Annotated in this window: 58 protein-coding genes and 1 other RNA gene (2 of these 59 running past the window's edge); 27 read left to right on the plus strand and 32 right to left on the minus strand. The window is 53.2% G+C overall.

Features of this window, described 5'->3' with window-relative positions:
• The 5 genes from N0M98_RS08245 to N0M98_RS08265 form a co-directional block, all read right to left on the minus strand.
• Positions 1 to 1750: the 5' portion of a FecR domain-containing protein gene (locus N0M98_RS08245; RefSeq protein WP_259617514.1), read on the minus strand. Its footprint begins 491 nt before the window's first position; only the first 1750 of its 2241 coding nucleotides appear in the window; the start codon lies at positions 1748 to 1750; its stop codon lies off the left edge, out of view.
• Positions 1751 to 1954: 204 nt separating this feature from the next.
• A complete protein-coding gene (locus N0M98_RS08250; RefSeq protein WP_259617515.1) occupies positions 1955 to 3790 on the minus strand; it encodes a CHASE2 domain-containing protein in 1836 nt (611 codons plus the stop codon).
• Between the two features lie 154 nt (positions 3791 to 3944).
• Entirely contained in the window at positions 3945 to 4178 is a 234-nt protein-coding gene (locus N0M98_RS08255; RefSeq protein ID WP_249864887.1) for a ferredoxin, read from the minus strand.
• Positions 4179 to 4279: 101 nt separating this feature from the next.
• On the minus strand, positions 4280 to 4795 hold the full coding sequence (gene mobB / locus N0M98_RS08260; protein ID WP_259617516.1) for a molybdopterin-guanine dinucleotide biosynthesis protein B: 516 nt from the start codon (positions 4793 to 4795) through the stop codon (positions 4280 to 4282).
• Positions 4796 to 6091, minus strand: a complete 1296-nt coding sequence (locus N0M98_RS08265; protein WP_249864889.1) for a DNA polymerase IV — start codon at positions 6089 to 6091, stop codon at positions 4796 to 4798.
• Between the two features lie 212 nt (positions 6092 to 6303).
• Here N0M98_RS08265 and cimA point away from each other — a divergent pair, with 212 nt between their 5' ends.
• Entirely contained in the window at positions 6304 to 7920 is a 1617-nt protein-coding gene (gene cimA / locus N0M98_RS08270; protein ID WP_259617517.1) for a citramalate synthase, read from the plus strand.
• 61 nt (positions 7921 to 7981) lie between these two features.
• On the opposite strand, the gene N0M98_RS08275 is transcribed toward cimA, so the two are convergent.
• Positions 7982 to 8530 carry a TlpA family protein disulfide reductase gene (locus tag N0M98_RS08275; protein WP_259617518.1) on the minus strand — a complete coding sequence of 183 codons (549 nt, stop codon included), beginning with the start codon at positions 8528 to 8530 and terminating at the stop codon, positions 7982 to 7984.
• 173 nt (positions 8531 to 8703) lie between these two features.
• On the opposite strand from N0M98_RS08275, the gene N0M98_RS08280 reads away from it, so the two are divergent.
• Positions 8704 to 10011, plus strand: a complete 1308-nt coding sequence (locus tag N0M98_RS08280; protein WP_259617519.1) for an MFS transporter — start codon at positions 8704 to 8706, stop codon at positions 10009 to 10011.
• Positions 10012 to 10073: 62 nt separating this feature from the next.
• Complete coding sequence (locus tag N0M98_RS08285) at positions 10074 to 10550, plus strand: M67 family metallopeptidase (RefSeq protein ID WP_259617520.1); 477 nt, start codon at positions 10074 to 10076, stop codon at positions 10548 to 10550.
• Positions 10551 to 10619: 69 nt separating this feature from the next.
• Here N0M98_RS08285 and N0M98_RS08290 read toward each other — a convergent pair whose 3' ends face one another.
• The 3 genes from N0M98_RS08290 to N0M98_RS08300 all read right to left on the minus strand — a co-directional run bounded on the left by N0M98_RS08290 (position 10620) and on the right by N0M98_RS08300 (position 13974).
• Positions 10620 to 11357, minus strand: coding sequence for an exonuclease domain-containing protein (locus N0M98_RS08290; RefSeq protein WP_259617521.1), 738 nt, complete (start codon positions 11355 to 11357; stop codon positions 10620 to 10622).
• A gap of 11 nt (positions 11358 to 11368) precedes the next feature.
• Positions 11369 to 12448, minus strand: coding sequence for a DUF294 nucleotidyltransferase-like domain-containing protein (locus tag N0M98_RS08295; RefSeq protein ID WP_259617522.1), 1080 nt, complete (start codon positions 12446 to 12448; stop codon positions 11369 to 11371).
• Positions 12449 to 12567: 119 nt separating this feature from the next.
• Positions 12568 to 13974 (minus strand): ammonium transporter, encoded by a 1407-nt coding sequence (locus N0M98_RS08300; protein WP_259617523.1) that lies wholly within the window; start codon positions 13972 to 13974, stop codon positions 12568 to 12570.
• A gap of 485 nt (positions 13975 to 14459) precedes the next feature.
• Here N0M98_RS08300 and N0M98_RS08305 point away from each other — a divergent pair, with 485 nt between their 5' ends.
• Complete coding sequence (locus N0M98_RS08305; protein WP_249864897.1) at positions 14460 to 14891, plus strand: MerR family transcriptional regulator; 432 nt, start codon at positions 14460 to 14462, stop codon at positions 14889 to 14891.
• A 21-nt stretch (positions 14892 to 14912) separates the two neighbouring features.
• Entirely contained in the window at positions 14913 to 15599 is a 687-nt protein-coding gene (locus N0M98_RS08310; RefSeq protein ID WP_249864898.1) for a zinc metallopeptidase, read from the plus strand.
• A 342-nt stretch (positions 15600 to 15941) separates the two neighbouring features.
• Here N0M98_RS08310 and gltC read toward each other — a convergent pair whose 3' ends face one another.
• Positions 15942 to 16835 (minus strand): glutamate biosynthesis transcriptional regulator GltC, encoded by an 894-nt coding sequence (gltC, locus tag N0M98_RS08315; protein WP_249864899.1) that lies wholly within the window; start codon positions 16833 to 16835, stop codon positions 15942 to 15944.
• Between the two features lie 103 nt (positions 16836 to 16938).
• On the opposite strand from gltC, the gene tpx reads away from it, so the two are divergent.
• On the plus strand, positions 16939 to 17457 hold the full coding sequence (gene tpx / locus N0M98_RS08320; RefSeq protein ID WP_249864900.1) for a thiol peroxidase: 519 nt from the start codon (positions 16939 to 16941) through the stop codon (positions 17455 to 17457).
• A 334-nt stretch (positions 17458 to 17791) separates the two neighbouring features.
• Here the strand turns inward: tpx and N0M98_RS08325 are convergent, their stop codons facing one another.
• From N0M98_RS08325 to N0M98_RS08335, 3 genes are all read right to left on the minus strand, one after another.
• A complete protein-coding gene (locus N0M98_RS08325; protein ID WP_249864901.1) occupies positions 17792 to 18181 on the minus strand; it encodes a DUF1499 domain-containing protein in 390 nt (129 codons plus the stop codon).
• Between the two features lie 131 nt (positions 18182 to 18312).
• Entirely contained in the window at positions 18313 to 19245 is a 933-nt protein-coding gene (locus N0M98_RS08330) for a 1-phosphofructokinase family hexose kinase (RefSeq protein WP_259617524.1), read from the minus strand.
• Between the two features lie 75 nt (positions 19246 to 19320).
• On the minus strand, positions 19321 to 20499 hold the full coding sequence (locus N0M98_RS08335; RefSeq protein ID WP_259617525.1) for an ROK family transcriptional regulator: 1179 nt from the start codon (positions 20497 to 20499) through the stop codon (positions 19321 to 19323).
• Positions 20500 to 20647: 148 nt separating this feature from the next.
• On the opposite strand from N0M98_RS08335, the gene xylB reads away from it, so the two are divergent.
• A complete protein-coding gene (xylB, locus tag N0M98_RS08340) occupies positions 20648 to 22177 on the plus strand; it encodes a xylulokinase (RefSeq protein ID WP_249864904.1) in 1530 nt (509 codons plus the stop codon).
• Between the two features lie 373 nt (positions 22178 to 22550).
• Here the strand turns inward: xylB and ssrS are convergent.
• Positions 22551 to 22731, minus strand: a non-coding RNA gene (gene ssrS / locus N0M98_RS08345) — 6S RNA.
• 76 nt (positions 22732 to 22807) lie between these two features.
• A complete protein-coding gene (locus N0M98_RS08350; RefSeq protein ID WP_259617526.1) occupies positions 22808 to 23689 on the minus strand; it encodes a YesL family protein in 882 nt (293 codons plus the stop codon).
• 160 nt (positions 23690 to 23849) lie between these two features.
• Here N0M98_RS08350 and N0M98_RS08355 point away from each other — a divergent pair, with 160 nt between their 5' ends.
• Entirely contained in the window at positions 23850 to 23942 is a 93-nt protein-coding gene (locus N0M98_RS08355; RefSeq protein ID WP_249864906.1) for a YjcZ family sporulation protein, read from the plus strand.
• An 87-nt stretch (positions 23943 to 24029) separates the two neighbouring features.
• Here the strand turns inward: N0M98_RS08355 and cshA are convergent, their stop codons facing one another.
• Positions 24030 to 25601: a degradosome RNA helicase CshA gene (cshA, locus tag N0M98_RS08360; RefSeq protein WP_259617527.1), complete on the minus strand. Its 1572-nt coding sequence runs from the start codon at positions 25599 to 25601 to the stop codon at positions 24030 to 24032.
• A gap of 277 nt (positions 25602 to 25878) precedes the next feature.
• On the opposite strand from cshA, the gene N0M98_RS08365 reads away from it, so the two are divergent.
• The 5 genes from N0M98_RS08365 (at position 25879) to tatA (ending at position 29030) form a co-directional block, all read left to right on the plus strand.
• The gene (locus tag N0M98_RS08365; RefSeq protein WP_249864908.1) at positions 25879 to 26412 is read left to right on the plus strand and encodes a DUF4178 domain-containing protein; all 534 of its coding nucleotides are present in this window, start codon (positions 25879 to 25881) and stop codon (positions 26410 to 26412) included.
• 70 nt (positions 26413 to 26482) lie between these two features.
• Positions 26483 to 27358, plus strand: coding sequence for a DUF4247 domain-containing protein (locus N0M98_RS08370; RefSeq protein WP_259617528.1), 876 nt, complete (start codon positions 26483 to 26485; stop codon positions 27356 to 27358).
• A 135-nt stretch (positions 27359 to 27493) separates the two neighbouring features.
• Complete coding sequence (locus N0M98_RS08375) at positions 27494 to 28318, plus strand: YitT family protein (RefSeq protein WP_259617529.1); 825 nt, start codon at positions 27494 to 27496, stop codon at positions 28316 to 28318.
• 148 nt (positions 28319 to 28466) lie between these two features.
• On the plus strand, positions 28467 to 28661 hold the full coding sequence (locus N0M98_RS08380) for a hypothetical protein (RefSeq protein WP_249864911.1): 195 nt from the start codon (positions 28467 to 28469) through the stop codon (positions 28659 to 28661).
• 123 nt (positions 28662 to 28784) lie between these two features.
• Positions 28785 to 29030: a twin-arginine translocase TatA/TatE family subunit gene (tatA, locus tag N0M98_RS08385; protein ID WP_249864912.1), complete on the plus strand. Its 246-nt coding sequence runs from the start codon at positions 28785 to 28787 to the stop codon at positions 29028 to 29030.
• Between the two features lie 263 nt (positions 29031 to 29293).
• Here the strand turns inward: tatA and N0M98_RS08390 are convergent, their stop codons facing one another.
• Entirely contained in the window at positions 29294 to 30472 is a 1179-nt protein-coding gene (locus tag N0M98_RS08390; protein WP_259617530.1) for an MFS transporter, read from the minus strand.
• A 134-nt stretch (positions 30473 to 30606) separates the two neighbouring features.
• Here N0M98_RS08390 and N0M98_RS08395 point away from each other — a divergent pair, with 134 nt between their 5' ends.
• Positions 30607 to 31770, plus strand: a complete 1164-nt coding sequence (locus tag N0M98_RS08395; RefSeq protein WP_249864914.1) for a putative glycoside hydrolase — start codon at positions 30607 to 30609, stop codon at positions 31768 to 31770.
• Between the two features lie 125 nt (positions 31771 to 31895).
• Here the strand turns inward: N0M98_RS08395 and N0M98_RS08400 are convergent, their stop codons facing one another.
• From N0M98_RS08400 to N0M98_RS08410, 3 genes are all read right to left on the minus strand, one after another.
• Positions 31896 to 32570 carry a uracil-DNA glycosylase gene (locus N0M98_RS08400; protein WP_249864915.1) on the minus strand — a complete coding sequence of 225 codons (675 nt, stop codon included), beginning with the start codon at positions 32568 to 32570 and terminating at the stop codon, positions 31896 to 31898.
• Positions 32571 to 32599: 29 nt separating this feature from the next.
• On the minus strand, positions 32600 to 33133 hold the full coding sequence (locus tag N0M98_RS08405) for an NADPH-dependent FMN reductase (RefSeq protein WP_249864916.1): 534 nt from the start codon (positions 33131 to 33133) through the stop codon (positions 32600 to 32602).
• Between the two features lie 119 nt (positions 33134 to 33252).
• Positions 33253 to 33465, minus strand: coding sequence for a DUF3906 family protein (locus tag N0M98_RS08410; protein WP_249864917.1), 213 nt, complete (start codon positions 33463 to 33465; stop codon positions 33253 to 33255).
• 151 nt (positions 33466 to 33616) lie between these two features.
• Between N0M98_RS08410 and N0M98_RS08415 the strand changes: the two genes are divergently transcribed.
• Positions 33617 to 34057, plus strand: coding sequence for a peroxiredoxin (locus N0M98_RS08415; protein WP_259617531.1), 441 nt, complete (start codon positions 33617 to 33619; stop codon positions 34055 to 34057).
• 184 nt (positions 34058 to 34241) lie between these two features.
• Here N0M98_RS08415 and pfkA read toward each other — a convergent pair whose 3' ends face one another.
• The 4 genes from pfkA to N0M98_RS08435 form a co-directional block, all read right to left on the minus strand.
• Entirely contained in the window at positions 34242 to 35207 is a 966-nt protein-coding gene (gene pfkA, locus N0M98_RS08420; RefSeq protein ID WP_259617532.1) for a 6-phosphofructokinase, read from the minus strand.
• Between the two features lie 44 nt (positions 35208 to 35251).
• On the minus strand, positions 35252 to 36277 hold the full coding sequence (locus tag N0M98_RS08425) for a tetraprenyl-beta-curcumene synthase family protein (protein WP_259617558.1): 1026 nt from the start codon (positions 36275 to 36277) through the stop codon (positions 35252 to 35254).
• 43 nt (positions 36278 to 36320) lie between these two features.
• Positions 36321 to 36911, minus strand: a complete 591-nt coding sequence (locus N0M98_RS08430) for a hypothetical protein (protein ID WP_259617533.1) — start codon at positions 36909 to 36911, stop codon at positions 36321 to 36323.
• 148 nt (positions 36912 to 37059) lie between these two features.
• Positions 37060 to 37377 carry a hypothetical protein gene (locus N0M98_RS08435; protein ID WP_259617534.1) on the minus strand — a complete coding sequence of 106 codons (318 nt, stop codon included), beginning with the start codon at positions 37375 to 37377 and terminating at the stop codon, positions 37060 to 37062.
• 172 nt (positions 37378 to 37549) lie between these two features.
• Here N0M98_RS08435 and N0M98_RS08440 point away from each other — a divergent pair, with 172 nt between their 5' ends.
• The 5 genes from N0M98_RS08440 to N0M98_RS08460 all read left to right on the plus strand — a co-directional run bounded on the left by N0M98_RS08440 (position 37550) and on the right by N0M98_RS08460 (position 43661).
• Positions 37550 to 38881 (plus strand): multi antimicrobial extrusion protein MatE, encoded by a 1332-nt coding sequence (locus N0M98_RS08440; RefSeq protein ID WP_259617535.1) that lies wholly within the window; start codon positions 37550 to 37552, stop codon positions 38879 to 38881.
• A 19-nt stretch (positions 38882 to 38900) separates the two neighbouring features.
• The gene (locus N0M98_RS08445) at positions 38901 to 40067 is read left to right on the plus strand and encodes an MFS transporter (RefSeq protein ID WP_259617536.1); all 1167 of its coding nucleotides are present in this window, start codon (positions 38901 to 38903) and stop codon (positions 40065 to 40067) included.
• A gap of 375 nt (positions 40068 to 40442) precedes the next feature.
• Complete coding sequence (locus tag N0M98_RS08450; protein WP_259617537.1) at positions 40443 to 41135, plus strand: ABC transporter ATP-binding protein; 693 nt, start codon at positions 40443 to 40445, stop codon at positions 41133 to 41135.
• Positions 41132 to 42538, plus strand: a complete 1407-nt coding sequence (locus N0M98_RS08455) for an ABC transporter permease (protein WP_249864925.1) — start codon at positions 41132 to 41134, stop codon at positions 42536 to 42538. Before N0M98_RS08450 ends, N0M98_RS08455 begins: the two co-directional genes overlap by 4 nt.
• 13 nt (positions 42539 to 42551) lie before the next feature.
• Positions 42552 to 43661: an efflux RND transporter periplasmic adaptor subunit gene (locus N0M98_RS08460; protein ID WP_259617538.1), complete on the plus strand. Its 1110-nt coding sequence runs from the start codon at positions 42552 to 42554 to the stop codon at positions 43659 to 43661.
• An 88-nt stretch (positions 43662 to 43749) separates the two neighbouring features.
• Here N0M98_RS08460 and N0M98_RS08465 read toward each other — a convergent pair whose 3' ends face one another.
• The 5 genes from N0M98_RS08465 to N0M98_RS08485 form a co-directional block, all read right to left on the minus strand.
• Positions 43750 to 44424 (minus strand): ABC transporter permease, encoded by a 675-nt coding sequence (locus N0M98_RS08465; protein WP_375295458.1) that lies wholly within the window; start codon positions 44422 to 44424, stop codon positions 43750 to 43752.
• 71 nt (positions 44425 to 44495) lie between these two features.
• A complete protein-coding gene (locus N0M98_RS08470; RefSeq protein WP_259617539.1) occupies positions 44496 to 45386 on the minus strand; it encodes a glycine betaine ABC transporter substrate-binding protein in 891 nt (296 codons plus the stop codon).
• A 39-nt stretch (positions 45387 to 45425) separates the two neighbouring features.
• Positions 45426 to 46109, minus strand: a complete 684-nt coding sequence (locus tag N0M98_RS08475; RefSeq protein WP_249864928.1) for an ABC transporter permease — start codon at positions 46107 to 46109, stop codon at positions 45426 to 45428.
• Positions 46096 to 47256, minus strand: a complete 1161-nt coding sequence (locus N0M98_RS08480; RefSeq protein ID WP_249864929.1) for a betaine/proline/choline family ABC transporter ATP-binding protein — start codon at positions 47254 to 47256, stop codon at positions 46096 to 46098. The genes N0M98_RS08475 and N0M98_RS08480 overlap by 14 nt, the downstream gene beginning before the upstream one ends.
• A gap of 102 nt (positions 47257 to 47358) precedes the next feature.
• The gene (locus tag N0M98_RS08485; RefSeq protein WP_249864930.1) at positions 47359 to 48219 is read right to left on the minus strand and encodes a tyrosine-type recombinase/integrase; all 861 of its coding nucleotides are present in this window, start codon (positions 48217 to 48219) and stop codon (positions 47359 to 47361) included.
• Between the two features lie 486 nt (positions 48220 to 48705).
• Here N0M98_RS08485 and N0M98_RS08490 point away from each other — a divergent pair, with 486 nt between their 5' ends.
• Complete coding sequence (locus tag N0M98_RS08490; protein ID WP_249866254.1) at positions 48706 to 49353, plus strand: nitroreductase family protein; 648 nt, start codon at positions 48706 to 48708, stop codon at positions 49351 to 49353.
• 82 nt (positions 49354 to 49435) lie between these two features.
• Here N0M98_RS08490 and N0M98_RS08495 read toward each other — a convergent pair whose 3' ends face one another.
• From N0M98_RS08495 to N0M98_RS08505, 3 genes are all read right to left on the minus strand, one after another.
• Positions 49436 to 50176: a YebC/PmpR family DNA-binding transcriptional regulator gene (locus N0M98_RS08495; RefSeq protein ID WP_249864931.1), complete on the minus strand. Its 741-nt coding sequence runs from the start codon at positions 50174 to 50176 to the stop codon at positions 49436 to 49438.
• Between the two features lie 311 nt (positions 50177 to 50487).
• Positions 50488 to 50685 (minus strand): cold shock domain-containing protein, encoded by a 198-nt coding sequence (locus N0M98_RS08500; RefSeq protein ID WP_079908601.1) that lies wholly within the window; start codon positions 50683 to 50685, stop codon positions 50488 to 50490.
• A gap of 109 nt (positions 50686 to 50794) precedes the next feature.
• Positions 50795 to 51496 carry a methyltransferase domain-containing protein gene (locus N0M98_RS08505; RefSeq protein ID WP_259617540.1) on the minus strand — a complete coding sequence of 234 codons (702 nt, stop codon included), beginning with the start codon at positions 51494 to 51496 and terminating at the stop codon, positions 50795 to 50797.
• Positions 51497 to 52056: 560 nt separating this feature from the next.
• Here N0M98_RS08505 and N0M98_RS08510 point away from each other — a divergent pair.
• The 6 genes from N0M98_RS08510 to N0M98_RS08535 form a co-directional block, all read left to right on the plus strand.
• Positions 52057 to 52290 carry a hypothetical protein gene (locus N0M98_RS08510; protein WP_259617541.1) on the plus strand — a complete coding sequence of 78 codons (234 nt, stop codon included), beginning with the start codon at positions 52057 to 52059 and terminating at the stop codon, positions 52288 to 52290.
• Between the two features lie 272 nt (positions 52291 to 52562).
• Entirely contained in the window at positions 52563 to 53363 is an 801-nt protein-coding gene (locus N0M98_RS08515) for a YjbE family putative metal transport protein (protein WP_259617542.1), read from the plus strand.
• Positions 53364 to 53554: 191 nt separating this feature from the next.
• Positions 53555 to 53743, plus strand: coding sequence for a hypothetical protein (locus N0M98_RS08520; RefSeq protein ID WP_249864935.1), 189 nt, complete (start codon positions 53555 to 53557; stop codon positions 53741 to 53743).
• Between the two features lie 270 nt (positions 53744 to 54013).
• The gene (pepF, locus tag N0M98_RS08525) at positions 54014 to 55804 is read left to right on the plus strand and encodes an oligoendopeptidase F (protein ID WP_259617543.1); all 1791 of its coding nucleotides are present in this window, start codon (positions 54014 to 54016) and stop codon (positions 55802 to 55804) included.
• Between the two features lie 130 nt (positions 55805 to 55934).
• Positions 55935 to 56285 (plus strand): LapA family protein, encoded by a 351-nt coding sequence (locus tag N0M98_RS08530; protein ID WP_259617544.1) that lies wholly within the window; start codon positions 55935 to 55937, stop codon positions 56283 to 56285.
• Positions 56286 to 56412: 127 nt separating this feature from the next.
• Positions 56413 to 57264: the 5' portion of a sensor domain-containing diguanylate cyclase gene (locus N0M98_RS08535; RefSeq protein WP_259617545.1), read on the plus strand. It continues 453 nt past the right edge of the window; 852 of the gene's 1305 nt are visible here — the first part of the coding sequence; the start codon lies at positions 56413 to 56415; its stop codon lies off the right edge, out of view.

A 57264-nucleotide genomic window follows, 5' to 3' on the forward strand; every position in this document is an offset into this window, starting at 1 on the left:
TGAGCAAGCCGCCGCGGTCCGTCACAATCGTCAAATCATCCAATACGATAACCCCGCCCATGAAGCCGGTCAGCGGAATCGATACTTCTTGATCGCCTTGACCGGCCGCCTCGGCAATCGTTACCCCCTGCCTCATGACTTTGACCTTCGTATCTATCGGCGCCTTCACGACGATGATCGGCGTATTCGTTGCCAGATCGGTTTGCGGGCTGATCAGAATCGGAGCATCGGAAATCGTAATGGCCGGCAAATACACCGGGCTGCTCGTCATGCCGCTTCTTACCGCGACGACTGTCAAATTGTAAGTGCCTTCGGGCAGCGTCTTCAGCGTCAAGGCGACGTCCCGATCTCCCGCCCCGGGCGCGGATGCAAGCAGCTCGCTGCCGTTATAAATCCGCAGTTCGGTATCTTCGGGCGCTCTTGCTTGAACGACTGCCGGATTAAACCCGGTCGCCGCCTGCTGAGGGCTCGTCACCGTCGGACTCGGAGGCTGCTTCAGCGAGGAATGCGATCCTCCGCCTCCTCCGCTTCCTCCGGACGCGGTTGTGCCGCCGCCCTGAGGCGCGCTGTTGGCGGCTGCGCTGTCCAGAAACCGCTGCAGCTGCTCGCCGCTAAGCTGGGACATATATTGAGCCATCGCGCTTTGATTTGCGGCTTCAAGCGCTTTTTGATTCGCCTCGTCGATCTTTTGTTTTTCAGCCATCAGTTTATCCAGCATCTCGCCCAGGCTTTGCTGCATTTGGGCCAGCTGCTGCATCTCAAGAGCCGCCTTGTTGAATTCGGAAGCTTGCTGCTGCTGCTTCAACTGCGCTACTTCAGGGTCCAACCCTGCGCTTCTATCGATTGGCGGAACGTTATTAAGATCGATTTTTCGCTGCTCATTTTGAATCTTTTGGTTAGCCTCATCGATCGCCTTCTCGGACAATTTCCTGCTGTCGACGGCGGCCTTGGCCAAATTTGGAACAAGCGCGTCGAAGTTTTGGGTCACTTTATTCAAATCGTCGTTATTGTTAATCTTCAAAATGCCGCTTGGGTCGAACTGCATCGATCCCTGCTTAAGCTTTTGCTTGATCTGATCATTTTCCTGCTGCAGTCCTTGAATGTTGTTCAGCAGCGCCTGAATAACCTCGGGAGGAGCCGAACTAACGATTTCTTCCGGATTGACGTAGTCTACATTGACGCGCAGGTCGGATACGCCGGTTCGCGAATCCAGATTAATTTGCTGGGAGGGATACACGGTGACATGCTGTCTCTCCTGATTCGGTTTGTCCGCATTTCCCGCATCATAGCTGGTTACGGTCGTAGCGCTGACGACGCCGGCAGCTACGAGCATCGTCGTTTGGCCGGTAACCGGATTTACACTCGTATACAAGTACGTGCCCCGGACTCCCATGACGGCGGTCGGGGTTTCAATCTCGAAATCGTCCTCCGAGCCGACCAGACTCTTGACCTTCGTCCAGGCCGATCCCGCCCAAAGCTTAAACTTGGACGTCTTGCCCCCTCCCTGGTTGGTCAAATCCGATATGGACACTTCCGCGTTTTCGCCGACGGTAATTTCATCGTCGTGATCCGCCGTTCTTAAGACAAGGGAAGCCCCGCTTCCCGTAGAGACAAGATCCCCCTCATTCAGGCTCATATCCTCATAAACCGTATACGATTTGGAGCCTCCCGCCTTGCGCACGGTGACATCGCCGCTGACTTCCGCCACAATCGCTACGCGGCTCGATTTGGCCTGTGCCTGCGGAGCCATAGCGGATGCCAGCAAAGAAAATATGAAACAAAAGACGAGAATTATAGAAAAAAACGATTTGCAGTTTCGCAGCCCAATCCGGTTCGCAGCTCCCACAACCTAACTCCTCCTAAAGACATCATTCTATGAATCTTGCGACTCTATGACTCTATATATTTCATTGTAAAATGACAACCAGCAATTGACAATGCATAAATTGGCGCATTATGACGCCGCCTCCGGTTTTTTCGGCACCGCAGGAGCGGCTTTCCAGCCGGTCACTTCGTACAGCTTGAGCGGTTTGCTTTTTCCCTTCATCAGCTTCTCTCCGACGTATTGATATTCGAAATAAAGCTTGGTTAATTCATAGGTCGCTTCCGATACGAGAATTTGGTTCGGTCCCGTATTGGATTCGATTCTCGCCGCCGTGTTGACGTTATCCCCGATCGCCGTATAGTCGACGCGCAAATAGGAACCGATATTGCCGACGACGACGTCGCCGGTATTGATGCCGATGCCTACGCTGATGGTCACTCCGTATTTGTCCCAAACGTCGGCCCGCACCTGCTCCATGCCTTTTTGAATCTCGTAAGCGGTCTTAACGGCGTAATACGGATGCTCCGGAACGTCGAGCGGCGCATTGTACAAAATCATCGCGGCATCCCCGATAAATTTGTCGATCGTTCCGTGATTCTCAAGCGCCCGTTCCGTAATCAAGTTGAACATCATATTGAGAAAATCGACCACTTCCTCGGGCTTCAGCTTCTCCGACAGCGGGGTGAAGCCGCGCACGTCGAGAAATAAGATCGACAGCTCCTTGCTGATGCCCCCGAGGCGAATATCGGAATCGTTCCTTGCGATCTCCTTGACCAGATCGGGTGATATGTACCGGCCGAACTGCTTCGTAATGTAATTTTTTTGCTTCGTCTCAAAATACGTTTTCATAGAGATATTGACCAAATACGAAATAAGCCCGCTCGCAACGGCTCCAATCGTATCTATGTACAGATCGGTGTAGGCGAAGGAAACGTATTGGACGGCGAGCAGCAGCACGGAGCATCCGAACACGGCGATAACGCCCAGAATCGGCTTCAGCTTCCATGTCAGCAGCCCGAACAGCAAAATCATGAACAAAACCGAAGCGACCGTCCATGCGCCGCCGGCAGGCTGTATCCATTGCTGCTTCAGCAGCTGATTCAATATGTTCGCATGCGCATACACCAGATGCATATGCTGCTCAACCGGCGTGATCCCTTCATCCGAACCTGGGGCGGTATAACCGACAAGCACCATCCTATCCTTGAAAGCGTCGTCCGGAATGGCGCCGCTCAGCACCTTGGCGAACGGAACCGTCTCGAAGTCTTTCTCCGTCGCATCCCATTTGATATACATCTCGGACTTGGGCCGGTTTTGCAGTGCGGGCTTATCCAAATACTTGCCGACGTCCACCCCGCCCAGCTGCGCCATAGCGAGCGCCAGCGATGGGAACACCCCTTCCGGCGTTTCGATCTGCAGCCAATTCGTGCGAATCACCCCGTCGGAGCTGTCGATCGCCGCATTGATATGCGCCTTGTTCGCGTACTGCCGAAACATCGGAATAGGCTGCTCAATCGTTCTGGCAGAGATCAGCTCTCCCTCCTTGACCTTCGTTTTCCGCTCGAAATCCCCTTCTACGCCGGCATGAGACGGAAGGACAATATTATTGTAATGAGATAACGCCTCGGAAAACTGCTTGTCGCTTTCGGGATTGCCGCTCTCGGTATAAAATTCGATATCGAAGCCGATCACCTTGGCTCCGGCCTTTTCCAGTTTCTGAATGAGCTCTGCGTATACTTTTCGATCCCACGGATAAGGTCCGACCGATTTAATAGATTCCGTGTCGATACCTACCACGACGATATCCTCATGCGGCTGCCCGGTCATGGACTGCTTCAGATTAAAGTCCAACGCCTGATTCGATAGCACCTTCCAAAGACCTATCAATAAAAAAACAAAACAGACAAGTACAATAATTGCGTTGCCGGTCGCAATGACAGCGGGTTTGCTGACACTCTTCTTCATCCATGACCCTCCAGACCTAGTTTCGTCCTAATAGTAACACAAATTTTCCATAATAACATAAGTATTGTACGGCTGAAACAAAAAAAGCTTCACCGCTAGGTCTACATACCTAGTGATGAAGCTTTTTTCGTAAAACCGCGCCAATCGGGCGTTATTAGTTGAACGGGCTGTCGGCCACTTTGATAGAATCCGTAGGGCAGCCGTCTTGAGCGTCTTGCAGATCGTCGTACAGATCTTCCGGAATTTCCGTTACGCCTTGGTTGCCGTCGCCTTCGTAAATAACTTCGGCAAGACCTTCGTCGTCGTAATCGTAAATATCAGGAGCCGTCGCGCCACAGGCTCCGCACGCGATACAGGTATCTTTCTCAACCCAAGTGTATTTTGCCATTGTTAATATCCTCCCTAGTTAAAACCTCATAATGTATCCTCAACCTAAAATATAATATAAAACTCCTGAAAGTTCAAATAAAAACTGTCCCGGACGGAAGTCTAGCTCCCTGATTTGACGCGCTCTTGTATAAACTTTCCTATCATTGCAATATCATCCGGATGGAAAAAAGGAACTCCTTCGATACGATATTTCTCCAGCTCCGCAGGAGCGACAACCGCGATAGGCGGTTTGGCGAGCAGTTGCAAAATGCGGGACTGTTCTTCATTGCGGAAAATCGCCAATTGATCGTGTCCGGCCCGCTTGAAGCCCTCGATCAATATGATCTCCAGCGGCTCGGCCTGATTCGACCGCAGCTCGCCGACGAGCTGTTCCAGCAGCCTTGGTTCCCGCCGGTAAACGATGTACGAATCGGGGGAAACGACTGCGGCTGCCGCGGCTCCCGCCGCAATAAATCCGGCCGAATCCGTCCCTTCCGCTTCTTTATAATGCCCATGAGCATCATGTTTAATAACCCCTGTGCGGACTCCCCGTTCCTGGAAATAAGCGATGAGCCGGGAAACAAGCGTCGTTTTGCCGCTGTCCGAGAATCCGGCGAAGCCGATGCATTCCTTCATTTACTCTTCCTCCAATGGCTGCTCCTTCAAATGATCCATCTGCAGCGAGGTTCCTCTGGTCTTGTGATTGCGGATTAAAGCAGAGGGGTCATTGCCGAGCATGCCTGCCGTAAGAACCGCATGTTCCCCGAATTTATCGCGCAGCGCATCCATCGCCCGGTTCAGCTTCTCCTTGGCAGGCTGCTTCTGGTAATCGAATAAATCGAGCTGAATCGGCGCGTCTTTTTTATCGAGCAAACTCTGCAAGGTGATTCCGAGCAAGCGGACGGGCTTGCCTGCGGGCCAATGATCTTCGAACAGCTTGCAGGCCATATGATAAATATCTTCCCGGTTTTCGGTCGGCGCATTCAGCTTCGAAGCCCGAGTAATCGTCTTCATGTCCGGATCGCGAATCGTAATCTGCACCGTCTGCGTCATCAAATGCTGCCTGCGCAGCCGCCGTCCGACCTGATCGGCCAAATTGAGAAAGACGCGATGAATATCCGCCGTCTCCGTATAATTCGTAGGCAAAGTCGTCGTATGCCCGATCGATTTGCTCTGGTCCTGCTCGGGCTCTACGGGTGACGAATCGTCTCCGTTGGCCGCGCGTTTCAGATGCGCCCCCATGATGCCGAAATGCTCTTCCAGCAGCTTATCGCTCGCATGGGCGAGCTGGCCCAGCGTATGAATATTGAGCCGCTTCAGCTTATCGGACGTCTTGCCGCCGATTCCGTACAAATAAGCGCACGGCCGGTCCCACAGCAGCCGGGGAACGTCCCTTTTGCGCAGCACGGATATGCCGCGCGGCTTCTTCATATCCGAGGCCATCTTGGCCAGCAGCTTGTTCGGAGCCACCCCTATCGAGCAGGGAAGCAGGAGCTCGTCGGCGATCCGCCGCTGGATCAGCTCGGCAATCTCAAGAGGAGTTCCGAACTGCTTGGAGCCGGTAATATCGACGTAGCATTCGTCAATCGACATCGCCTGAACGAGCGGCGAGTAATCGTAGGCAATTTTCATGAAGCGTCTGGAAAATTGCCGGTATAAATCGAAATCGGGACGGATAATGATCAGCTCGGGACATAGCTTCTGCGCCTGGCCGACGAGCATCCCCGTCTTGACGCCTCTGCCTCTTGCCGCATAGGAGCATGTCACGATAATGCCCTTGCGCAGCTCTACGCTGCCCGCCACCGCCGTCGGCTTGCCTTTATACAATTCGGGTTCTACGGCTTCGTGGACCGAGCAGTAAAACGCATTCATATCAATATGAAGAATAACTCTTCCGTTAACAGGATATGCTTCTTTATTTTCCATGTTCATACTCGGAGCGAAATGGACCCGAATATCGCCCTGCACGCCGCATGGTGGTGCACCCCCAGAATCATGTTACGTTCAGCATAAATGTTTGCGAAAGCAAGGTCAAGCACGGCGAACCGTCTATTTTTTGAAAACCGTATCCTTCTTTGGAAGGATTGTGATATAATTATTAATTATATTTTGCGCAAGCCCAGTATGACTCAGGAGGACAATCCATGGCTACTACCGTAAAAATTTTTGATACTACCCTAAGAGACGGCACGCAAGGAGAGGGAATCAGCTTATCCGTCGAGGACAAGATGAAGATCGCCCGCAAACTGGACTCTCTTGGCGTTCACTATATTGAAGGCGGATGGCCTGGCAGCAACAACAAGGATATCGAGTTTTTCAACCGGGTCAAGGAGCTTGAGCTGAAGAACGCCAAAGTGACCGCTTTCGGGAGCACCCGCAGGAAGGATACGCTGCCGGAGAACGATCTGAACCTGAACCGGATTCTCGAGGTCGGGGTTCCCGTAGCCACCATCTTCGGCAAATCGTGGGACTTCCACGTGCACCAGGCGATTCAAACGACGCTGGAAGAAAACCTGGCGATGATCTACGACTCCGTCAAATATTTGAAAAGCAACGGACTCGAAGTCATTTACGATGCCGAGCATTTCTTTGATGGCTACAAGAACAATGCGGAGTACGCTCTTCAAACGATTAAAAAGGCGGAGGAAGCCGGAGCGGACTGGATCGTGCTGTGCGATACGAACGGCGGCTCCATGCCTCATGAAATTTCTCAAATCGTTACGGTCGTCAAGCAAACGATCTCCACTCCGATCGGCATCCATGCCCATAACGATTGCGAGCTGGGGGTGGCCAACAGCCTTTCCGCCGTTATGGCGGGCGCCACGCAGGTGCAAGGCACCATCAACGGCTTCGGGGAACGCTGCGGCAACGCCAATCTCGTATCGGTCATTCCGAACCTGCAGCTAAAGCTGGGATATGAATGCATCGGCGCGGAGCAGCTGGCGACCTTATCCACAGTGGCCCGCTACGTTAGCGAGATCGCCAATATGCATTTGCCGGTTAATCAGCCTTATGTCGGCTCCGCCGCTTTCGCGCATAAGGGCGGCATTCACGTATCGGCCATTTTGCGCAATTCCAGCACGTACGAGCATATCACTCCGGAGCTCGTCGGCAACAAGCAGCGCGTGCTCGTATCCGAACTGGCCGGTCAAAGCAACCTTGTGTTCAAAGCGCAGGAGCTCGGACTCGATTTCGACAACGACAATCAGCAAACGAAAAAGCTGATCGAGCAGATCAAAGATATGGAACATCAGGGCTACCAGTTCGAAGGCGCCGACGCCACGCTGGAGCTGCTGATCCGCGATGCCTACGGCAAGCTGGAAGAAGCGTTCACGCTGGAATCGCTCAAAATTATGGTCGTGAAAACGGCCGATCAGCCGGTTGTTACCGAAGCGATCGTGAAGCTGAAGGTGAACGGAGAGACCGTGTATAACGCGGCTGAAGGCAACGGACCGGTAAATGCGCTGGACAATGCGCTTCGCAAATGCTTGATGCAGTATTATCCGTCGCTGCAGAACGTTCATCTCAGCGATTACAAGGTGCGAGTACTGGACGAAAAAGATACGACAGCCGCCAAAGTGCGCGTGCTGGTCGAGTCGACGGACTTCTCTTCCTCCTGGAGCACGGTTGGAGTATCGGGCAATGTGATCGAAGCAAGCTGGGACGCCTTGGTCGACAGCTTCCGTTATGCCCTGCTCGGACAATCCTGTACCGTCGTGCCGGATGAGCACAGAGAACGTGTCGGTTTAGTCAATCATTAATCATACAATGCGAACGCCCCCTTGTCAGGAATCGATATTCCGGGCAAGGGGGTGTTTGTCATTATCCTTGGATTAAAGCTTGGATTCGCTTCTCCAGCATATCCGGGGGCAGAACGTGAATCACCTCGCGCAGATTCCCCTGCCTGTCGACCAAGAAGCTGGTCGGCACGACCAAGATCCGGTACATCTCCGCCGTAGTTCCTTCGCTGTCCAGCAAAATCGGAAAAGCCAGCTCATGCTGCTTGACGAACCGCTTGACATCGTCCAGCCGATCCTCTCTCGTGACGTTGACGGAATACAGATCGAACTGTCCGCCGTATTTATCGTACACCCGCTTCAAGTCGGGAGCTTCCTCAAGGCAGGGCCCGCACCATGACGCCCAGAAATTGATCAATAGCGGCTTCTCGCGCGGGCCTCCCACCCGATATTGTTGGCCGTCCAGCCCCTTCAAGGTAAAGGCCGGCACCGGCTTTTGATAGACCATTTCCTGCGGTCTGCCGCCTGCCGCGGCGCTCGCTTCGGCACTGCGGCTCACTTCCGCCGCTTGATAAACGGCGAGTACCGTCAAGCAAAGCGCGATCAGCATGACGGGCATATTGCGTTTCTTCATGGCTGTCTCCTTTTTCAAGCTGAATACAACATCGTTTGCCGTTCTCTGATTCATTGTAACCAAAAAACGGCTTCTTTAGTTGTCCGATCCAAGGAAGATCATTGAAGAATGACGCCTGTGCGCCGTGGGCAAATTAGTCTTACCATAGCAGCTGAAGAGGAGACTGTCTGCAGATGCAAAAAACAAAATCGCGTAAATTGAACATTACCTTCGAAAGCGAAATTCAATACGAAGAGCCCGAACAACAGACCCAATCAAAAGCTTCCGGCAAGGAGTCCGGCGGAGCCAAAGGGAGCATATGGGAGTTTATCGCCATCGCTTCCGTTCCGCTCGTTCTCGTGCTCGGCAATTCCATGCTCGTGCCTATTTTGCCTCAAATGCAGGAGCAGCTCGGGATCAGCAAATTTCAAAGCAGCCTCGTTATAACGCTGTTTTCCGTAACGGCGGGCTTGATCATCCCGATCTCCGGCTACTTGTCCGACCGCTTCTCCCGCAAAGGGATTATGATTCCTTCCTTAATTATTTATGGAGCGGCAGGCGTTCTGGCCGGGTTCGGCGCCGTTTGGAAATCGTATCCGATCATCATAGCGGCTCGTGCCATTCAAGGCTTTGGGGCTGCGGGAACGGCCGCGATCGCCATGGCTTTGGCCGGAGATTTGTATAAAGGAGCTACCGAAAGCAAAGTGCTCGGATTGACGGAAGCGTCCAACGGAACAGGCAAGGTCGTAAGTCCGATCATCGGCTCCTTGCTTGCCCTTGTCGTATGGTATGCGGCGTTTTTCGCTTTCCCGGTATTTTGCCTGCTGTCGCTGCTGGCCGTCATATTTTTCCTTAAGGAACCGAAGAAGGAGCAGCCCGCGCCGAAGCTGGGGCCGTACTTGCACAAAATCGGCAGCATTCTGAAGCAAAAAGGACGCTGGCTCATCACCGCCTTTTTCACCGGTTCGCTCGCTTTGTTCATCTTATTCGGCGTGCTGTTTTATTTGTCCGATATTTTGGAGGAAGCCCCTTATCATGTCGTCGGCGTAACAAAAGGGTTGGTGCTTGCCATTCCGCTGCTCGGGATGGTCGTTACCTCGTATACGACGGGAGCCAACATTAAAAAAAACGGTACGCTGATGCGCTGGCTGATGAATATCGGAATGGCTTTAATGGCCGTCTCTCTGGGAGCTTGCATTTTTATTTTGCAAAAAAATTTGTACGTGCTCATCGGCTTGCTGACGCTAAGCAGCATCGGCACAGGACTGCTTCTCCCCTGCCTCAATACGATGATTACAGGCTCGGTGGAAAAGCAAGAACGCGGCATGATTACGTCGATCTACAACAGCCTGCGATTCCTCGGCGTAGCCTTCGGCCCGCCTCTGTTCAGCTGGATGATGGATATGTCCCATCAAATCGTTTTTATTTCGGTGACTGCCTTGTCCGTCATCACTTTGGGGCTTGTGTTCTTCCTTATCAAACCGGAAGGCAAGATCAGTTGAGGCGCATACCTGCGAAGCGCTATAATGATCGTAAACTATGACGCGATAAGGAAAAAATCTCTATGGACATGGACCGACCGATCATTCTGCCCGAACCGGTGTATCGCGGCCTGATTCGATACTGTTCGGAGCAAAGCCCCTGCGAAGCCTGCGGCCTGCTGCTCGGCTCCGAGGCGCAAGGGGCGCTGCATATGGAACGCTTCGTTCCCGTCCCGAATATAGCCGAGCGTCCGAAGCATCATTTTATAATGGACCCGGCCGCGCTGATCCCGTTTCTGTATCCATCCCCGGGGGAGCCCGCTCCGGCAGGTATCGTGCACTCCCACCCGCGGGCTGCGGCCGTTCCTTCTCCGGAAGACTTGGCTACGCCTTGGAGCGATATTCCCAGCCACTGGATCGTATCGTTGGCCGACCCTCGTTCTCCGGTCGTCAGGGCTTACCGCTACGAATCCGGAGGGCGCAAATATACCGAGCTGACATGGCGGCTGCTGCGCGGCGGCTCGGGGCAAGCCGGCGACGCAGAGTCGTCGGTGCAATAGATGGACGCGAACAATCCCTTCCTCCTTCTGCACCTGAAAAAACCTTCAGTCCCCTTGGAGACTGAAGGTTTATTGATGATGGCTGAGCTGGGCGTACAGATCGCCGAGCGTATGAATGCCGCGTTCCCGGAACTCCCGCATCAAATGCTGCCACAGCTTGGCGGTCATTACGGCGTCTTCGAGCGCATGATGGCGTCCGGCAATTTCGATTCCGTACCAATTAAGCAGCGTGTCCAGATCGTACTGCTTCAGCCTTGGGTGCAGCCATTTGGCGATCATCATCGTGTCCAGCATCCGGTGCGATAAATTGACCTTGGACGTTCTCCACAAAGCGGAGTTTAAAAAATGTTTGTCATGACCCGTACCGTGGGCAACGAGCACCTTTTGCCGCGCAAATTCAAGGAAGCCTCTCAGCCCGGCGATTAAATCGTCCGCCTTCCCCGCCATATCGTCGGTAATTCCCGTTAACTCCACCACCTGGTCGGGAATCGGGCGCTTCGGATTGACCAAACTGTAAAAAGTTTGATCTTTCCTGATGATGTCCCCATCAACGGCAACGGCTCCGAACGAAATGATCTCATCTCCGTTATACGGCGAAAACCCGGTAGTTTCCAAGTCGAAAACGACCAGTTCCACCGTCTCCAAAGAAATTTCGTATAGCGCATTTTTCCGCTGCTCCTTCATGATGGATCGAATGAAAGCCATCTGCTGCGCGCTTTGCACATCGAACATCGACGTGATAGCCGGAGTGATCCCGCCCATCTTATAGAGATGCCACATTCTGCCCGCAGGTCTCATGTCCTTCATCGCCGCACCACCTAACCTTGTTCAATCTCTTTATGGACGCTTTTCCTCACATATTTCTGCAAATCGCCGCCGATGCGCAGGCAGAGCTTCAGCTCCGCAGTCCGTTCCTTCGTCAGCCGGTCGGCCGGCAGCTTTCCTCTCGTCGTATAATGTCCGTCCTCAAGCTGAAACGGCGTCAGCGAGCGAAGCTTGACGGCAATCGCCAGAGCCTCGAGCCAATCCTGAGCGATCTCTTCCTCGACAAAGCCGCCTTCCAGCAAGCCGGCAATCCGGCCTTCGGTCGATTCGGCGCGAACGCCCTTCTCGATAGCCAGCAGCCGGATTCCGTTAACGATCGGGATATAAGCCCCGTACTTAATATCCACTCCTCCGGCATCTTCGCCGTATCTTTCTCTAATTAATTGACCGAACACGCCCAGTGATATTTTATGATGCAGCGTATTGTGCAGCATATGCTCCAATATAGCGGGATGCCGCTCCGCATACGCATACATCTGATCCATAAGCCGGGAGGCGAGCGAGCGCTCTCCGTATACGGCGCGCATATCGGCCAAAATGAGCAAATACCTGATATGCTCCCAATTCGGGTCGACAAGCCATTCGTGGAGCGTCGATTGATAATGACTCCACGGCTTGCGCCACTTGTCGTTCGTACAGATGACGCCTCCGACGCATAGCGGGTACCCGAGCAGCTGCAAATATCCGCCGATCCGATCCGCCAATATACGGAAGTACGCTTCCGCCGTCGCGGCCGCCCGTTCATCCTCCGCATCTTCGTAAATCAAACCGTTGTCTTGATCGCTCCAGAGAGTCTGCTCTCCCCTGCCTCCGCTGCCGAACAGGACAAACGCGTAAGCCCCCGGAGCTTTCCCGGCTCCTTCCATGAGCAGCGCTTCTTCGGCAAGCCGTACGCTCCGGGCGATAAGCCAATCATGCGCCTGATTCAGCTCCCGGTTCCAATCCAGAGAATGGGAAACGCAGAGATTGCGCTCGAACTCCTCATGCAACCGGTCGCGATATTGACGAAGCCGCTCCATATCCGCGGCCGCCTTGATTTCGGCACGGATCGTTTCCATCGGGAGGCGTTCCATAAAGCATCTCCTTTCCGTTCAAGCATCTTCCGCTCGCCGTCAAAGCCAGGCCCCGCTTGAGCGCGAGCCTGGCCAAAGCTTGTTGCGGACCGCCGGCAGTCGGCCCTTCTCCTTATACCTTATACCGTTTGAGCGCCCCCGGAGCTTGTTCCCGAGCTTTGAGCCGCTTTTTTCATTTGCTCCGGATAGCCGTACGTACCGTGTTCGGACAGGTCCAAGCCGATAATTTCTTCTTCTTCCGTAACGCGCAGGCCGATCATCGCTTTGATCAAGCTCAGGATGATGAAGGACAACACAAGAACGAAGACGAATGCGCCGAATACGCCGAGCGCTTGCACGCCCAATTGCTCCAAACCGCCGCCGTACAGCAAGCCCGCTTTGCCCACGCCCGTTTTCTCGGCCAGCTCGGGCGTTGCGAAAATACCCGTCGACAACGTGCCCCAAATCCCTGCAATGCCGTGAACGGAAAAAGCATAGACCGGATCGTCGATCCCCGCTTTTTCAAACCATTGCGCCGTGAAGAAAGTAATAATGCCTGCCAAAGCGCCGATAATGATCGCGTCGCGGGGAGTTACGAAGGCGCAAGCCGCCGTAATCGCAACGAGTGCCGCCAGTACGCCGTTCAGCATGCTTGGAATGTCCGCTTTGCCGAAGTACATCCAAGACACGACTAGCGCCGCTACCGCGCCTGCCGCAGCCGCAAGATTCGTCGTCAACGCTACGTAACCGAAGAACCCTTCGCCTGTCGCGCTCAATGTCGAGCCTGCGTTAAAGCCGAACCAGCCGATCCAGAGAATAATCACGCCGAGAACCGATAATACTTGGTTATGCCCCGGAATCAAATTCGGCGTTTTATCTTTATTGTATTTACCGATACGTGGCTTGAGCAAGATCGTAGCTACCAATGCCGCAGTCGCTCCTTGCAAGTGAACCACGGTCGAGCCCGCGAAATCCTGCATTCCCAATTGGCCGAGCCAGCCGCCGCCCCATACCCAGTGAGCGACGATAGGATAAATAAGCACCGTGAACAAAATTCCGAAGATAAAGTACACCGGCAGCTTGCCGCGCTCTGCGAACCCGCCCCAGGCGATAGCCAAGGATACGCCGCAGAAAGCGAGCTGGAACAAGAATAAAATGCTGATCGGAATCGGCGACTCGGCGAACAAGCTGATGGAAGCCGTCGCTTGCTCTTGAGAACCGTCCAGGAAAAATCCGCCCGAGCCTATGAAGCTGTTGCCGTCGCCGAACGCGAAACCGAACCCGATGGCCCAAAAGGCAATAGCGCAAATACCGAAGGTCAAAATGGTCTTGCCGGCAACGTGCCCCGCATTCTTCATACGAGTGGAGCCCGCCTCCAGAAGCGCAAAGCCCGCTTGCATGAATATGACGAGGATCGCCGCCAGCATAACCCATACCGAGTCGATTGCATTTGCCAGCTCTGCCGGAGTCTTGTCATCCGCTGCGAAGGCCATCGTAGGAATGAGCAGTGACAAAAGACCTGTAGATACAAGCATTTTCTTAAACATAGTGACCACTTCCTCTTCAATGTTAATTTATATAACATGTTTTGAAAATCTTAATGTCATTATATACAGCATTTTTCAATTTGACAATAGAATATTTTTAAAAAATCCCATAAATTCCGAAAAATAATCTAACATTTTATGTTCATAATTCGGTTTTTAAATGGAAATTCAGAAAAACAAAGCCATTTTTGTTATATTTCCTTACAATAAAGACAAGCCGTTCGGCTAAATCTCGCGTATTCCCCCCGAAAATTTCATGTAAGATTTCCTCCCACATTCGAATTCACCGCTCCTCTTTCCTTCTATTTACGGAGCTTATTTTTTGCATCGTCAACAGTTTGTCGAACTTATCCCTTTCGTTTCCCATTGACAAAGCATAACGTTTGACTGTACGGTTTGATTTCAGTTATCATAAATACTAAAGAGTATGTTAGAGACATACATACTAATAGATGATTCATTCAGGGAGGGGATACCATGGGGATATGAAGCTTTATAAAATAGGAGAGATGGCTCGCTTGACGAACGTCAGCCCCAGAACGATCGACTATTATACGAAGATGGGACTCATCGAGCCAGAGAAGCGTTCCGATACCAATTATCGATTATACAGCGATGAAACCTTAACCCGGCTCAAACGTATTGAAAGTATGAAAAGGGAGAAATATACCCTCGAGGAAATCAAGGCGAACTTAACGTTGTGGACAAAGGTAAGTCAGGATGAGATCGTGACAGATAAGCTCACAGCACTTCAATTGCATCTGCAGCAGTTGCAGAAAGAAGTCCAAGAAATTCGTCCGATCCTCGACAAGCTGAAACCGTCTCAACTGAAAAACTTCAATAAAGTGCTTACTCCGCACACCGCCGCTTGTATTGAAGCCTTGCTGCTGCTGTTGGGTAAGAGCCCCTTTTCCTAATATATAAGGAGGTCTGCTGCCATGTTTTTTCACCCGATGGATTTTTTAATCATCATTGCTTTTGCGCTTTCTTTATGGGCTCAATTCCGTGTGAAAGGTACCTTCAACAAGTGGGCGGAAGTACCTACCTATTCCGGAATGACGGGGTATGAAGCGGCCCGCCGCATGCTGGACGCCAACGGCTTGCATGACGTGCCTATCGAGCCGGTCCCCGGCAGCCTGACGGACCATTACGACCCGATCCACCGGGTAGTGCGCTTATCCGAGCCGGTATATTACGAGAATTCGATCGCCGCGGTCTCCGTGGCGTGCCACGAAGTAGGCCATGCTATCCAGCATAAGGTACATTACCCGATGCTGACGCTGCGCCACAATATGTTTCCGGTCGTCAATTTCGCTTCGGGCGTTGCGCCGCTGCTCATTTTGGCCGGTTTGTTTTTCCAGCAGTTCAGCTTCTTGCTCGGTCTCGGGATCATCTTCTTCTCCGCGGCCGTCGCGTTCCAATTGGTTACTTTGCCGGTCGAATTTAACGCGAGCAACCGCGCCCGCGATGTAATGGTCGCCGAAGGCTTCATTACGAACGACGAAGAGCGCGGAGTCGCCAAAGTGCTGAATGCCGCAGCGTTGACTTATGTTGCCGCAGCGTTAATCTCCGTTCTCGAGCTGCTCAAATATATTATGATTTTCAACAACCGCAACAACGACTAATTCGGACAAGAAAGAAGGTCCTGCGGTTCATAGAAAAAGCAAAACGCCGCTTGCGCAAAGCGGCGTTTGTTGTCATTGTTTAGGAAATGATGCGCAGCAATTTCCTGTGGATATCCGGGGGCTCCCCCGAAAGTAATGTCTACCCATAGAACGATCCCAGCGGAATGGTTAGACGCCGATCCAGCTGAAGCTGGATGCGGACGGAATAAGCTTCAGAGCATCACGTCACTACCCTGGAAATTACTCTTGGTACCCCATTTCCATTGTCTGTGGTGCCGCGTAGCGGCATGGATGGCTTTTGGGGGATTTGTTCTTCCCGATTGACAGGCAGGAGCTGTTAAGCTATTGGTTATAGCAGAAAAATTCCAGTAAAAATTGCTGGAACACTTCGGCGACCAGCGGAAGCTTCTCGCCGGAGCGATGAATCAGCCCGACGCTGCGCGTCACTTGCGGGTCCGTGACCCTTACTTTGGCCGGCTGCAGCTGGCTGATCTCCGTAAGCGCCATTTCCGGCAGCAGACTGACTCCCATGCCGGCGGCTACCAGGCCGCGTATCGTATCCGTCTCCTCGCCCTCGAAGCCGATTCGCGGCACGAAGCCGGCCTTCGCACAGGCCTCCAGCACGATGTTGCGCAGCGAGTATTCTTCGCTGAACATCACGAACGATTCGTCCCTCAGCTGCTCCAGCCGGATGCTTTGATACTCGGCAAGCACATGCCCTTGGGGCAAAATGGCAAACATCTCCTCCCGAAGCAGCAGCTCGCCGCTGACGTGCTCGTGTTGATCGGGAAAAGGCGATATAAACGCCAAATCGATCTCGCCGTTTTTGACGTCTCTGATCAAGCTGTTATAAGTGCCTTGGCGCAGCCGGAATTTGACGTTAGGATGTTTCTCGCGAAAATGCGCCACCACCGTAGGCAGCAAATAAATGCCCAGGCTGTGCGGGAAGCCGATGCGAATTTCACCCGCTTCCGGATCAAGAAATTCGCGCACTTCAATAACCGCCCTCTCCAGCTCCGTTAACACCGCTTCCGCACGGTGCAGGAACAGCTTGCCGACCGGAGTCAACTGCAAATTGCGCCCCTTTTGCACAAACAAGGATACGCCGAGCTCCTCCTCCAATTGATGTATTTGACGACTTACTGCCGATTGAGCGACATGAAGCTCCTCGGCCGCTTGAGTCACATGTTGTTTGCGAGCTACCTTCACAAAATATTGCAGCTGTCTAAGTTCCACAGCGGTTCTCCTTCCGATTGGACAAGTTCCTTTTAAAAAGCTTATAATAATTGTTGGTGAAATACCAATCATTCTCATTGAAATTTAAGGAGGCCCATTTACAATGGCACAAGAACGTACGGGAGTAGCAACTTTTAAGAACAATCCGATCACTCTGGTGGGACCGGAAGTCAAAGTTGGAGATAAAGCCCCTGACTTTACTGTGAACAAAAACTTGCTTGAGCAAGCGTCACTGGCCGACTATGCCGGCAAAATTAAATTGATCAGCGTGGTACCTTCCCTCGATACCGGCGTATGCGACGCTCAAACTCGCCGTTTCAACGAAGAAGCAGCCAAATTGGGCGACAACGTAGTTGTTCTGACCATCAGCGTTGACCTTCCGTTCGCTCAATCCCGCTGGTGCGGAGCGGCAGGCATCGACAAAGTCGTTACGCTGTCCGACTACAAAAGCAAATCGTTCGGCCAAGCTTACGGCGTGCTGATCCAAGAACTTCAATTGCTGATGAGATCCATCTTCGTTATCGATGCTAACGATACTGTACAATATGTGCAATATCTCGGCGAAATGACTGAACATCCGAACTACGAAGCAGCTGTGGAAGCCGTTAAAAAATTAGTTTAATTTTCCCAATTACATTCATAAACATTCCCCTGCCATGTCAGCGCCGAAGCGGCATCGGCGGGGGAATTTGTTTTTGGTGCCGGGAATGACGCTTTAGCCGTTTTCTGAAAATCTCCGAAGGGGCTTACCACCTGCCGTAACGAACTGATCATGGAAAATTCCCGATCGGCCCCGTTGCTTAAAAAAACACACACGCAGCGAAAAACAGCGGGAGAAGCCAAGCTTCTCCCGCTGTTTTTGGCCGTTACCCGTTGTAACGAGGGGTTTGGCAACCTCCGCCAAAGCAGTCGCTTTTCTTGCCATGATAAACGTCTAACGATGATCCGTTATTCGCTTAAGATAGATCTTTATAAGCACTCAATCGTTTATCCAGCTGCTTGTATATTTCAAGGATCGTGCGGTAATTGGAACCGAGATCGCCCAAAGAGCCTCTGGATGCGGAATAAACGTCGATAGCTGTTTTTAGCGGGTTAATCGAAAACAAAGTTAGCGTGATATCTTGAGTGCGGCCTGTAATTGTTTTTTTCTCGACCACGATTTCTCCCACATTTCTTACTTCATGAAGCAGCTTGTACCCATTCATTTTCTTGAACATGTTGGTTACTTCTTCCCAAACCTGATCCATCGACATTTTATAATATCGGGTTTTCAACGCCGGATCTTTTGCTTTCTCACCAGTGGTTTCATGGCTGCGAACAAGGCCGATTAAGGTGCGCTTTAACAAAGCTTTCCCTCCTCAATGAAGTACAATACAAAATCCGGTTTACACTATCTTTAATCATAACATTGTTTGCCTAATTGAGAAAGTGTTATTTCACATTTTTGACATCTTTATGATATGTATATGAAGAAATGTTACAGCCGTATTACAGATATTTCCTGAGCCAATCGTTTTACATCTTCCACTCGGACAAAGCCGGCTTCAAAGGTCAGCGCATCGGCCGCACCGGCGGCCGCCGCCTGGACAAGAGCACGCTCCATAGAAGCTCCGGAAGCCAATTGCACGGCCAAAGCGCCGACGAACGAATCCCCGCATCCAACCGTGTTGACGGCCCTTATACGGGGCGCCGGCACTTTGTAAAGCGTCCCGTTATGAGCGGCAATACAGCCTTGCGCCCCCAATGAAACGACGGCGCAGGCAATCCCTTGAGCGAGCAGCCGGGCGAGCAGAGGGTACAGCTCCACCTCCCGTTCCAGAGGCTTCCCGAGCAGCCGGGCGACTTCGTGTTCATTGGGCTTGATCAGAAACGGCTTCGCGGCGATCCCTTGAACGAGACCATCTCCGCTCGTATCCAATATCGTCAAGCAGCCTGCGGCTTGAGCTGCGGCAATGAGCTCGCGGTACACGGAAGAAGGGATTCCCTCCGGAATGCTCCCGGAAAAGACGGCGACCTTGGATCGGCGGGCTCCCAGTTCTACCTTCCTCTTCAATTCGGACAATTCCTGCGCGGTGACCGGAGGGCCCGGCTCCAGCAGCTCCGTCGCCTGTCCCGAAGCCTCGTCAATGATCGTCAGGCATAGACGGGATTCGCCTCCTGCGACACGGACGAAGTCATGCCCTACATCCAAGTCGGATAGCATGTCCGTGATCGCTTCGCCGTTTTTCCCGCCTACAAATCCTGTGGCCAGACTCGGCATGCCGAATTGCCGGACAACCCGGGCCACGTTGATCCCTTTGCCTCCCGGATGAACCAGCGGCCTGCCTGCGCGGGTCGCCTCGCCAATGGGAAACTTGGGGACGATATACGTTTTATCGATGGCTGCATTGAGCGTCACCGTCAAAATCATGATCGCTTCCTCCTTAGCGGTCTGCGGATATATAATGGACGTGCTTCTTTCGCCGAGGCCAAAAGGCTCCGCACTCTACTGCAAGCGCATTTTATCGCGGATAACCGCGGAGACGGCTCCAAGAGCGCAGCAGTCTTCCCCCAGGCGGGAATAGGTCACCTGGACGTTAAACGAGCTTATATAGGAAAATCGCGACGCTAGCGATTCATGGATACTCTCGTTGATCCACGGCGCGTATTGCCCCATGGCATTGCCGATGACGATCATTTGCGGATTCAGCGTATGCATCATGTTGCCGATCCCAACCCCCAGGCGCAGCCCCGCCTTGCCGACGGCGGCTATAGCTTCGGGTTCGCCGGCCTGCAGCAGCTTCAGCAGCACGGCGGTGAAATCGGGCGTATACTCCAAACCGAGCGCACCGGCAATCGCCTTCTCGGACGCGTACATTTCCCAACAACCGAGATTGCCGCAAGAACAAGGGCGGCCGTTCAGCTCCATCGTCGTATGGCCGACCTCGCCTGCATACCCGTTATAGCCGCGAAACAACTCTCCGTGCAGCACGAGCCCGGCTCCGATGCCCGCCCCCACGCTTAAGTACAGCATGTCCGAGCAATCGGCCGCCGCGCCGTATTCCAGCTCGCCCAGAGCGGCCAGATTCGCTTCATTGTCTATGATGACGGGAAGCCCGAGCTCTCCTTCCAGCGCCTCTTTCCAATCCAGTTTCTTCCACCCGGTCTGCGGCACGAATAAAATGCGGCTCGAAGGGTATTCCACAAAGCCGTGAATGCCGATGCCTACGCCGACCAGCCCCAGCGGGCTTGCAGGAAGCGCCTGCCGTTCCCGCTTTAATAGCCGTATCAGCTGCAGCAGCACGCGCTCTGCGTCCGCCGCTTGCTCGTACGGGTATAACGCCTTGCGGACAATACGGCCTCCCCTATCGGTAACGATAAACAGCATATTCGTCGACCGCAGGTCGACCCCTATAATATGGCCGGCCTCGTGATTCATCTCCAGCATCATCGGCTTGCGGCCGCCGCTGGAAGCTCCGATGCCGGTTTCCATAATCCAATGCTCGGCAATTAATTCTTCTACCAGCGCAGACACCGTGGCACGGGTTAGCTTGGTTCGCTTGGCGAGCTCCGCCCTGGAAATCGGGGCATGAAGCTTAACTAAACCGAGCAGCGTCGATTTGTTAATAGACTTCAATAAGGAGCTGTCGCCGGACATCGTCCCTCGTTTCACTGTATCCACCATCCGTTTTCTCTACTATGAGGCACATTTATTTTATATAACATCAAGTCAAAAGTCAGCAGGATTTTTGAAACTGCTTCCGAATATATTATATCATGCATTTGTTCATCAAATAAACAAAGTTATCTATTATCGTTTGAGGTGAAAAATAATGAATTATTTTCTGGGGATTGATTTGGGAACTTCCGCCGTCAAATGTATTCTCGTCAGCGGCCAAGGACAAGTGAAAGCCAGCCACAGCACGGAATATCCGCTGCTGCAGCCGCAGCCGGGATGGGCCGAGCAGCATCCGGAGGACTGGTGGACGGGGACCGCGGAATGCATCCGCCGCCTGCTGGAGAAAAGCGGCGTTCAGGGAAGCGAAGTTGCCGGTATCGGCTTGTCCGGGCAAATGCACGGCTCCGTCTTCCTCGATCGGCAGAGGCGGGTCGTTCGGCCCGCCCTGCTGTGGTGCGACCAGCGCACGGCCGCCGAATGCGAATGGATCGAGGAGACCGTCGGTGCCGAAGAGCTCGGCCGGCTAACGGGCAACAAGGCGCTGACCGGTTTCACCGCGCCTAAGGTGATTTGGCTGCGCAACCACGAGCCGGAGCATTACGCGCGGACCGCTCATCTGATGCTGCCGAAGGATTATGTCCGCCTGCAGCTTACGGGCGAGTTCGGCATGGATATGGCCGATGCGAGCGGCACGCTGCTGCTGGATGTGGCGAACCGCCGCTGGTCGCCCGAGGTCGCAGAGCGGCTTGGCATTCCGATGGAATGGCTGCCGCCGCTCTACGAGAGCAACGCCGTGGCCGGGCATCTGCTCCCGGCGGCGGCGGAGCTGACCGGACTGGCGCCGGGCACGCCAGTCGTTGCCGGAGGCGGCGACCAAGCCTGCGGCGCGGTCGGCGTCGGGGTCGTGCAGCAGGGCATCGCCTCCGTGGCCCTGGGCACTTCCGGTGTCGTCTTCGTTCACGACGACACGTATCAAGCGGACGCGGAGTGCAGACTGCACTCCTTCTGCCACGGGGTGCCCGGCAAGTGGCACCGGATGGGCGTCATGCTGGCGGCCGGAGGCTCGTTCCAGTGGTGGAGAAACCACTTCGCTCACGAAGAGCTGGAGCTCGCCCGCAAGGAAGGCCGCGACGCGTACGAGTACCTCACCGAGCTGGCGCAAACCGCTCCTCTAGGCAGCGAAGGGCTGCTGTTCATGCCGTATTTGACCGGCGAACGCACCCCTCATCCCGATCCGAAGGCGCGCGGTGGTTTCATCGGCCTGAACCTGCGCCATACAAAGGCGCATTTGACGCGGGCCGTGCTCGAAGGGATCACCTTCGGACTGCGCGACTCGCTGGAGCTGGTCAAAGCCTCCGGCATCGAGATCAACGAGCTTCGCGTCAATGGAGGCGGAGCGCGCAGCCTATTCTGGCGGCAAATGATCGCCGACATTTTCGGTTATCCCGTCGTAACCGTCAATTCGACGGACGGCCCTGCCTACGGCGCCGCCGTTATGGCCGCCTCCGGCGTGCTGGATGAGGACATCAGCGGGCTCTGCAATCGCTGGATTCAGGTAGTCGACCGGGTGGAGCCGAATCCGGAAAGCCGGCGCGAGTACGAGCGCTACTACAGCATATACCGCTCTTTGTACCCTACCTTGAAGTCGACGCTGCACCAATTAACCGACCTCGCTTCCTCCTAACCTAATGCCCGTACGAAGAGCCCCTGAGAAGCGAAATCCGCTTCTTTCAGGGGCTTCTTTGTCTAGAGAACAAATCCCCCAAAAGCCATCCATGCCGCTACGCGGCACCACAGACAATGGAAATGGGGTACCAAGAGTAATTTCCAGGGTAGTGACGTGATGCTCAGAAGCTTATTCCGTCCGCATTCAGCCTAAGCTGGATCGGCGTCTAACCCTTCCTCTGGGATCGTTCTATGGGTAGACATTCCTTTCGGGGGAGCACCCGGATATCCACAGGATATGGCTGCGCATCATTTCCTAATCAACAAAAAAAAGCCTGTCAGGAAGAATATTCCCAAACAGGCTCTACTGTGCAGTTAACTTCGTTAAATACAAAAAACCCGCAAATGCCGTCCGATTTAGTGTTTCAAACCCGCTCTCGCAGGTGGGTGTCCGCAGAATCGTTTTTGAAGTCCCTTTTCGAGGGCAGGTCAGCCGCGATTCAATGTAGGTCTCCCAAGAAACAGTCATTGGTTCAAAACAACTTAAAACCGAAACGTACATCGCAGGATTTTGTTGTACACTCATTATATGATCTTCTGCGCAGAAAGTAAACCTCGCTTTTGCAGAACATCTTCCCACCGAATTCAATTATTGCTTGCTTGGGTTAGTATTCCCTTCTTCGTCCCGTTGATTCATCCGGTCACGTTCGGAAATGTCTTCCCCGGGGGCTCGTCCTTCTTGCAAGGAACGGACATCGTCCTGAGCGGTTTCCTCCGCTTCCGTTTGCTGCTCCTCCGACGCTTCCGCTTCCTTCTCGGCCAGCTCCTGCTGCTTCGCCTGCAAACGGCCGAAAATCGTATTGAAATGCCAGAACGAAATGACCGCGATAATGCTTCCCATAAAGAAAGGAATCAGAAAAGTAAACTTCGTTAAGCTGAAGTAAATGACAACCCCGTTCAGCACAATCATCGAAACGGAACGCACAGGATGTCCGATCGAAATAAGCACGGCATTTTTAATAATTTGCAGCAGCTTCATGTGTAAGTGGGATAATATGGAAAAGAAATGAAAGAACGAAACGCTGAGCAGCACTGTAAGCGTCAACACCAAATATCTGAGAACGCCTAAGCCGCCCGTTTTTCCATTATAGTAATAAAAATTCGCCGCGATAATGATACCGAATACCAAGTAAATCAAACCGCCCAGCATAGCTTGCTTGAAATTTTCCTTATATCCGCGGAAAAACGTTTTGAACAACGGCACATCCTCTTCACCCGTAAGCCATTTGCGCGCCACGGAGAACATAGCCGCCGTCGACGGGAACAAGGTGAACGGCGAGACGATACCGCATAGCCACAGCATCGAATAAAACTGGTTCAGCGTATCGTCCACTTGCAGCGACATCAGGCCGAACAGAGCAAGAATGAAAAACGGCAATGCGCATATCACCCATAACACATTTATGACGGATAATCGCATAATCCATTCCGAGATGCGGTAAAAGCCCCCCATGATCCCTCTAAATTCCAATAAAAACCCTCCTTAAACTTCTGCATGCTTGCAAAATTATGCTCTTCCTTCTATTATAGCCTATTTTTAACCAACTAGGTAGGTGTCTATGCGCAATTAGCCTCTAGACATATGTTATAGTATCACCCGGAAACGCTACAAGTAAAGGAGGTAAGCAGCCATGTCTTGCGGAGCTAACTTCTGGACTTCCACTGGAACGATCCTCGTTCTGTTCATCCTGCTCGTCATTGTACTTCAAGGCTGTCTCTATTAATATAGGCCGCGTTCGGCCGTCACATTATTTTCCTGTTCATTAAAAAAAGGTGGAGTTCTCCTCGCGGAAAGCTCCACCTTATTTGCATTAGTTTTTGACCAGTTCCTCGTTGCTGCGGGAGGAAGTCGAACGATTGAAGCCGCGGTCGCGGTTGTAATCGCGTCCGCCTTCACGTCCACGGTTATAATCTCTTCCGCCGTCACGACGCGGAGGTCTCGATCCGGAACGATCGCGGTCGTACGATCTTCCGCCTTCGCCGCGGCGTGCGCCGCCTGCCGTACCGTAAGGGCCCGAAGGTCTGCGGCCGGAGCTGCGTACGTCCGGTCTTCTTTTCTTGGCACGCAACGGCTCTTCCGGAGTCAGTTCGATCTCGACTTCCTTCTTGTCGCCTGTCAGCAGCTTCAGTGCGGAAGCAAGCAGGTGCACGGAATCGTGCTGCTCCAGCAATTGGATCGCCAAGCCTTTATATTCGTTGTGCTCGTCTTTTTGCAACACTTCAAGAATGCGTTCAGCCGTCATCTTCTGCTTGCCTTCGATCGCTTCGGCCAGACTTGGCATCGGCTTTCTTGCAATTTTATGACGGGTGATTTTCTCAATGAAATACAGATGATCGATTTCTCTAGGCGTTACGAACGTGTAAGCTGCTCCTTCTTTACCTGCGCGGCCCGTCCGGCCGATCCGGTGAACATAGCTCTCCGGATCTTGAGGCAAGTCGAAGTTGATAACGTGAGTTACGCCGGATACGTCCAGACCGCGAGCCGCTACGTCGGTAGCTACCAGCACGTCGATGCTGCCGTCGCGGAATTTGCGCATAACGTTGTCGCGTTGGTTCTGCGACAGATCGCCGTGCAATCCTTCCGCCGTATATCCGCGTTTTTGCAGGGCTTCCGCCAATTCGTCAACCCGGCGTTTCGTCCGTCCGAAGATGATCGCCAGCTCCGGAGCTTCCATGTCGATCAAGCGGCACAGCGCTTCGAATTTTTGTCTTTCGTGAAGCTCGATGTACGATTGGTCGATAAGCGGAGCGCTGACTTGCTTAGGAATAACCGATACATGCTCCGGATTGCGCAGGAATTGCTGCGCGAGCCGTTGAATGTTAACCGGCATCGTTGCCGAGAACAGCATCGTTTGACGCTCATCCGGTACGAGCTTAAGGATCGATTGGATATCTTCCATAAAGCCCATATCCAGCATTTCGTCCGCTTCGTCCAAAATAACCGTCTGCACGTCGTCGAGCTTGATCGTTTTGCGGTTGATATGGTCAAGCAGACGTCCCGGAGTACCGATGATGATTTGCGGTCTTTTTTTCAAAGCGCGAATTTGTTTCACGATATCTTGACCGCCGTAAATCGGCAGGGAGCGGATTCCTTTGAATCTGCCGAGCTTCTCGATTTCTTCGGCCACCTGAATGGCCAATTCGCGGGTAGGACACATGATCAAAGCGACGATCTTCTCTTCCTTCACGTCGATTTTGTTCACGAGCGGAATGCCGAATGCCGCCGTTTTTCCCGTACCGGTTTGGGCTTGCCCGATCAAGTCGCGATTTTCCATGGCAATAGGCATCGCTTTTTCTTGAATCGGTGTCGATTCTTCAAAGCCCATCTCCGTGATAGCTCGCAGTACTTTTGGCTCTAAGCCGAATTCGTTGAAAGTTTTCAAATGATTTCAATCTCCTTTTACATTAGGGGGTTTATTTGTATTTACCCTTAAGTGCGACTCCTATATCCTTTTATTGTATCTGCAAAATGCGTCCGAAGCATTCGTATTTAAATACGCAAGGCCGTACTTAAGAATATCTTTAGTATTATACCACAAACGGAAATGATATTCCAGAAATTTCAGCAGTGAAACCTTCACTTCCGCTTTATCGTATATAATATGTATAATATGAATGAAAAGATTACGCTCCGAACATATATGCAAAGGAGAATTTGCCATGTCGATTTGGAAAAGAGTCGGTTCCATTATTAAAAGCAACAAGGAAGAGGCGCCCGTCAAGGCGACCAATCCGATCGAAGATACCCAGGTAGGCGATATCGTTAACGTCGATTTGGAAGAATACGTCGTCTCCGGCAAGCTCATTTATTTCGACAGAGGCTTCCCGCCGCACCGGTTCGCCTATTACTTGCAGAACGGCAGCTCGATCTCCTGCTTGCTTGTCGAGAAAGGCCGCACCTACGAATGCTTCCTATGCCATTTTGTCGAAGGCGCGCTGGACAGTCCGCACGACGTTCCGACCGAGCTCGACGTAGACGGCGAATTGACCTATAATCTGGAAAATCACCGCAGCGACCTGGTCCGCGCCGAAGGCAACACCGATTTCCGCGGCAATGACGACGTCATGATCTGGCGCTATTTCGGACCCGAAGGCCGCTACTTCTTCCTGCAATGGCAGGACGGCAAATTCGTTGCGATGGAGGGCGAGAAGACGCCGGCAGGGCAAATCAAGTTTATGAAAGGCAGCCGCTGATCCGGCGGCAGCTTCGTCTCTTAACAAGAAGCGAGCGCAAGCTTGCAATTCATATGGAGGTGATTGAGCGATGAGAACAACGCTTATCGGTTTCTTCTCCCGGCTGAGCGCCCGCTTGAAGCGGAAGTTCGAAACGCCGATGGAAGCACAGCCCGCCGAGTCCGGCAGCTTGCCATCGCCCCGATATTCTTATCCGGTGAAGAAGCGCTCGATGCAGCTGCTCTCCGTTATGCTCGTCGTAGCGCTGATCGCAGGCTGCGGCAACGCCAGCAATTATGTCAAAGATCATTATTCGTTAATCGACGTTCAAGGCCAAGGGAAAAATACGGCGAAAATTTATTCGGTCGAAGGCAAAGACGTGCCTGCGGTTGCCAAGGAATTGGCCTCGCAGGAGAAGCCGAAGGAAACGAGCAAGGAATCGCAAGATCAAATGTTCCTTGTGTACGACAATAAAATCATCAACGTTCAGAAAGATCCGGACAATGCCGGCAATACGCTGGTTGAGCTCGATACCGTGGAGTATGCCAAAGAGCATTACGATTCTTCGTTCCTGCAAGGCTACGTAGCCGCGTCGCTGCTGCAGTCGCTGTTCGGCGGCGGATGGTTTAACGGCAGCCGGGGCAGCTCGGATTACAAGGGGTACACGACCAGCAAGCGGTACGACGATTACGGCAAATACCAGGCGGCCCCGTCTGCTTCCGGTTCCGGATCGACGAGCTCCCCTTCCACCACGGATCGCAAGGGAAGCTTCAGCACCGGCAGCAAGTCGACGCCGTCCACGGGCTCTACGTCCAATAGCGGCAGCTCGGGCAGTTCCAGCAGCTCAAGCAGCTCTAGCTCGATACGCAAAAACGACGGTTCGACTCCGACTTACAAGACGCCGAGTTCAAGCTCCAAATCGAAGCCGAGCACAAGCTCCCGCTCCGGTTCGTTCAAGCGGAAATAAGCGGCGCTTCGCCTCCCAAGCATTGCTCCCCTGACGGGGAGCAATGCTTTTTCAGTTATTTATTTGACTGAAATCGGACGATAATCCTCATACTGTTACTAAAATGATCCGTACTTTTGATGGAGGAATCGTCCGATGGTCTATCAATGGGTCCGCTCCGTTATTATCGTTATTCTCGGGTCCGCTCTCGTTTCAGTCAGCTTCAATATGTTCTTAATTCCCCATCAGCTGTTAAGCGGAGGGTTATCCGGCATTTCGATGATTATCGGCTATTTTACCGGCTGGAATATCGCGTTGCTTTACTTTATCTTCAACCTGCCCGTCATCGTATGGGGCTTGATGCTAATCGGGCGCAAATTCATCGTCCTGAGCGTGGTTTCCGTCATCATGACGACATGGTTTATGGACATATTCCCGCATCGCCCCCTCGCCCAGAACGAGATCTTGGCGGCCGTCACCGGCGGCGTATTGATCGGCATCGGCACCGGTATCAGTATGCGGGCCGGAGGCTCTACCGGCGGATTTGACATTATCGGCTCGATCATTACCCAGAAACGCGACTTTCCGCTCGGGACCGCGCTGTTCGTGTTGAACGGCATCGTCATCGTTACCCTCGGCTACTATAAGGACAATTGGGATCTTGCTCTCTTCTCGATGCTGTCCATTTTTATTACCGGCAAAGTTCTCGATACGATCCATACCCGCCATCTGAAAGTGACGGTATTCATCGTGACGCGGCATACCGAGGCGCTGCTTGAAGAGCTGCTCAAAATCCAGCGCGGCGTCACCGTCCTCTCGACGGAAGGCGCCTATACGAAGCATCCGCAAAAAATGCTGATGACGGTAACGACCCGCTACGAGCTGGAAGAGCTGCGGCATCTGATCCTCCGCACGGCGCCGGACGCCTTCGTCAACATCGTGGAAACGATAGGCATTATGGGCCAATTCCGCCGCGGATAATTGCGGCGAATCCGCAAAATATCCCATATGTTTTTTTATAAAATATGTTATAATGGTGGGAGTAATTTCATTTCATATCCTCATGCTTTACCTGTGTTACTCACGTAAGTCATGCCTGATCTTCTCTAACAGATGACGAGGAAGGGTGATGCTTGTGGAAACAGTAAAGTTATCGACGATTGTTATGAGATTGACTCCCGAGTTGTATCCTTTTCTTAAGCGGTCCGAACTCGACTTTGAGATTGTGCTGCGCAACGGGCTTGAAGCGTTGGAAGCGGAGGATGCGATGGAAATTATTCAATACAGCATTTCCGAAAACCAAAAAGACGCCTTGCTCCACTAGGGCGTCTTTATTTTTTTGTGCCGATGCGGAAAAAATTTGTGGTTTCGTAATAATTTTTTGTTATTTTTGTTTTAATTAATGGTATGATAGACATAATACTAGAAAACGGAGGTGGAACCCTAAATGGGCGCCTTATCACCATGGCATATTATCCTGATCGCTCTCGTCGCTTTACTGCTGTTCGGACCGAACAAGCTGCCTGAGCTCGGTCGCGGTTTCGGTAAAATGTTCCGCGAATTTAAAGACGCTACGACCGGCAACGGCTCCTCTGGCTCGAATGACGAACCTCCGGTTCAAAAGAAAGAATTGGTTTCTGCGGAAGCTCAGCCTTCCCAGCATGACAACGTAAACCAAAATGCACCGAAGTAGCCTGCGGCCTTCTCCGGTGCTTCATCGTGTATGAGAACCATCCGACGTCAAAGTCCGGATGGTTTTTTTTGACATTTTCGCAATAGCTTTAGAAGCCTGGTGAAAAAAGAGCGGAGGGGCCATTTGAATCTGGAAAAGCGTGAGCGTTCGCCTTTGAAAACGGATTCTCTCCACAGAAAAACGAAAAAACAATCCAAAGAATCCGTTTTCAACAACGATTGGAGGATCAAATGGACGCCGCAGCGGACTTTTTCACCACCCTTTTAGAGCACCGCGTCGCTTTTGGGCACTTGCTGCTTCTTGCCGCGCATATACGCATGCGTGCCGAACAGAAGAACCGCCGCTGCGGCCGTCATGACCGCTCCGAAATGGTACATTGCCTGCCCGCCCCAAGCATCCTTTATCACTCCTCCTACGAAGCCTCCCGTAATCCCGGCCAGCCCGAGGAATACCGCCGACAGCATCGCTTGCCCCGTAGAGCGCATCGATTCGGGAACCAAGCGGACGGCATACTGCACGGCAACGATCCAGAACACCGCAAAGGTCACCGAGTGCATAAGCTGCAGCGCTATCAGCGCGGCCGGATCGGAGACCCATCCGTACAGCAGCCAGCGCACCGTATACAGCACCGCTACGATACCGAGCAGCGCCAATTCATGGAAACGATGCAAGTATCTGCTGAGCAAAGCAAAGGTCGGAATTTCCCCCATCGCCGCGAGAGCCCAGGCCCAGCCTGCCATGGAATCGCTTGCACCGAGATCCTTCAAGTACAGCACGAACAGCCCGTCGTTCATCCGGTGAGGAACGGTGAGCACAAACACGAGAAATAAGAACCATAAAAAAGGACCGTTTTTGAGAACACTAGTAACAGCGGTAAAGGAAATACGCTGGCCGCTTCCCTTATCGTCCTTCAAAAATAACAAGAGCGCAAACGGCAGCACCCAGACGGACCAATACAGCCAAGGGATATGCTCTATGCCTCCGAGCAGCTTTAGCGCCAAACCCGCCGTCATCGCCATCAAAGTAAAGCCGATCGACCCCCACATGCGCACGGACCCGTAGGCGATCCCAGCTCGAAGCGTCGTCTTGATCGTCATACTGTCCAGAAGCGGTGCGGAGGACAACATGAAAAAGTAAATGAGCAGCATAAAGAGGAACGACCACGCGTAGCCGTCGGCGGCGAATATCCCTGCGCTGGATGCCACCGTGAGCGCCCACAGCCCTCCGATAATTAGCTTGAGCGTGTTGTAGCGGTCGCTTAAATATCCCCATAGGGGCTGGGCGAATATGGCGACGAACGGCCCGAACATCATCAAGAGGCCGATCTGCGAAGAGGAGTAGCCTTTGAGGCCGAAGTAAATCGGCAAGAAGGGCATAAGAACCGCGGTTGTGGCGTAGTAGGAGAAGGTGAGCCCGCGAAGCGTCCAAATCTGTTTGTTCATAGCACCGGTCCTTTTTTTGGCATAATGACAGACTGCACCGAAAATTCAACAAAATGCGCCAAAGTTCTCTATTAACCTATCGACTCTTTTATTATAATGAAAGATATGATTCTGGCAAGGAGAGATGCGGCAACATGGAACTTTTATTAGCTTCGCTTCTGATGGTGGCTAGCCAGGTCGGAGGAGACCACCCGGACGTCAGCTTCGACCAGCTCGTTCAGGCGTCTCTCGACTCGAAAAACGCGGTCGTTCAGCAAGCCGCCGGCGACTACTTGAGACCCGCGGACAAACAAGACCCGCAGAAGGACGCTCCCAAAGTGAAAGGCGTCTATGTGACCGCCAATAGCGCAGGCGGCTCCCGCCTGAATACGCTGCTGCAGCTGATGGACGAGACGGAGCTGAATTCCATGGTCATCGACGTGAAGGACGATTGGGGCTATATCACCTACGATACCGGCAACCCGGAGCTCGCGGCCATGGACACGACGCAAAAAATCATCCGCGACATGCCCAAGCTCATCGGCACGCTGCAGGAGCATCAGGTGTATCCGATCGCGCGAATCGTCGTCTTCAAGGACACGGTGCTGGCCAAGAAGCATCCCGAGCTTTCCTTCCTTAACCCGGACGGAAGCCTCTGGGGCAACGGGAAAGCGACGCCGGACAGCTTCGTTAACCCGTATAAAAAAGAAGTGTGGGACTACAATGTAGCGATCGCCAAGGAAGCCGCCAAAGCCGGCTTCAAGGAAATTCAGTTCGACTACGTGCGCTTTCCCGAAGGCTTCGAGAAACGGGCGGATATTTTACAATATGACAAGGACGAACGTTCGAGAATTCAGGCGGTCGCCGAATTTGTGAAATATGCCCGCGAGCAGCTCGCTCCGCTCGGCGTGCGGGTGTCGGTGGACATCTTCGGCTACGCGGCTTCGGTGCCGGCGGCGGAAGGAATCGGCCAGGATTTCGAGAAAATTTCCGAAAATGTGGACGTTATTTCGCCGATGATTTATCCGAGCCATTACAGCACCGGCTGGTTCGGCGCCAAGGTTCCCGACGCGGAGCCGTACGTAACGATTAACGGAGCGGTAAAGGATACGATCAAGAAGCTCGAGCCGATCAGCGATATAAAGCCGATCGTCCGGCCGTGGATTCAAGATTTCACCGCCTCCTGGGTTCAAGGCTACATCAAATACGGCAAGCATGAGGTGGACGAGCAGATTCGCGCTCTGAAGGATAACGGCGTCGATGAGTTTCTGCTTTGGAACGCAGTCAATACGTATACGCCGAACGTCGATTACAAATAAACCTTGAGAATACCGTCTACCCCCATCGTTTCGACGATGTCCGGGCCGCGGCCAAAAACAATACCCCTGGGGAACGAACCTTCTTCCCAGGGGTATTTGCGTTAAATAACGATAAATAATGCCGATTATAAGTTCGGGATTTGCCAATCGATCGGCTCCAGACCGATGCTCGTCAGGAAACCGTTCGCCTTGGAAAACGGCTTGCTGCCGAAGAAGCCGCGATGCGCCGATAACGGGCTCGGATGCGGCGAACGAAGCACATGATGCTGCGGATTCGTAATCAGCTGCATTTTGGCCTGGGCATGGCTGCCCCACAATATAAAGACGATGGGCTGCTCTCTTAAGTTCAAATGGTAGATGACCCGGTCCGTAAACCGTTCCCAGCCTTTGCCTTTATGCGAATTCGGCGTCGCTTCCCTAACGGTCAGCACCGTGTTAAGCATGAGGACGCCCTGCTCCGCCCAGCGAACCAAATACCCGTTATTCGGAACGAAGCAGCCGAGATCGTCGCGCAGCTCCTTGAACATGTTCTGCAGCGACGGCGGCGCAGGCACGCCGGGCTTGACGGAGAAGCTGAGCCCGTGCGCCTGGCCCGCACCGTGATACGGGTCCTGACCGAGAATGACGACCTTCACGTCCGCATAAGAGGTCAGATGCAGCGCATTGAAAATGTCATGCATATTCGGATAAACCGTTCTCGTACGGTACTCTCCCTTGAGAAACTCCCGCAGTTCCTTGTAATACGGCTGTTCAAACTCTTCGGCAAGCAGGGGCTGCCAGTCGTTGTGCAAAATAGACATAACTTCCGTTCACTCCAAAGTCTTGTTAATCATTTCCGAAACGTCTTGACCATACCGACAAAATAATTCAGCGTACGCTCCGCCCGATCCTTCGTCTTCTGATCCGCAGGCGCCCCATCAGCGGTAAACGTGCGCTGTTCTCCGCTGATCGAGATCCATTCCGGGCAGTTAATGCCGTGCACGTTGCGCACGATCGTCTGAAGCTGCTGCAGCGAGCTGATGCCGACCGCGCCGCCGGACGAGCTTACGGACAGAACGACTTTGCCGTCAAAATGGTCGAAGCCTACATGGTCCAGCGCGTTTTTCAACACGCCGCTAGGCGCGCCATGGTATTCCGGCGTAGCCAATACGATGCCGTCCGCCGCTTTCAGCGTCTCTTTCATATACTGCAAATTTTTATTGTCGGACTCGATATCGGGGCTATAGAACGGAATTTGCAGCTCATTCAAATCAAGCAAGGTCACTTCGCATTCCTTCGTTTCCAGTACGCTCCCGATATAACGGCAAAGCTGCGTGCTTGTAGCTTGCTTGCGGTTGCTTCCCGCTAAAATGGCAATTTTCATCTGAGTTGGCTCCTTTTTCACTTTACATACATAGTAGTATACAATGTTTTGATAGTCAACCGATCATCAGGCCTATTTTTGCCCGGCGCCGCTTTCCGGCGCATGCCAGCTAAACGCCGCTATTGCGGCAGGATCGTTTCGATAACGTAACCGGAGCCTTTTACCGCGCGTTTCTTCTCGATAATGCTCGCCTCCACGACTTCCGGATTACGGATAAAATGACGCACTAGCTGCTCCTCCAAATAATCGAACGCTTGTGCGTCGTTCTCGGCGAGCAGCGTCACATAAACCTTCTGATCCTTCAATTCGACTTCCAGCTTGTACAAATACATAAGATAAGCCCTCCCGGAGCGCGTCGTTTTGCTTGGATAAAGGGGTAAAGCCCGCGTTTCTAATGGTAACAGAATCCGGCGCGCTTGCATACTTTTTCCGCTTTTCGTTACAATGGAGCTGCTTGACGATTCGTGAAAGGAGATGCATCCTATGCTGTCCATTGGCCAGCCGGCCCCTTCGTTCGAGGCGCAAAGCACGCTGGGTCCCATACGGCTCGGTGACGTATTGGGGAAACGCCCTATCGTTCTTATTTTCTACCCTAAGGACGAAACCCCGGTTTGCACCAAGCAATTATGCGCCGTGCGCGATTCCAAGTCGCAATACGCCGAATACGACGCTCTCGTGCTGGGCGTCAATCCCGGGTCGCTGGAGGAGCACCGTCAATTTTCGCAAAAATTCATGTATGATTTTCCGCTTGTTTCGGATGCGGACGAACGCATACGCAAGCTGTATGACGTCGGCAAAGTGCTATTTTTCATTCAGCAGCGGATCGTCTACGTCATCAACCGCTCCGGCATCATCGTGTACGCCCAAAAAGGTAACAGGCCTACCTCGGAAATATTGGCCGCGCTGCAAGCCGATCGGGATTGAGCCAAGTTTGAGAAAAAACGTCCGGCCTGCAGCGGCCGGACGTTTTTTTAACAGACAATAGGGCCCGCGTCTTTCGGCTGCGGATACGAAAACCGGCGGCTCCTTCCAAGCCGGTCTGGTTCCGGGTTCTTATGCTATGCCCAATCGGCAATCTTGTCCGTTTCTACGAAGCCGCCTATAACGATTATTGGGACAGACGCTTGGTCAGCTCGTAAAGATCCATGTTAAATTCTTTTTTCGTATTGACGACGAGATCGATATCGGTTGTCACCAGCTCGCCTTTAATAACGCCGCAGCCCTTGCCGGATTCGCCCTCGATCAGCTTGCGTACCGCAAAATCGCCCAGCTTGCTGGCAAGAATGCGGTCATTGTGCGTCGGCGCGCCGCCGCGTTGAATATGTCCGAGCACCGTAACGCGAGGCTCGATGCCGTTGCGCTTCATAATCTCGTTGGCGATATCCTCGCCTCTGCCTACGCCTTCGGCTACAACAACGATACTGTGGCGTTTGCCTTGGCCGAAGTTGCCCGTCATCCGCTGCGCCACTTCATCCAGATCGTACGGCACCTCCGGAACGAGAATCGTTTCGGCGCCGCTGGCAAGGCCCGCATACAGCGCGATGTCGCCGCAGTGGCGGCCCATAACTTCCACGACAGAGGAACGCTCGTGGGAGCTCATCGTGTCGCGCAGCTTGTTGATCGCGTCAACGACGATGCTGACCGCCGTATCGAAGCCGATCGTACAATCGGTGAACGGGATGTCGTTATCGATCGTGCCCGGCAGACCCATAGTCTTGATGCCGAGCTTGCTCAGCTTGTTCGCGCCTTGATAAGAGCCGTCGCCGCCGATGACGACAAGGCCGTCGATGCCTCTTTTGCGCAGATTTTCCGCACCCAGCTGCTGGCCTTCGAGCGTCGTAAATTCTTTACATCGCGCCGTCTGCAAAATCGTGCCGCCGCGCTGAATGATATCGCCTACGCTGCGCAAATCCATCTCTCTAATATCGTCGTTGATAAGACCGGCATAGCCGCGCTGTACCCCGAATACTTCCAAACCGTGAAACAACCCGCTGCGCACGACCGCGCGAACCGCCGCATTCATTCCTTGCGAATCTCCGCCGCTTGTCAAAACGGCAATTCTTTTAATAGACATGTAAGGTTTCCTCCTAAGCTTTATGCGCTCCCCTGCTTGGGGAATTATGATGTTTTACGAATCCAGACGCTGTTAATAAAGAAGAAAATCCGTGTCAGCGGACTGCCCTTCATCAGCTCCCGCGAAACTTGCTTCACTTGTTTTTGCTTGCTAACCTTAGGGTCGGACAAATACAGCGCGAGCAAACCTTCGATAATCATGCGGTGAAACGCGGGGTGCTCCAGCAGGTTCGCTTTGTTCCTTGCTTCCAGTACGATAGCGGCTATTCGTTCCACGGTTTGATCCATGTCGCGGTAATAGCTGCAAAAATTGAGATCGCCGCCGATTTCGTCTTCCTCTTGGTCGATCAAATAGTCGAGCAATATATGCAATCCGCAAATGTACGGGAAATAAGCGTCGTGAATCGGCGCAACGGCATCCTCGTTCAGACTCGGATTCGACGCCGCCAGAAATAGCATAAATACGCCCAGGGTCGAGCCGGTCGCCGCCGCAAACTCATTCCAGCTTATGGCCTGAAACCGGGATTCGTGCCTGCTCCACCATGCAAGCAGCGCCTCCTCCCGAAGCTCGTGGCGTATATGCTTGTACACCTGTAAATCGCAATATAAGCCTACCAGCTGCCTGACGTGATCCGCTACGAGCGGATACGACGGAAGCAGCTTTAAGCTGGCTTGACACGTCTTGACGAGCCCGTTCAAGTAACCGCCGTCCTCCTGCTCTGCGCGAAGCGAATAATAATCGTGCAGAGGCTCGGCCGGATCGACGGCATCGAGCATCGACTGGTGGAGCATGCGGAAATCGTTCGGGTCCATGGATGTGCTCCGGTCACACAGATTGTCCAAATAGTCGCTGATCGTTTGAAAAGCGACGATGAGCGGTATCAGCACATGGCGCATCTCCAAATTGGCCGCGGCATAAACAGCCCCGCCCTCACAGTGAAACTGCTTGCTCGTCATGCTGTCGATAGCTTGCTTCCTAAGCTCGCGATCGGGAATCGCCTCGGCAATGGAACGCCAATAACGCAGTTGTTCGCGAACTTCGGGCAGCACGTACCGGTATACCCGCATCATCAACTGAATGGAATTGCCGGGGACTAGCGGCATCCGTCGATCCTCAAAACTCAAGCGAACTCCCTCCGGTCTGTTGAAACGAATATTGCAGCAGCAGCTTGATCTCCATCCATTGCAGCTCCGCCAGGAGAGCTTCGGCCGCTTCATCCTGATAAACGGTCACCTGCTGCTCCACCGCATCCGTGAACAGCCCCGGATTCCATACCGGACTCGTCATCAACTGGTCCAGCCGCCCTCTGAGCGCGGCGCTGCCGATGCGGTCCGGATCGTAAGAAATCTGCGCGAGCTTGCCGATCAGCAGGCCGTAGGCCGGATGAGCGCCCGCCATGCGAAACCAATATTTCGCGTTGCTGTAGTCGCCTTCCATCCGGTGCATGACGCCGTGCCAGTAGCTGCCGGTAGCATTATCGATGCTCTGTGACAGCGTGTGGGACTTGTCGAGGCTTTCATTTAACAAATGCAAGCCCGCTTTGACCGCGGAAGCATAAGGAAGCTGATCCGCATTCAATTCGCCGCAAGGCATCTTCGCTATGCGAATATCGAGCAGCTCATCCCATTCTTCCATAGGATAAAGGGAAGGCTGGTGCTCCTTGAGCGCGTTCCACAGCCTGTTTACCGATTCCGTCCATGTCATAGCCTGATCACCTCATCTCTGCCGAAAACTCATAACCTTTATTATATTACAAAGCGGGTTCCATGCCCATCTATTTTGCTATTTTACCATATAAGAACGATTTTCTTCACTATGCCGATGAGATCGGCGGCATCCCGCCCGGAGCTTCTTAATGATGCGCCGCCGAAGGAGCAATATCCTGATTCACCCTAAACCACAGATGCAGCTCATTGATCGTTCCCGCGAGCTCGGCGATTTCGCTGTTTAACTGGCAGGAAATCTTGAAATTATCCTCGACGTCCAGTTGGCCCTGCTTGCGGATAATGATTTTCTCCAGCCGCTTCACCTGATCGGGGATTGTCCCCCGTATTTCCTCCCACCGAAGCAGAATTTCGGCCCGCTCCCAATCGGAATACTCTTCCCATTCTTTCTCCAGATGAGGCAGCGGGATACCAAGACGCTCGTCTTGTAAAAATGTCCATGTCATGGATCATTCCGCCTTTCTATATAGCGCTCTTTTTCATGTCTACATTACTGTACCATGAAGCCGCGATGCTCTGCCAGTAGGAGCGCAAATTTTCCGCTCTGACGGAGCAATTTGTGTGTTATACTAGGTTTCATGATTTGTTAACGTTAAACATAAAAACTAGGAGTCTGTTATGAGTAGCCACCGAGAAACGAGAGTATCGTTCAAACAATTGTTCGCCTTTTTCATCCCGCTCGGGATTTCGGCCAGCCTTGTCACGATCTCTCACGTCATTATTAACAGCACGCTGGCCCGCTCGGCGAGCCCCGAGATCATTATCGCCAGCTACGCCCTGCCGCTCAGCATTCTCGGCATTACCGAGAGGCCGGCCGTTCTGATGCGTCAAACCTGCTCCGCCCTGGTCCGCGACCGGGTATCCTTCCGAGCCATGTCGGCGATCAGCTGGTACATACTGGCCTGCGTCATGCTGCTTGGCGCCCTGATCTGCTACACTCCCATAGGCAAATGGGTGTTTTTGCATTTTTTCGGCGTGGAAACCGCCCTCCTGCAGCCGATGATCGAAGTGTATCAAGTGCTGATGTTCGTCAGCATTTTTTCGGGGCTCCGCTGCTTGTATCACGGCATTATTATTTTCAATATGCGGACGAAATGGCTGACGATCGGCATGGTCATCCGCCTCATCTCCATGTACCTGCTGTCGCTTTATTTTATTCATACCGGGGTTGACAGCGGCCGGGTAGGCGCCATCATCTTCTTGACGGGCATGGTCGTCGAGGCGGCGGTCAGCGTATGGGAGGGGCGCTCGCTGCTGAAGCAAATTCCCGAGAAGAAGCCGGATCATCCGATCGAAAAGCCGCGGCAAATTTTTCAATTTTACCGGCCGCTGCTCTATTCTTCGGTTATCGCGGTCGTGATCGGGCCTTCCGTCAACGCGTTTCTCGGCAAAACGATGGATTTTCAGCTCTCCGTCGCCGCGTTCGCGATTGCGGGCAGCCTGATGAACCTCGTGCAAAGCTTTTTCTCGTATATTCACCAGATCGTGCTGAACTTTTACCGGAAAGACGCGCGTACCGTTATGAGGTTTACGCTGACGCTCGCCTTTATTCCGACGCTGCTGATCGCGCTGCTCTCCTACACGCCGCTCGGGCCCTTATTCATGCAGAACGTGATGGGCGTGAACGAGAGGCTGATGACGGCCAGTCTCGATACGCTGCGCGTCTTTATGATAACGACCCTCGTGTTCCCTTGGCTCGATTTCGGCAACGGCATGATTATGCTGCGGGGAGAGACGAAGGTGATGGTTTGGTCGCAGGCGGCCAACGTGACGGTAACCTTAGTTTCCCTCGTGCTCTGCGTCTTCTGGAGCCCGGGCTGGAACGGCATGGTCGGCGCTCTTGCCCAATCGCTGGGGGTAGCCGCGGAAGCGGCCGTCGTCTGGTTCGTGCTGAGGGAAACGATGAAATCAAGCAATAAAACGCCGTTTCAGGCTACATTCAAATCATAGAATCGAGTGAGTGATCCGAGTGGAAAGTGCATCTCAGCCCCGGCAGCCGCGGTTTGCCGTGCAGCGGGGCTTTACGTTTTCGTTCTATATGACGACCGCCGTCATCGTCTCCTTCTTCCCGCTATACTTTCAATCGATCGGCTACTCGACCGTGCAGATCGGTCTGCTGTATTCGATCGGCCCGATGATCGGCATCGTCTCCAATCTGTTCTGGGGCGTCGTCAGCGACAAGCTGAGCACCGTCCGCAAAATTCTGATCGGCATCCTGGCCGGCCAGTTCCTGCTCGCGCTGCTGCTGTTCCATACGTCCCATTTCGGGCTGCTCATGCTGCTGATGGCGCTGTTCTTCTTCTTCCAATCGCCGACCAGCTCGCTGAACGACAGCTTGACGCTTCTGAGCATCAGCGGCACGAACAAAAGCTACGCTTCGTTTCGCGTCTGGGGCTCGACCGGCTTCGCCTTCGCCTCGCTCGCGTTCGGCCTGCTGCTGAAGCAGCAGGGCTCCGGCTTAACGGTGTTCTTATGCCTCGGTTCGATCGGCTTGTCCTTCCTGCTGTCGTTCTTTCTGACCGATGCCGGAAGCGGCGCCCGCAAGAAGCCGGAGCTGCGCGGCATGATCCAAGTGATCGGGTCGAGGCCGTTTCTGCTGTTTCTGCTGACCGTTATCGTCGTCTCCATCGCCCACCGGTTCAACGACGGGTTTCTGGCTCTGTTCCTGCAGCGGATCGGAGCGGACTCGTCGCTGGTCGGGTGGTCCTGGATGGTGTCCGCCGTCAGCGAAATCCCTACCTTCTTTTTGCTGAGCAAGTACGGGCATCGCTATAAGGAGCTTCCGCTCCTCGCCGTATGCGGAGTCGTCTATTTCATCCGCTTCGCGCTGATGAGCCGGGTCGACAATCCGCTCTGGGTCATCGCCATTCAGGCGATGCACAGCATCTCGTTCGGCATCTTCTTCTTCACCGCCGTCCGTTATATTCAGAACGTCGTGCCCGATGAATACCGATCCACCGGACAAGCCGTGTTCGCCGTCTGCTGGTCGGGCATAGCGGGCTTGATCAGCGGCACGCTCGGCGGCTGGCTGTTCCGCGACTTCGGGCCCCATATGATGTACGGGGTCGGCGCCTGCCTGTCCCTGCTCGCGGTGGCCGGTTTCCTGCTGCTGCACTATTGTCAAAGAAAAGCGTAAACACTTTAAAAGGGTGGTCAACACGTTCGCTGCGGTACCCATTTGATCTTCCAATCGCTCTTGTCCCCGGATTTCTTGAATAATTAACCCTTGAATGGGTTGAAATCCGGGGACAAAGGCAACCGCTGACGCTTTTCCAGATTCAATTGGCCCCTCCGCTCGGTTTTTCACCGGGCTTCTGCCAAATTTTCACCGAGCTTCTACAAAAAAAATTGCGTAAAGTGCAAGAATTTGTCCGAATCCGTCGTCTATATAGTATAGGCGTCGTGTGAGTCAGCTTAAGAGTCCTGCCGCATGAATATGCCGCAGGACTTTTTGGCGTCGGCTTCACCGTCTTGAAGCAGACAGCAGTACCAAGGATAACGGAGGGGTCATGTGCTTGCAGTTAAACATTTATCGCACCGGTTTCGCAACGGAGATGAAGAGACGCCGGTCCTTCACGACATCGATTTCGTCGTCGACAAAGGAGAGATGGTCGCCCTGCTCGGCAGCTCGGGATCGGGCAAATCCACTTTGCTCAATTTGATGGCCGGCTTGATGAAGCCGACGCAGGGCAGCATCCTGATCGGCGGCGAGTCCATCGAACGGATGAGTGAGAACCAGCTGGCGGAATTCCGCCGCACGCATATCGGATTTATTTTCCAATCTTACGAATTGATTCCCCACCTGACTGTGCGGGAGAACGTGGAGCTTCCCCTCGTGTTCCAGGGGATGAAAGCCAAGGCTCGCAAGGACAAGGCCGTCGCCTTGCTGACCAAGGTCGGTCTCGGAGAGAAGACCGAGATGTTCCCGTCGCAGCTGTCCGGCGGCCAGCAGCAGCGGGTCAGCATCGCGCGCTCACTGGTGACCGAGCCTGCCATTGTCTTCGCCGACGAGCCGACGGGAAACCTCGATACGAAGACGGAGAAAGAAATTATCGACCTGCTCATCGAGCTTAACGAATCGCTTCAGATCACCTTCGTCATCGTCACCCACGAGCTGGAGGTAGCGAGGCGGACCCGCCGGGTCATTCAGCTCAGAGACGGCTTTCTGGTCGAAGACGAGCTGTGGGCAGGTGAAGAACAGTGAAGCTGTCCGATTATTTAAAGCTCGGCTGGGAGCAGCTGCGGCGAAGAGTCGTCGTCACCGCGCTCTGCTGCATGGGAATCGCTATCGGGTCGGCTTCCATCATCGTCGCGCTTTCCTTCGGGGAATCGATCAATCATTACAGCAAAGAGCAGATGAGCTATTACATCAAGTCCGACGAGATTACGGTGCGCAGCGGGCAAGCCCCCGAAGCAAGCAGCGGCGACGCGGGCGCCTTGAAGCCCTATGAGCTCAGCAAAGCCAAGATCGATATGATGCGCACGCTGCCCCATGTCAAAGCGCTGGCGACTTATCAGACGTTGGATCAGTTCCAGTTCGAGATCGATAACAAGCGCGGCTATCTTAACAACTTATATGCGACCGAGCTGGACTCGCTGGAAGCGTTCGGTTCCGAATTCGCGCAGGGCGGGTCGTCCGATATGGACAACAGTATCATTCTAAGCTACGGAGCGACGATGGGGCTGATTGACGAGCAATTGTCCCGGGCGTCCCGCAGCCGGGAGCTTCAGAACCAGTTGAGCGAGCGCGAAGCTTCCGACAGCTGGCGCAATCAGATGATGATCCCCTACCCCGTGTACCAAAAGCAGATTATATTGAAGCCGCAGCTGTATTTGTCGAACGGGACGGAAATCGCCAGTCTGCAATTTCCGCTGCGCGTCGTCGGTATTTTGAAAAAGCCCGAAGGGGTGCCCGACGATGTCGTCATGAATATGAAGACCGCCTATATTTCCCCGGCGCTCGGTCATAAGCTGAGAGATGCGATCGCGGAGGAAACGTCGAACGTCGGCAAGAAATCGTCCGGTTCCTCTTCGCAGACGCAGAGCGCGGAGCCTGAATACGGCGAGGTCAAAATCAAGGTGGACGACAGCTCCCGCGTCCGGGAAGTCGAAGAGCTGGTCAAAAAGCTGAAGCTGTCCACCGAAACGAATCTGTACCGCGAAGAGCAGATGCAAGGGGAGCTCGTTATTTTACGCCTTGTATTCGGCGGCGTCGGCCTGTTCATTCTGTTCGTCGCCTCGATCTCCATTATCGTGGCGATGACGATGTCCACCTACCAGCGGCGCCGGCAAATCGGCATTATGAAGGTGCTCGGGGCGAACCTGCGGCAAATCCGCAACATGTTTATGGTCGAATCGGCTCTGCTCGGGGTGCTCGGCGGGATGTGCGGCATTTTATTATCGTACTGGGTCATTTGGGGCATCAACATCGCCGTGCTGCGCTTCTCTCCGCCGAGGTCCGGAGCGCAGCAGGAAATTTTGTTCATCAGCCCGTGGATACTGCCTGTCGGTTTATTTTTCGCCGTGCTGACCGGCGTATTATCCGGCATTTATCCGGCAGTCAAAGCATCCCGCACCGACGCGTTAACCGCAATCAAACGAGATTAGGAGATTTAAGCTCATGAAAAGAAAAACATGGATCACCGCCGCGGCCGCTCTTCTCGTGGTCGGCATTTCTGCGGTCTTATACGTACAGAGCCATTCCAAGCCTGCCAAACAGCAGACCGGCAATCAAGGCGCGCCGTCGCTCACCTTCAAGGTGACCCGCGAGGATCTGATCAATTCGGTCGAGGTAAAAGGCAAAACCTCCTACCAAAACGAAACGTATGTGAATGCTCCGTTCACCGCGGATGTCAAGTCTTGGGCGGTCACCGACGGCGCTCAAGTCAAACGAGGCGACACCCTCTTCGTCCTCGATACGACCTCGCTCGACGATGAGATCGCCCAGCTTCAGGCTAGCGAGAAGAAGCAGGAGCTGGAGCTGAACCTCTCCGAATTTCAGCGGGAGACGCCGGCCGAGCAGGAAGCGGCCGCCGCGGGCAGCGGGCTGACGGAGCGCGAAGCCAAGCAGCGGTATGCCGATGCGAAGAGCCGCGACGTTCAGGAAGAGATCGGCAGGCTGAATCTGCAGCATATGCGGTCGCAGCTCTCCCAGAAAAGCGAAAAGCGCAAAGCCGCCCAATTCGCCGCTCCCGAGGACGGCATCTTCCTGTTCGACAGCACCAAGCAGCCGCAATCCGTCAAGGAAAGCGAGCGGATCGGCAAAATCGTCGATCTGACGAAGCTGGAGCTCGTCTGCTACGTCGGGGAATACGACTTGTTTCATTTGAAGGTAGGCATGCCGGTCGATGTGCGGGTCGACGCGCTCAAAAATACGAAGCTGCAGGGCAAAGTCGAGTACATATCCAAATTTGCCAAAAATACCGACGACAATAGCGACGGAAGCGTCAATACCGCCGCCGCGCAATTCCAAGTACGGATTTCCCTGGAGCCGAACGAGCAGCTGATCGCCGGGCTCAGCCTCACCGCAACGATTATGACGGACAAGAAGCCGGATACGCTTGTCGTCTCGACGCTGGCGATTCAGCGGGATAAAGAGCAGTATTACGTGATGGTGCCGGGCGAGCAAGGCAACCTGGAGAAACGGGAAGTGAAGATCGGTCTGGAGACGCCGGAGAATACGGAAATCGTCAGCGGCTTAAACGAAGGCGACACCGTCATACTTCAGTAATCATTACATTCGGCCGGTGCCGAAAAAAAACGGAGACAGCCGCGATCGGCTGTCTCCTAGTTTTAATGCAATCGGCGGCGCCATCCGTTCAGGCCGTCGGTTGAATCGGCTTGCTTGCATCAGCAGTGCGGTTCCGTCTCGTTCGCAGCTTTTCCTGCAGCCGTCCGAGCGCATAATCGGCCAGGAGCGCCAGCAGCGCAGCCGGGATCGCCCCGGCATAAACCCGAACGTCGTTGCGAAGGGTCAGGCCGGAATAAATTTCGCGGCCCAAACCTTCCCCGCCAATCAACGGGGCGAGCGTCGCCACCCCGACGGCGATGACCGCAGCTACCCGCAGCCCGGCCATTACGACCGGCAGCGCCAACGGCAGCTGCACTTTCCATAATAGCTGAACCGGACTCATGCCTACGCCGCGCCCGGCCTCGACGACGCTTCTGTCAACTTGCTTCAGACCGACGTACGTGTTGCGGATAATCGGCAGCAGCGAATACAGGAACAAGCCGATCACGACCGTGTTAAAGCCAAGCCCGAACACGAGCATCAGCATGGCCAGAAGCGCCAGACTGGGAAACACCTGGATGACGTTGGCCAAGGCCAAAACCGGCCTGGCCAGCCTTTCTTTACGGGCGCTCGCAATTCCGAGCGGTATACCTACGACAAGCGCCAAAGCGATGCCGCATACAACCATAAAAATATGGTCGAGCAACTGAGCCGCAAGATCTCCGGCATGGTCGCCGAAATAAGCAAACAGCCGCATGATCATGTGTCGTCCCCCCTGTTTATGATCAATCCGTTTCTAATGGAAACGGCGAAACTTCGCAATCATCAATCGCATCATTGAAGCAGACCTTGCTCCTTCAAAAAGGCGATAGCGACGTCTTTCGGCGTCTGTTGATCGACGTCCACCTTGTAATTCAAGGCCACGATCGTATCCACGTTAATTTTGCCAACCAGCGCCTTCGCGACCTCTTCCAGCTCCGGATGCTCTTTAAGCAAGCTCTCGTTCATAACCGGGCAAGCGTCGTAAGGCGGGAAGAAATGCTTGTCGTCCTCAAGCGTCACCAAATCGAACTGCTTGATGCGCGGATCGGTCGAATAAGCGAGCACGATGTCCACATCCTTATTGGCAACTGCCGAATAAACCAGGTTAATATCCATCGGATGCGGATCTTTGAACGACATGTCGTACATTTTCTGGAAGGCCGGATATCCGTCGTCCGCTCGTTCCAGCCATGTCGTATCTACGCCAAATTTAAGGTCCTTGGCATACGGCTTGACATCGGATACTTTTGACAGCTTCTTCTCTTCCTTTATATCCTTGCGTACGGTAAAAATATAAGTGTTTTCGAATCCGTAAGGATCGAACCACTTGATGTTGTATTTGTCATGAAACCCGTCCTTCGCCTGCTGAAGCACTTCTTGGCGGTCATGAGACGGTTTGACTTCGAAATGATTGTTGAAAATTTCCCCCGTATACAGGGTGGCCATTTGAATATCGTTGTTTTTCAGCCCGTCGATGACGACCTGGCTGGCGGCCAAATCGGGCTTCACCTTCGCAGTGAGACTGGTGCGGTCTTCAATGAGCGCCTTGTACATCTCCGCCAATATTTTCGTTTCCGTATACGTTTGTGTCCCTATGACCACATCCGTTTTTCCACAGCCCGACAATATAATGGACAGCAACGCGACAACAGTCAATCCGATACCGAAATGTATTTTTTTCATGACTCCTCCTTTGGTTTGAACACGATTTTTCTCAATCGCTTATGAAACGGTCCGGGCCGCGCCTACGGGCTTTGCCTTGCGGGTAACCCGCTTCTCCACGGCGCCGAGCAGCCAATCCGCAAGCAGCGCCAAAATAATGGCAACCGCCGCACCGGAAAAAATAAGCTCCTTCTTGTTGACACCGATCCCGGCGACAATCAGATCGCCGAGACCCCCGGCTCCGATTAAAGTCGCAAGCGTAGTCCAGCTAATGACATACACGGTCGTCATCCGCAGTCCTGACATCACATACGGCATGGCCAGAGGGAGCTGAACGTGCATAATGCGCTGCATTCGCCCGTAGCCCATGCCGCGCGCCGATTCCAGCACCGACGGATCGACGGAGTGAAAGCCGGTGTACGTGTTGCGCAGTATCGGCAGCAGCGAGTACAGAAACAAAGCGAACACCGCCGGCTTCGTTCCGATTCCGAGCAGCGGGATCAGCAAGGCGAGAAGCGCCAGACTCGGAATCGTTTGGAATATGTTGGCGATCGTAAACACAACCGACTGTATCCACTTGATCTTGCTTTGCGACAAATAAATGCCGAGCGGAACGGCAACGGCGGCGCCGGCAATGACGGCAATGGCGGAAATCATTACATGCTCGCCGGCAGCGGCCAACACGTCGGTGTGCCTATCCCGTAAAAAATCCGCATACTGCGTCCAGATGTTATGTCCCGTCATAGACCGGTTCCTCCTTCTCTGCCGGCGCGTACACTTCCGCCATATGGCGGACGACGCTCCCTCTCGTAAGAAGACCGACCAGCTGATTGCCGTCGCGAACGACGGCCAGGTTGGACAGCTGATGCTCGCTCATGACGCCCAGAGCGACGGACAGCGGCGTCCCGCTCTGCACGACATGCTGCACCGGCTTCATCACATCGGCTACCGTCATACCTTCTTCCCCGAACTTATCGAGTACTTGATAAATGGAGACCGCCCCTTGCAGGCGACTGTCCCGTCCGACGATCAGCAAGGAATCGACGCGACGCTTCTCCATCATCTTCAGCGCCTCGGCCAGTCCGCGCGACGGATAAGCGGTTGCCGGCTGTTCGACCATCACCTCGTCGACAATTGGCAGCGCTTCCAAATCGTTGTCCGAATGCAACCGCTTTTTGCCGATGAAGCTTTTGACGAAATCGTTCGCCGGATGACGCAAAATCTGCTCGGGCGTCCCGGTCTGCACGACCTCTCCGTCCTTCATCAGAACGATCGTGTCGGCAATTTTGATCGCCTCATCCATATCGTGCGTTACGAACACGATCGTTTTCCTAAGCTCCTGCTGCAGCCGAATGAGCTCATCCTGCAGCTGCTCCCGGCTGATCGGATCGAGCGCGCTGAACGGTTCATCCATCAAAATGATTTCCGGATCGGCGGCCAAAGCCCTGATCACACCGATGCGCTGCTGCTGACCGCCGCTCAGCTCCGATGGGAAGCGGTTGCGGTACGTATCCGGCTCCATCCCTACGAGCGACAGCAACTCGTCGACCCGTTCCTCGATTTTGCGTTTGTCCCACTTCAGCAGCCGGGGCACAACACCGACATTTTTGGCAATGGACATGTGCGGGAACAGACCGATATTTTGGATCACATAGCCGATCTGCCTGCGCAGCTCGACCGGGTCCATGGCGGTGATGTTCTGGCCGCGAATCTCAATCGTTCCAGCGGAAGGATTGTTCAGCCGGTTGATCAGCTTCATCGTCGTCGTCTTCCCGCAGCCGCTTGGGCCGATCAACACGCTGATCTCGCCTTCCTTGAACTCCAGATCGACGTGCTTCAATGCTTGAAAGCCGTCATCATAAACTTTGCGAACCCCCTGCAATCGAATCATGCGTTCTACCACCTTTTCTCTGAAATCGGGGCAAAAGCTCATGACTTACTGCCGTCTCCGGCACATTCCCCCTTTGTAGTTCCTGAAATGCGAAACGACCGCTTATTTCAAGCCGGCGAAATATCTCCAGGTGGTCAGTGTCGCTTTATGCCCCGCCTGTTGCTTAATGCGCTCGAGCGGCACTCCGCGTTCCGCCAGCCGGCGGCAATAGGTATGCCGCAAATACTGGCACAGTATGGGAAAACCGAGCCGCTCGCTGAAGCCTTCGATTACGAACTGAATGGCCCGCGGCTGCATTTTCCCGGATCGTTCCGTGACGAACAGAAACGGGCTTTCGGCATACTCCCTTTTACCCGCCTGCATTCTTTCGGCCAACCACGCCTGAAGTTTTTGCCGCGTCGTTTCATCTATTGGCACTCTCCGGGCTTCGGCATCGTCTTCATACACGATAAGCGCCTCATTCCGAAGAGATTCCAATCTTAGCTGGGACACTTCGTCTACCCGCAGTCCCGCGTACAGCATTACGGCGACCAGCGCCTCATTGCGCGTTCGTTTGAACGTATTGCGCTCTTTGACCGCAACCTGTACAAGCCGCGCTTCCTCTTCCTCGCTCAACCATCTGGGCGGCTCCGCTTTGTCCTGCGTCAGCAGCCGGATGTGCTCCGCCGGGTTGGAGGCAACTCTGCCTCGCTCCTTCGCCCATTTGAAAAAAGAGCTTACGATCGAAATCGACTTGTTGATCGTCGCATAGCTCGCGTTTTGCTCGTGCAACGCGTAGCTTGCGGAAATGACGTCTTCCGGGCGGATCTGGGACAGCTCCTTGCTCTGCTGCTGCATCCATTCGAGAAAGCGCCGAATTTCGCACGCATATATTTTGACCGTGCTTGCTTCTTTGTTTCGTTCGTGCAAATACATCTTGAATTGTTGCAGATCGGCTTCGAGTCCGCTATCCAGCTGTCCCATTGTTAGCACACCATTTCTATCGGCGGTTTAAATTCTTGCGATGAAAATAATTCTATGATGAATATTGTACATGAACAAATTTGGAACTGACAACCAGGGTAGTTCCGCTTACAGGAGCAGATTTCCGGGTAATCCGCGATGAGCCGACCTCAGTACTGGCGATGTTTACATATGCTCCCCTATAGTCCCGAATCCGGCCTAATACCGTTGTTATATGGAAATTTCATCCACGAGCGCTTCTTGTTCATAAGCCATTACGAAACCGATGCGGCCCATCGCTGCGATAAATGCTTTCGGATCGACCGCCGGAATCGTCCGGTACAGGTTGTTCTGGTTTTTCCTTTTGTCCAGCTGAAGCGCCGCTTTATTTCCAAGACCCGAAAAATCCGAAGGTTGTCAATCCCCGGTAAACCCGATATAATAACCGTAGCTCTTAGTACCAAGTCATAAGGCATGCTTAAACGAGCTTGAAGGGATGAAGCCATGATGCAATTTGAAGATTTTAAAAATGTCGTGCTCGAAAGACGAAGCATCCGCCGGTTTACCGAACAGGAAGTAGCCGTCGAAGATATAAAGGAACTGATCGATTGCGCCCGCTACGCGCCGAGCGATACGAACTCCCAAACCTGGGAATTCATCGCGGTCATGAACCGGGAGAAGATTAAAGAGATCGAGCGGATGACCTGGGAGCAGCTTCATAAAAAAGCAGCCGAAGCGGAAGCTCGCGGATTGAATAAGGAAGCTCGCCTGCTGGTCAAATCGTTCGGCCCTTACGCCACGGCGTTCGCCGACGCTCCCGTGCTGATCGTCTGCCTGGCTACTCCGTATGCATCCAAATTCAGAGACCGGATCTTCGATCCCGTCGCTCTGGTCGACGACTCCGTCTGGGCCGAGGAAGGCATCAAGAGCAGCTGCCTGGCTGCGCAAAACCTGATGCTGGCCGCTCACGCCCGCGGACTGGCGACTTGCCCGATGACCGGTCCGGTGCTGCTCGCTTCCGAGCAGCTGCGCGAATATTTGGATATTCCTGCGCAGTGCCAGATCAATATGGTCATCTCGCTAGGATACCCTGCCGAGCGTCCGGGCAGACTGGCGCGCAAGGAAGTAGACGACATTCTGCGTATTGTGAACTAAAACCCGGATCGGCCGATATGAAAAAGCCGTGCCTCCATTACGGAGCGCACGGCTTCTTCATGTTCCGAAGATAACCTGCATGTTAGCCGATGCGGGCCATCTCCTCGTCTTCGATTTCATAATTCGAAAATACGTCCTGAACATCGTCCAAATCGTCGAACGAATCCATCATTTTCATCAGCTTCTCGGCGTTCTCGCCTTCCACTTTAATCGTATTTTGCGGAACCCAGCTGACGTTGGCTTCGGCGAATTCCAGCCCTTGCCCTTCCAGCGCCGTCTTCACCTTCTCGAACTCGTGCGGATGCGTCGTGATCTCGAAGTGGTCTTCGCTTACCGTCACATCCTCGGCTCCCGCTTCCAGCGCCTGCATCATCAGCTCGTCCTCATCCAGAGGATGCGTTTCGCGGTCGATCGTCAGAATGCCCTTCTCGTCGAACATATACGAGACGCAGCCGGACTCGCCCATATTGCCTCCGCGTTTGTTGAACACGGCGCGTACGTCAGCGGCGGTACGATTGCGGTTATCCGTGAGGCATTTCACCATGATGGCGATCCCGCCGGGGCCGTAGCCTTCGTACATAATTTCTTCGTACTCGACGTTGTCTCCTTCGCCGGTCGCCTTCTTGATAGCCCGTTCAATGTTATCCTTCGGCATGTTAATGCGGCGGGCGCTTTCCATAGCCACTTTCAACGCAAAGTTGGCGTCCGGATTCGGACCGCCTTTACGCGCCGCTACAAAAATTTCGCGCCCCAGTTTTACGAACTGGTTGTTTTTCGCTTGGTCCGCCTTGCCTTTACGGTCTTTAAACAATTTAAACTTCATATCAATAACGCTCCCTATCGATAAGTGTCACCCATTAGTTTACCACCTAGTGAGGTTTCCGGTCAAAGTAACATCCGAATTGAAGCCCTTCCGCGCAAAAGGAGCCCCCGGATATCCACAGGATATTGCTGCGCATCATTTCTTAAACAACGAAAAAAAAGCGCCGCTCGAAAGTAAACCTTCGAGAGCCGCTTCTTCTGTTTGCTATGGCACTAATATATAAGAAAAACATGAATCGGCGCATCGCCAAGATGTAGAACCATCTGCAGCAGATGGAAATTATTCGTGTCTTACGCCGTCGTTTTTAGATCTTATAACTTAATGACGTTAGCTGCTTGAGGACCACGGTTTCCTTGAGTGATTTCGAACTCAACGGATTGGCCTTCTTCAAGAGTTTTGAAACCTTCGCCTTGGATTGCGGAGAAGTGAACGAATACGTCGTCGCCGCCTTCTACTTGAATGAATCCGTAGCCTTTTTCTGCGTTAAACCATTTAACTGTACCTTTCAATGAAAACAACCTCCTAGAAGTATCGCCATCTGAGAGCGAATACGTTAATTATATCATCAGAGTCATTATAAATCAACCTGCAAAAAAGAATCAAGCCGCTTGTTTTCGCTCATTTTCGCAGTGTCAACCGCTCCGTCGAGCCGGGGATAAAAGCCAGGCCGGACAACGATAAATGCGCTTTCACTCCATCTTGTTCCACATCGGAAATTAAGCGGTCCAGCGAAGCGTACCTCTGCTGATTCAGCGAGTACAGCGGGTACACCATTACCGCGCCTCCTTGCCGGCAAACGCGCAGCAGCTCGCGCACCGCCTCCAGATGGAAAGCGTAATCAAACTGCTCCGAATACAAAAATAGAAAATGGCTGCACAGCACCAGCGAAAACGACTCGTCGGCGAAGGGCAGCTTAGGCAGCGCCGCCGCCGTATAGACCGAAGTCCCTTGCGTTTGCGAGTAATGCCCGGCAAATCGCTCCAACGACTGCTCGCGGATAGATCTATGGTTATCCAAACTGCCGTAAAACGACCAGTCATACACATCCTTCAGCTTCTCCAGCTTGGCGGTCGAGCTCTCTATCTCCCGCCTTCCGCGGCTCCTGATGTCCTCCGGCTCCATCGCATACAACGGATCGGCCGCTTGCGCCGCGACGCCCCTGGAGCATGCTTCCGCCACGAAGGACGAAGCGCCTCCCGCCACATCCAAAACCGGCCCTTCGCGGAGCAATTCCCCGGTTAACGCGAACATCCGCTCATACTCGTCGAAAGATCTGCATGTCATAGCCACTCCGCTTTGCTCGTAAACCTTCTCTTGCATTCTCATCTCTCCTCTTCTCTTCTCGGCTCATACTTTTCTCGGCTCAGGGAAATTTTAACATGCATTTCAGCCGCAGGGCAATCTTTTTCATGCACCGCGCCTGCGGTCGATCGAAGCTTCCATTCGCTCTTGCGTCTGCAAAGGCGAGCACTAACGCAGTACACTCGCAACGGACACAGCGGCCGTTATATCAACCCTATCGGCCATTTTGGATTTCTAACGGACACAGATGCAGCTATTTATTGACTAAGCTGCCTTCGAAAGCAATTCGGAGCTATGTAAGCGCCATGGCGTCCGTTACGTTGAAAAAGCATCTGTTTGCGACGAATTTAGCTCCCTCGTGTCCGTTAAAATTAGAAGCGGTTCGATGCCCGGTTCCGGGGGCTGCATGAAAGAGTCAATTTTGGATAAATATTCATGATCCAAATTGGATTCAAATGGCCCCTTCGCCCGTTTTTCACTGCGCTTCCAGGGTTCTCGGGCCGTCAACACTCTTGATTTCCTCCCCTTGTTGCGGTATGATTCACCCGATACCTGCTGAAGAAATGGAGTAAACGGCGATGATTAAAAAGCACTTAATTTATAAAAAAGACAAATGGAACATGTTGACGGTCGAGGTCAACGGCAAGACGCTGATTTTGCGCGAAATCTCCGATCAATGGGGCGAAGAATGCCATACGTTCCTGAGCAGACCGGCGATGATGCATTGGGTCGAGGAGCGTTTTCCGAAGGAGCAATTCGAAGGCAGCGAAGAAGAATGGACCGCTATCATACAGGCTTTCAAGGAAGTCTAACGCTTTTTCGCATGAGAGGGCTTGACTACCGGCTCGTCCTCCCCCTATAATTAAGTCAATTACATAAGATGTCCTCCAAAGGGGAGTAGCTGTCACAGTAAAGTCGTCAGTTCGGGTTAACAACCCCGGCTTTATTGGCAACGATTCGTTGTTAGCAAGACCTTTGCCGCTTAACGGTAGAGGTCTTTTGTGTTTACATGAGACCTTTACCGATTTACGGTAGAGGTCTTTTTTATGTAAACCAATGAACCTGACAAAGGAGTGGAACGAGCATGGAATGGTTGGACCCTACATTTTTCACTGCACTACTCAGCATTATTTTGATCGATCTGGTGCTTGCCGGCGACAATGCGATTGTGATCGGACTGGCCGCAAGAAACTTGCCGAAGGAGAATCAGAAGAAAGCCATCGTTTGGGGCACGGTCGGAGCTATCGCCATTCGCGCGTCGGCAACACTGGTCGTCGTATGGCTGCTCAAGCTTCCCGCACTGCTGCTGATCGGCGGCTTGATCCTTATCTGGATCGCCTACAAGCTGCTCGTCGACAAGAAGGATCACGACAACATTCAGGCGAAAAACCGGCTGTGGCCCGCTATTCAGACGATTATAGTGGCGGATGCGGTAATGGGCTTCGACAATGTCGTCGCCGTGGCAGGCGCTTCTCATGGAAGCTTCCTGCTAGTCATCGTCGGCCTCTTGATCAGCGTTCCGATTATGGTATGGGGCAGCACCCTGTTCATCCGCTGGATGGAGAAGTTTCCCTGGATCATGTATATCGGCGCGGGCGTGCTTGCTTTGACGGCCGGCAAAATGCTGACGGAAGACCCGCTCGTCCACGGCTGGTTTGCAGCCAATCCCGTCGTGAAATGGATTCTTGTGCTGCTGGTCGTCGCCGGTGTGCTGGCAGCCGGTTTATGGCGGAAGATGTTCGGCTCGCTCGTCTCCATCAATGACAAAGGCCAGCTGACGATCCCGCAGGAGCTGGTCGAAGAGGCGAACATCCGCATCGACGACAGCTTCCAGGCGCAGCGCGACGAGAAAGGCCGGCTCGTTCTGGTCAAATCGGGCGGATAATCGCGCCGCATAGCCCTTCGCCCCTCTCCGTGACGGATGCCGGAAGCGTCCCCGGGAGAGGACTGCGAAGGGCTTTTTAAATTGAAAAATAAACCTCTGACCGCCCGAACTTGGTCTCTCAGTCAAAAGGAATTCAGAGCGGCCGCGTCGAATTGGTTTCTATAGTTTCCGTCAGATGAGGTGAATCCAACTTGAGCAATTCCGCATCCATCCTTACATTTATTATCGTATCGTTCTGCTTCGCCTTAATTTTGATCATGAAAAAAGATACGCTGCCGAGCGGCTTCAAACGCCCCCTCGCCATTCTGGCGATCGTGATGGTCGTATTTTCGTTCACGCTCATCGTCTACAGCTTCTTCTCGCTTGGCACGGGGACATGATGAGAGGCCGTGCTTCCCGAAATACATCCGTTCGTCAGCAAGGAAATTTACCTCTAACGCGCAGCCATTCATCTTTGTTTTACTTCGACCGGTAATTTCCTTATAATAAATCTACAATCCGGTCATACTAGGAAAAAAATTGCAGGGAGCGTGAGCGCTATGCGTTTTTTTCCGTTAGTTATGACGGGCGTGCTGTTTGCCGGTACAGTGCTTGCAGCCCCCATGGCGGCCGACGGCATATCCAAACCGAAGAATACGAGGAGGGTTCCGATGAATCAAGTACTGAAACGAAACGACGTTCCTGCAGAGCACAGCTGGAAGCTGGAGGATTTGTTCCCTAACCAGGAGGCGTGGGACCGGGAATATCAAGAGGTCAAGGAAGCTCTGCAAAAAGTAGGCGCCTTCCACGGCAAGCTGAAGGATGCCGCCTCCATCAAGCAATGCTTCGAGCTCGAAGACACCATCTCCTTACATATGGAACGACTGTACGTCTATGCCAACATGAAGCATCATGAGGATACGGCGGAACCTACATATCAAGCATTATCCGACAAAGCGAGCAAATTGAGCGTGGAAACCGGCGAGGCCTTATCCTTTATCTCTCCCGAAATTTTGAGCTTATCCGACGACGCCCTTCACAAGCTGATTAACGATCCCGAGCTCAGCTTCTACAAGCGCACGCTGGAGGAGATGCTCCGCGAGAAGCAGCATGTGCTCTCCAAATCGGAGGAAGCGCTGCTGGCGCAAGTCGGCAACCTCTCCCAAGCGCCGGGCACGATCTTCAGCATGCTGAACAACGCCGATTTGAAATTTCCGAAGGTGAAGAATGAGCAAGGCGAAGAGGTCGAGCTGACGCACGGCCGCTACATTCAATTTTTGGAGAGCCGCAACCGTGAGGTTCGCAAAGAGGCGTTTCAAGCGATGTACGCGACGTATTCCAAAAACAAAAATACGATCGGCGCTACGCTGGCGGCGAATGTAACGAAAAACATTTTTTACTCCAAAGTCCGCAAGTACCCTTCCACTCTGGAAATGTCCTTATACGGAGACAATATCGACAAAGCGGTCTACACCAATTTGATCGACACGATTCACGAGGCGCTGCCGCTGATGCACCGTTACATGGAGCTGCGCAAAAAGCTGCTTAAGGTCGACGAGCTGCATATGTACGATTTGTTCGCGCCTTTGGTGGACGAATTCAAGATGGACATCACTTACGAGCAAGCCCAGGCTACGGTGAAGGAAAGCTTGAAGCCGCTCGGCCAAGATTATTTGAACATTTTGCAGGAAGGCTTCGATAACCGCTGGATCGACATTTACGAGAACGAAGGCAAACGCAACGGCGCTTACAGCTGGGGCGCCTACGGCACGCATCCTTATGTGCTGTTGAACCATAAAGACAATTTGAACAGCATGTTCACGCTCACCCACGAAATGGGCCATGCGATTCATTCTTATTTGTCCGACGAGAGCCAAAAATACCGTTATGCCCAGTATACGATCTTCCTGGCTGAGGTGGCCTCCACGCTGAACGAAGCGCTGCTGATGGACTACATGCTGAAAAAATCGACCGACCCGAAAGAAAAAATGTACCTGCTCACCTACTACATGGATCAATTCCGCACGACGGTGTTCCGCCAGACGATGTTCGCCGAGTTTGAGAAAATCATCCATGAAAAAGCCGAGCAGGGCGAGTCGCTGACGCCGCAGGAATTCAGCAAAATTTATTACGATCTGAACGTCCTGTATTACGGCAAAGGGATGGTTGTCGATAAAGACATCGAAATGGAATGGGCGCGCATCCCGCATTTCTACAACAGCTTCTATGTATACAAATACGCGACCGGCTTCTCCGCGGCGACCAGCTTCGCCAAGCAAATTCTCGAGGAAGGCCAGCCGGCGGTGGAACGCTACCTCGGCTTCCTGAAAAGCGGCGGAAGCGATTATTCCATCAACATATTGAAACGCGCCGGCGTGGATATGTCGACTCCGGAGCCGATCAAGCAGGCAATGGACGTATTCAAAGGCTTGCTTGAGCAAATGGAGCAACTCGCCAAGTAATCCTCGCTGCAAGGCTCAAGGCTGCACGCATGCTACATGTCTGCAGCCTTGTTTTGTTATACGGCCTACGGCCCAAAATGACGAGGGCTCGATCCTCTCCCACATGTCGCCCTACAGGAGGTGTTACATCATGAAAGCCCAGTGGACTATCATTTTCATTTTGCTGTTTGCCCTTATTACCGCTATTTTCGCCGTTATTAATGTAGAACCCGTTAAGGTTCAGTTTCTGTTCACCGAAGCCAACCTTCCGCTCATTCTTGTCATTCTCGGCTCGACGCTGCTTGGCGGACTGATCGTCGGCTTAATCGGCATAACGCGCCAATTCAAGCTGTCGCGAACCGTCAAGCTGCTGGAAAAGCAGCTTGCTGAGGCGAAGTCTCTGCAAGCCGAGACTTCAGTCGTCGCGCCGCTTACAGCGGTCCAGTCTCCGGCCGATTCCGATACGCAGGCGGACCGCCTTGACGATGCCGAGCGGGGCTAGAAACCGCGGTCGGTCAAAAATAGTCCGTTTTTTTCCAATTTTGCATTGAACATTGAAACGGCATTCATTACAATAAAGTCAGATGTATTCAATATTAAGCAATTATGTCCAGGAAGGATTCCTCCCTATGGCCGATCCGTTGAAGGAAGCAGATGCGCTTAACGGTAACTGCGCAGATTTATCCGCTGTACTTGAGAATATTACAGACGGGATTATGAACCTAGATGCACTCGGCCGTTTCACTTATGTGAACAGCGCTGCCGAAAGGATGCTCGAACGGAGCCGAAGCGAACTGCTCGGCACCTTCGTATGGACAAGCTTTCCCGCTGCCGTCGGGACGGCGATCTACGATAATTATTTGGCTGCCATGGCTACCCAAATCCCGGCTTCGTTTGAATTTTTCATTCCGACGCTGAACCGATGGCTTGACGTCCGCGTGTATCCCGGCCGGCATAATTATACGGCATATTTCCGGGATATTACGGCCGACAAAACCAAGGAGAAGTCGCTGCGCGAAAGCGAGGCCATGTATCGGATGATCGCCGACAATTCGACCGACATGATCGCCAGAATTTCCATGGACGGTACGTATTTATACGTCTCTCCCGCCTGCAGGACGCTGCTCGGCTACGAACCTGAGGAACTGATAGGCCGCTGCCTCTACGACCTGCTTCACCCGGATTACAGCCAAGTCCCGTTGGCCGACTTGATAGCGGAGACGGCGAAATGCGGTATGAACCTAAGGGAATCGCTCGCCCGCAAAAAAGACGGCACCTACATATGGTTCGAAACGACAGCCAGAACGATTCTCGATAATTTAGGTTTACATAAAGAGCTGATCACCATATCGAGGGATATATCCGCCCGCAAACACATTGAGAAGCAATTGCTGGAAACCAACGAACTGCTGCAAAAAATATCTACCGTCGACGCTTTGACCGGAGTCGCCAACCGCCGGGGATTCGACGAATGCTTGCAA

It is taken from the genome of Paenibacillus doosanensis (assembly GCF_025060755.1).
Taxonomy (GTDB): Bacteria; Bacillota; Bacilli; order Paenibacillales; family NBRC-103111; genus Paenibacillus_S; species Paenibacillus_S doosanensis.

Coding starts and splice junctions, on each gene's coding strand:
- N0M98_RS08465 (WP_375295458.1), bottom strand. CDS start 44,424: ATGATCATGCGGCTGTTTGCTTATTTCGGCGACCATGCCGGAGATCTT.
- N0M98_RS08470 (WP_259617539.1), bottom strand. CDS start 45,386: ATGAAAAAAATACATTTCGGTATCGGATTGACTGTTGTCGCGTTGCTG.
- N0M98_RS08475 (WP_249864928.1), bottom strand. CDS start 46,109: ATGACGGGACATAACATCTGGACGCAGTATGCGGATTTTTTACGGGAT.
- N0M98_RS08295 (WP_259617522.1), bottom strand. CDS start 12,448: ATGGAACGCCTCCCGATGGAAACGATCCGTGCCGAAATCAAGGCGGCC.
- N0M98_RS08460 (WP_259617538.1), top strand. CDS start 42,552: ATGAAAAGAAAAACATGGATCACCGCCGCGGCCGCTCTTCTCGTGGTC.
- N0M98_RS08400 (WP_249864915.1), bottom strand. CDS start 32,570: ATGTCTATTTTGCACAACGACTGGCAGCCCCTGCTTGCCGAAGAGTTT.
- N0M98_RS08375 (WP_259617529.1), top strand. CDS start 27,494: ATGGTCTATCAATGGGTCCGCTCCGTTATTATCGTTATTCTCGGGTCC.
- pfkA (WP_259617532.1), bottom strand. CDS start 35,207: ATGTCTATTAAAAGAATTGCCGTTTTGACAAGCGGCGGAGATTCGCAA.
- N0M98_RS08505 (WP_259617540.1), bottom strand. CDS start 51,496: ATGCAAGAGAAGGTTTACGAGCAAAGCGGAGTGGCTATGACATGCAGA.
- N0M98_RS08390 (WP_259617530.1), bottom strand. CDS start 30,472: ATGAACAAACAGATTTGGACGCTTCGCGGGCTCACCTTCTCCTACTAC.
- N0M98_RS08280 (WP_259617519.1), top strand. CDS start 8,704: ATGCAAAAAACAAAATCGCGTAAATTGAACATTACCTTCGAAAGCGAA.
- N0M98_RS08515 (WP_259617542.1), top strand. CDS start 52,563: ATGGAATGGTTGGACCCTACATTTTTCACTGCACTACTCAGCATTATT.
- mobB (WP_259617516.1), bottom strand. CDS start 4,795: ATGAAGGAATGCATCGGCTTCGCCGGATTCTCGGACAGCGGCAAAACG.
- N0M98_RS08370 (WP_259617528.1), top strand. CDS start 26,483: ATGAGAACAACGCTTATCGGTTTCTTCTCCCGGCTGAGCGCCCGCTTG.
- cimA (WP_259617517.1), top strand. CDS start 6,304: ATGGCTACTACCGTAAAAATTTTTGATACTACCCTAAGAGACGGCACG.
- N0M98_RS08365 (WP_249864908.1), top strand. CDS start 25,879: ATGTCGATTTGGAAAAGAGTCGGTTCCATTATTAAAAGCAACAAGGAA.
- xylB (WP_249864904.1), top strand. CDS start 20,648: ATGAATTATTTTCTGGGGATTGATTTGGGAACTTCCGCCGTCAAATGT.
- N0M98_RS08425 (WP_259617558.1), bottom strand. CDS start 36,277: ATGATGCGGGTATACCGGTACGTGCTGCCCGAAGTTCGCGAACAACTG.
- N0M98_RS08510 (WP_259617541.1), top strand. CDS start 52,057: ATGATTAAAAAGCACTTAATTTATAAAAAAGACAAATGGAACATGTTG.
- N0M98_RS08530 (WP_259617544.1), top strand. CDS start 55,935: ATGAAAGCCCAGTGGACTATCATTTTCATTTTGCTGTTTGCCCTTATT.
- N0M98_RS08430 (WP_259617533.1), bottom strand. CDS start 36,911: ATGACATGGACGGAATCGGTAAACAGGCTGTGGAACGCGCTCAAGGAG.
- N0M98_RS08330 (WP_259617524.1), bottom strand. CDS start 19,245: ATGATTTTGACGGTGACGCTCAATGCAGCCATCGATAAAACGTATATC.
- N0M98_RS08285 (WP_259617520.1), top strand. CDS start 10,074: ATGGACATGGACCGACCGATCATTCTGCCCGAACCGGTGTATCGCGGC.
- N0M98_RS08395 (WP_249864914.1), top strand. CDS start 30,607: ATGGAACTTTTATTAGCTTCGCTTCTGATGGTGGCTAGCCAGGTCGGA.
- N0M98_RS08495 (WP_249864931.1), bottom strand. CDS start 50,176: ATGAAGTTTAAATTGTTTAAAGACCGTAAAGGCAAGGCGGACCAAGCG.
- N0M98_RS08305 (WP_249864897.1), top strand. CDS start 14,460: ATGAAGCTTTATAAAATAGGAGAGATGGCTCGCTTGACGAACGTCAGC.
- N0M98_RS08310 (WP_249864898.1), top strand. CDS start 14,913: ATGTTTTTTCACCCGATGGATTTTTTAATCATCATTGCTTTTGCGCTT.
- N0M98_RS08380 (WP_249864911.1), top strand. CDS start 28,467: ATGCTTGTGGAAACAGTAAAGTTATCGACGATTGTTATGAGATTGACT.
- N0M98_RS08440 (WP_259617535.1), top strand. CDS start 37,550: ATGAGTAGCCACCGAGAAACGAGAGTATCGTTCAAACAATTGTTCGCC.
- N0M98_RS08480 (WP_249864929.1), bottom strand. CDS start 47,256: ATGATTCGATTGCAGGGGGTTCGCAAAGTTTATGATGACGGCTTTCAA.
- N0M98_RS08335 (WP_259617525.1), bottom strand. CDS start 20,499: ATGGTGGATACAGTGAAACGAGGGACGATGTCCGGCGACAGCTCCTTA.
- tatA (WP_249864912.1), top strand. CDS start 28,785: ATGGGCGCCTTATCACCATGGCATATTATCCTGATCGCTCTCGTCGCT.
- N0M98_RS08255 (WP_249864887.1), bottom strand. CDS start 4,178: ATGGCAAAATACACTTGGGTTGAGAAAGATACCTGTATCGCGTGCGGA.
- N0M98_RS08355 (WP_249864906.1), top strand. CDS start 23,850: ATGTCTTGCGGAGCTAACTTCTGGACTTCCACTGGAACGATCCTCGTT.
- N0M98_RS08250 (WP_259617515.1), bottom strand. CDS start 3,790: ATGAAGAAGAGTGTCAGCAAACCCGCTGTCATTGCGACCGGCAACGCA.
- N0M98_RS08405 (WP_249864916.1), bottom strand. CDS start 33,133: ATGAAAATTGCCATTTTAGCGGGAAGCAACCGCAAGCAAGCTACAAGC.
- N0M98_RS08490 (WP_249866254.1), top strand. CDS start 48,706: ATGCAATTTGAAGATTTTAAAAATGTCGTGCTCGAAAGACGAAGCATC.
- N0M98_RS08290 (WP_259617521.1), bottom strand. CDS start 11,357: ATGAAGGACATGAGACCTGCGGGCAGAATGTGGCATCTCTATAAGATG.
- tpx (WP_249864900.1), top strand. CDS start 16,939: ATGGCACAAGAACGTACGGGAGTAGCAACTTTTAAGAACAATCCGATC.
- N0M98_RS08275 (WP_259617518.1), bottom strand. CDS start 8,530: ATGAAGAAACGCAATATGCCCGTCATGCTGATCGCGCTTTGCTTGACG.
- N0M98_RS08265 (WP_249864889.1), bottom strand. CDS start 6,091: ATGAACATGGAAAATAAAGAAGCATATCCTGTTAACGGAAGAGTTATT.
- N0M98_RS08410 (WP_249864917.1), bottom strand. CDS start 33,465: ATGTATTTGTACAAGCTGGAAGTCGAATTGAAGGATCAGAAGGTTTAT.
- N0M98_RS08415 (WP_259617531.1), top strand. CDS start 33,617: ATGCTGTCCATTGGCCAGCCGGCCCCTTCGTTCGAGGCGCAAAGCACG.
- N0M98_RS08300 (WP_259617523.1), bottom strand. CDS start 13,974: ATGTTTAAGAAAATGCTTGTATCTACAGGTCTTTTGTCACTGCTCATT.
- N0M98_RS08435 (WP_259617534.1), bottom strand. CDS start 37,377: ATGACATGGACATTTTTACAAGACGAGCGTCTTGGTATCCCGCTGCCT.
- pepF (WP_259617543.1), top strand. CDS start 54,014: ATGAATCAAGTACTGAAACGAAACGACGTTCCTGCAGAGCACAGCTGG.
- N0M98_RS08485 (WP_249864930.1), bottom strand. CDS start 48,219: ATGGGACAGCTGGATAGCGGACTCGAAGCCGATCTGCAACAATTCAAG.